The sequence below is a fragment of the Flavobacterium sp. genome, from assembly GCF_046293665.1.
In the GTDB taxonomy this organism is placed as follows: Bacteria; Bacteroidota; Bacteroidia; order Flavobacteriales; family Flavobacteriaceae; genus Flavobacterium.
The window spans coordinates 912,001-961,730 of record NZ_JBKBOL010000001.1 but is presented as its reverse complement, the minus strand read 5'-3'; the positions used below and the strand labels follow the sequence as shown (position 1 = coordinate 961,730).

48 protein-coding genes and 1 riboswitch (1 of these 49 running past the window's edge) are annotated in these 49,730 nt (G+C 36.5%); of the genes, 7 read left to right on the top strand and 41 right to left on the bottom strand.

From position 1 onward, the window contains the following. Positions 1-261: 261 nt before the first annotated feature. Positions 262-1,494, bottom strand: a complete 1,233-nt coding sequence (locus tag ACK4R1_RS04315) for an ABC transporter permease (protein ID WP_409684028.1) — start codon at positions 1,492-1,494, stop codon at positions 262-264. 77 nt (positions 1,495-1,571) lie between these two features. On the opposite strand from ACK4R1_RS04315, the gene ACK4R1_RS04310 reads away from it, so the two are divergent. Beyond that, positions 1,572-2,783 (top strand): exo-beta-N-acetylmuramidase NamZ domain-containing protein, encoded by a 1,212-nt coding sequence (locus ACK4R1_RS04310; protein WP_409684026.1) that lies wholly within the window; start codon positions 1,572-1,574, stop codon positions 2,781-2,783. Here the strand turns inward: ACK4R1_RS04310 and ACK4R1_RS04305 are convergent. Genes ACK4R1_RS04305 through ACK4R1_RS04295 form a run of 3 tightly spaced genes read right to left on the bottom strand, consistent with a single transcriptional unit; the run spans position 2,780 to position 3,933 of the window. Continuing rightward, on the bottom strand, positions 2,780-3,004 hold the full coding sequence (locus ACK4R1_RS04305; RefSeq protein ID WP_409684024.1) for a hypothetical protein: 225 nt from the start codon (positions 3,002-3,004) through the stop codon (positions 2,780-2,782). The two genes, ACK4R1_RS04310 and ACK4R1_RS04305, sit on opposite strands and share 4 nt — an antisense overlap. A gap of 31 nt (positions 3,005-3,035) precedes the next feature. After that, positions 3,036-3,431 carry a PH domain-containing protein gene (locus ACK4R1_RS04300; protein ID WP_409684023.1) on the bottom strand — a complete coding sequence of 132 codons (396 nt, stop codon included), beginning with the start codon at positions 3,429-3,431 and terminating at the stop codon, positions 3,036-3,038. 7 nt (positions 3,432-3,438) lie between these two features. Next, complete coding sequence (locus ACK4R1_RS04295; RefSeq protein WP_409684021.1) at positions 3,439-3,933, bottom strand: YkgJ family cysteine cluster protein; 495 nt, start codon at positions 3,931-3,933, stop codon at positions 3,439-3,441. A gap of 76 nt (positions 3,934-4,009) precedes the next feature. Between ACK4R1_RS04295 and ACK4R1_RS04290 the strand changes: the two genes are divergently transcribed. Further along, complete coding sequence (locus ACK4R1_RS04290; protein ID WP_409684019.1) at positions 4,010-4,708, top strand: class I SAM-dependent methyltransferase; 699 nt, start codon at positions 4,010-4,012, stop codon at positions 4,706-4,708. A 96-nt stretch (positions 4,709-4,804) separates the two neighbouring features. Here ACK4R1_RS04290 and ACK4R1_RS04285 read toward each other — a convergent pair whose 3' ends face one another. From ACK4R1_RS04285 to ACK4R1_RS04235, 11 genes are all read right to left on the bottom strand, one after another. After that, positions 4,805-6,010, bottom strand: coding sequence for an aminotransferase class V-fold PLP-dependent enzyme (locus ACK4R1_RS04285; RefSeq protein WP_409684017.1), 1,206 nt, complete (start codon positions 6,008-6,010; stop codon positions 4,805-4,807). 74 nt (positions 6,011-6,084) lie between these two features. Next, the gene (locus ACK4R1_RS04280; protein ID WP_409684015.1) at positions 6,085-6,489 is read right to left on the bottom strand and encodes a DUF2059 domain-containing protein; all 405 of its coding nucleotides are present in this window, start codon (positions 6,487-6,489) and stop codon (positions 6,085-6,087) included. A 32-nt stretch (positions 6,490-6,521) separates the two neighbouring features. Continuing rightward, a complete protein-coding gene (locus tag ACK4R1_RS04275) occupies positions 6,522-6,902 on the bottom strand; it encodes an energy transducer TonB (RefSeq protein WP_409684013.1) in 381 nt (126 codons plus the stop codon). Positions 6,903-6,911: 9 nt separating this feature from the next. Then, positions 6,912-7,544 (bottom strand): 7-carboxy-7-deazaguanine synthase QueE, encoded by a 633-nt coding sequence (locus ACK4R1_RS04270; protein WP_409684011.1) that lies wholly within the window; start codon positions 7,542-7,544, stop codon positions 6,912-6,914. Positions 7,545-7,692: 148 nt separating this feature from the next. Beyond that, complete coding sequence (locus tag ACK4R1_RS04265) at positions 7,693-9,354, bottom strand: tetratricopeptide repeat protein (RefSeq protein WP_409684009.1); 1,662 nt, start codon at positions 9,352-9,354, stop codon at positions 7,693-7,695. A gap of 11 nt (positions 9,355-9,365) precedes the next feature. Then, a complete protein-coding gene (locus ACK4R1_RS04260) occupies positions 9,366-10,289 on the bottom strand; it encodes a PstS family phosphate ABC transporter substrate-binding protein (protein WP_409684007.1) in 924 nt (307 codons plus the stop codon). Continuing rightward, positions 10,279-10,521, bottom strand: coding sequence for a hypothetical protein (locus ACK4R1_RS04255; RefSeq protein WP_409684005.1), 243 nt, complete (start codon positions 10,519-10,521; stop codon positions 10,279-10,281). Before ACK4R1_RS04255 ends, ACK4R1_RS04260 begins: the two co-directional genes overlap by 11 nt. Further along, positions 10,522-11,310 (bottom strand): energy transducer TonB, encoded by a 789-nt coding sequence (locus ACK4R1_RS04250; RefSeq protein ID WP_409684003.1) that lies wholly within the window; start codon positions 11,308-11,310, stop codon positions 10,522-10,524. 31 nt (positions 11,311-11,341) lie between these two features. Next, positions 11,342-11,905, bottom strand: coding sequence for an ExbD/TolR family protein (locus tag ACK4R1_RS04245; RefSeq protein ID WP_409684001.1), 564 nt, complete (start codon positions 11,903-11,905; stop codon positions 11,342-11,344). Between the two features lie 18 nt (positions 11,906-11,923). Then, positions 11,924-12,550, bottom strand: a complete 627-nt coding sequence (locus ACK4R1_RS04240; RefSeq protein WP_409683999.1) for an ExbD/TolR family protein — start codon at positions 12,548-12,550, stop codon at positions 11,924-11,926. A gap of 45 nt (positions 12,551-12,595) precedes the next feature. Beyond that, the gene (locus ACK4R1_RS04235) at positions 12,596-13,417 is read right to left on the bottom strand and encodes a MotA/TolQ/ExbB proton channel family protein (protein ID WP_409683998.1); all 822 of its coding nucleotides are present in this window, start codon (positions 13,415-13,417) and stop codon (positions 12,596-12,598) included. Between the two features lie 385 nt (positions 13,418-13,802). Between ACK4R1_RS04235 and ACK4R1_RS04230 the strand changes: the two genes are divergently transcribed. The 3 genes from ACK4R1_RS04230 to ACK4R1_RS04220 are packed head-to-tail and all read left to right on the top strand — an operon-like array spanning position 13,803 to position 16,101. Continuing rightward, complete coding sequence (locus ACK4R1_RS04230) at positions 13,803-15,323, top strand: helicase HerA-like domain-containing protein (protein ID WP_409683996.1); 1,521 nt, start codon at positions 13,803-13,805, stop codon at positions 15,321-15,323. Further along, positions 15,323-15,691: a DMT family protein gene (locus ACK4R1_RS04225; RefSeq protein ID WP_409683994.1), complete on the top strand. Its 369-nt coding sequence runs from the start codon at positions 15,323-15,325 to the stop codon at positions 15,689-15,691. The genes ACK4R1_RS04230 and ACK4R1_RS04225 overlap by 1 nt, the downstream gene beginning before the upstream one ends. Before the next feature lie 44 nt (positions 15,692-15,735). Beyond that, positions 15,736-16,101, top strand: a complete 366-nt coding sequence (locus tag ACK4R1_RS04220) for a cupin domain-containing protein (RefSeq protein WP_409683992.1) — start codon at positions 15,736-15,738, stop codon at positions 16,099-16,101. Positions 16,102-16,227: 126 nt separating this feature from the next. On the opposite strand, the gene ACK4R1_RS04215 is transcribed toward ACK4R1_RS04220, so the two are convergent. From ACK4R1_RS04215 to ACK4R1_RS04120, 20 genes are all read right to left on the bottom strand, one after another. After that, a complete protein-coding gene (locus tag ACK4R1_RS04215; protein WP_409683990.1) occupies positions 16,228-17,568 on the bottom strand; it encodes an FAD-dependent oxidoreductase in 1,341 nt (446 codons plus the stop codon). A gap of 135 nt (positions 17,569-17,703) precedes the next feature. Then, on the bottom strand, positions 17,704-20,091 hold the full coding sequence (locus tag ACK4R1_RS04210) for a penicillin acylase family protein (protein WP_409683989.1): 2,388 nt from the start codon (positions 20,089-20,091) through the stop codon (positions 17,704-17,706). 130 nt (positions 20,092-20,221) lie between these two features. After that, positions 20,222-21,310 carry an agmatinase family protein gene (locus ACK4R1_RS04205; protein ID WP_409683987.1) on the bottom strand — a complete coding sequence of 363 codons (1,089 nt, stop codon included), beginning with the start codon at positions 21,308-21,310 and terminating at the stop codon, positions 20,222-20,224. Positions 21,311-21,474: 164 nt separating this feature from the next. Next, positions 21,475-23,529: a T9SS type A sorting domain-containing protein gene (locus ACK4R1_RS04200; RefSeq protein ID WP_409683985.1), complete on the bottom strand. Its 2,055-nt coding sequence runs from the start codon at positions 23,527-23,529 to the stop codon at positions 21,475-21,477. A gap of 75 nt (positions 23,530-23,604) precedes the next feature. Beyond that, positions 23,605-24,882: a kynureninase gene (gene kynU / locus ACK4R1_RS04195; RefSeq protein WP_409683983.1), complete on the bottom strand. Its 1,278-nt coding sequence runs from the start codon at positions 24,880-24,882 to the stop codon at positions 23,605-23,607. A gap of 247 nt (positions 24,883-25,129) precedes the next feature. Continuing rightward, positions 25,130-26,179 (bottom strand): tRNA preQ1(34) S-adenosylmethionine ribosyltransferase-isomerase QueA, encoded by a 1,050-nt coding sequence (queA, locus tag ACK4R1_RS04190; protein ID WP_409683981.1) that lies wholly within the window; start codon positions 26,177-26,179, stop codon positions 25,130-25,132. 153 nt (positions 26,180-26,332) lie between these two features. Further along, complete coding sequence (gene aroA / locus ACK4R1_RS04185) at positions 26,333-27,583, bottom strand: 3-phosphoshikimate 1-carboxyvinyltransferase (protein WP_409683979.1); 1,251 nt, start codon at positions 27,581-27,583, stop codon at positions 26,333-26,335. Further along, positions 27,583-27,909 carry a DMT family transporter gene (locus ACK4R1_RS04180; protein WP_409683977.1) on the bottom strand — a complete coding sequence of 109 codons (327 nt, stop codon included), beginning with the start codon at positions 27,907-27,909 and terminating at the stop codon, positions 27,583-27,585. Before ACK4R1_RS04180 ends, aroA begins: the two co-directional genes overlap by 1 nt. Before the next feature lies 1 nt (position 27,910). Beyond that, positions 27,911-28,237: a nucleotide pyrophosphohydrolase gene (locus ACK4R1_RS04175; protein ID WP_409683975.1), complete on the bottom strand. Its 327-nt coding sequence runs from the start codon at positions 28,235-28,237 to the stop codon at positions 27,911-27,913. 2 nt (positions 28,238-28,239) lie between these two features. Further along, positions 28,240-30,246, bottom strand: coding sequence for a DUF3857 domain-containing protein (locus ACK4R1_RS04170; protein WP_409683973.1), 2,007 nt, complete (start codon positions 30,244-30,246; stop codon positions 28,240-28,242). Between the two features lie 4 nt (positions 30,247-30,250). After that, positions 30,251-32,158, bottom strand: coding sequence for a DUF3857 domain-containing protein (locus ACK4R1_RS04165; RefSeq protein WP_409683971.1), 1,908 nt, complete (start codon positions 32,156-32,158; stop codon positions 30,251-30,253). Between the two features lie 49 nt (positions 32,159-32,207). Next, positions 32,208-32,408, bottom strand: a complete 201-nt coding sequence (locus tag ACK4R1_RS04160; RefSeq protein ID WP_409683970.1) for a hypothetical protein — start codon at positions 32,406-32,408, stop codon at positions 32,208-32,210. Between the two features lie 2 nt (positions 32,409-32,410). Next, positions 32,411-32,863: a D-aminoacyl-tRNA deacylase gene (gene dtd, locus ACK4R1_RS04155; RefSeq protein ID WP_409683968.1), complete on the bottom strand. Its 453-nt coding sequence runs from the start codon at positions 32,861-32,863 to the stop codon at positions 32,411-32,413. A gap of 42 nt (positions 32,864-32,905) precedes the next feature. After that, a complete protein-coding gene (rsgA, locus tag ACK4R1_RS04150) occupies positions 32,906-33,883 on the bottom strand; it encodes a ribosome small subunit-dependent GTPase A (RefSeq protein WP_409683966.1) in 978 nt (325 codons plus the stop codon). Positions 33,884-33,986: 103 nt separating this feature from the next. After that, positions 33,987-35,642, bottom strand: a complete 1,656-nt coding sequence (locus ACK4R1_RS04145; RefSeq protein WP_409683965.1) for a hypothetical protein — start codon at positions 35,640-35,642, stop codon at positions 33,987-33,989. 194 nt (positions 35,643-35,836) lie between these two features. Beyond that, the gene (locus tag ACK4R1_RS04140) at positions 35,837-36,319 is read right to left on the bottom strand and encodes a hypothetical protein (RefSeq protein ID WP_409683963.1); all 483 of its coding nucleotides are present in this window, start codon (positions 36,317-36,319) and stop codon (positions 35,837-35,839) included. A 103-nt stretch (positions 36,320-36,422) separates the two neighbouring features. After that, entirely contained in the window at positions 36,423-37,505 is a 1,083-nt protein-coding gene (locus ACK4R1_RS04135; protein ID WP_409683962.1) for a chorismate mutase, read from the bottom strand. Positions 37,506-37,564: 59 nt separating this feature from the next. Then, a complete protein-coding gene (locus tag ACK4R1_RS04130; RefSeq protein ID WP_409683960.1) occupies positions 37,565-38,713 on the bottom strand; it encodes a pyridoxal phosphate-dependent aminotransferase in 1,149 nt (382 codons plus the stop codon). Then, a complete protein-coding gene (locus tag ACK4R1_RS04125) occupies positions 38,710-39,537 on the bottom strand; it encodes a prephenate dehydratase (RefSeq protein ID WP_409683958.1) in 828 nt (275 codons plus the stop codon). The genes ACK4R1_RS04130 and ACK4R1_RS04125 overlap by 4 nt, the downstream gene beginning before the upstream one ends. A 262-nt stretch (positions 39,538-39,799) precedes the next feature. Further along, on the bottom strand, positions 39,800-40,288 hold the full coding sequence (locus ACK4R1_RS04120; protein WP_409683957.1) for a PAS domain-containing protein: 489 nt from the start codon (positions 40,286-40,288) through the stop codon (positions 39,800-39,802). Positions 40,289-40,623: 335 nt separating this feature from the next. Here ACK4R1_RS04120 and gldA point away from each other — a divergent pair, with 335 nt between their 5' ends. Together gldA and ACK4R1_RS04110 are read left to right on the top strand one after the other, a co-directional pair. Beyond that, positions 40,624-41,532 carry a gliding motility-associated ABC transporter ATP-binding subunit GldA gene (gene gldA, locus ACK4R1_RS04115; protein ID WP_409683955.1) on the top strand — a complete coding sequence of 303 codons (909 nt, stop codon included), beginning with the start codon at positions 40,624-40,626 and terminating at the stop codon, positions 41,530-41,532. A gap of 103 nt (positions 41,533-41,635) precedes the next feature. After that, positions 41,636-42,115, top strand: a complete 480-nt coding sequence (locus ACK4R1_RS04110; protein ID WP_409683954.1) for a hypothetical protein — start codon at positions 41,636-41,638, stop codon at positions 42,113-42,115. Between the two features lie 163 nt (positions 42,116-42,278). On the opposite strand, the gene ACK4R1_RS04105 is transcribed toward ACK4R1_RS04110, so the two are convergent. From ACK4R1_RS04105 to ACK4R1_RS04080, 6 genes are all read right to left on the bottom strand, one after another. Then, positions 42,279-43,028 (bottom strand): head GIN domain-containing protein, encoded by a 750-nt coding sequence (locus tag ACK4R1_RS04105; RefSeq protein ID WP_409683952.1) that lies wholly within the window; start codon positions 43,026-43,028, stop codon positions 42,279-42,281. Positions 43,029-43,039: 11 nt separating this feature from the next. Next, on the bottom strand, positions 43,040-44,128 hold the full coding sequence (locus tag ACK4R1_RS04100; RefSeq protein WP_409683950.1) for an acyloxyacyl hydrolase: 1,089 nt from the start codon (positions 44,126-44,128) through the stop codon (positions 43,040-43,042). A gap of 250 nt (positions 44,129-44,378) precedes the next feature. Further along, on the bottom strand, positions 44,379-45,335 hold the full coding sequence (gene metF / locus ACK4R1_RS04095; RefSeq protein ID WP_409683948.1) for a methylenetetrahydrofolate reductase [NAD(P)H]: 957 nt from the start codon (positions 45,333-45,335) through the stop codon (positions 44,379-44,381). Between the two features lie 79 nt (positions 45,336-45,414). Further along, entirely contained in the window at positions 45,415-48,090 is a 2,676-nt protein-coding gene (gene metH / locus ACK4R1_RS04090; RefSeq protein ID WP_409683946.1) for a methionine synthase, read from the bottom strand. 78 nt (positions 48,091-48,168) lie between these two features. Further along, complete coding sequence (locus ACK4R1_RS04085) at positions 48,169-49,155, bottom strand: homocysteine S-methyltransferase family protein (protein ID WP_409683944.1); 987 nt, start codon at positions 49,153-49,155, stop codon at positions 48,169-48,171. Between the two features lie 181 nt (positions 49,156-49,336). Further along, positions 49,337-49,442: riboswitch (SAM riboswitch) on the bottom strand. A gap of 137 nt (positions 49,443-49,579) precedes the next feature. Continuing rightward, positions 49,580-49,730, bottom strand: the 3' end of a protein-coding gene (locus ACK4R1_RS04080; protein ID WP_409683942.1) for an aspartate kinase. The gene runs 950 nt beyond the window's last position; only the last 151 of its 1,101 coding nucleotides appear in the window; its start codon lies beyond the right edge, outside the window — the gene reads right to left on this strand; it ends in the stop codon at positions 49,580-49,582.

Sequence of the window (49,730 nt, the reverse complement as noted above, 5' to 3'; positions counted from 1 at the left end):
CCTCGTTTTGCAGTTTTCCAATGAACAATCCCTCTCTTGCGGGGTGCAAATATAAAAACTATTTTTCTCCTAATCCAAATAAAAATTACCCTTTTTTTGTCTTTTTTTTAATCTCCTGATAACATGAATTTTACAAGGGCGTTTTTGAATTTTCTTAACAAACACAAAACAAAGTTTCCTTTCTAGCCCCGATTGCAGAGGCTACCCCGTAGCCCGGAAAGCGGGAAAATGGATAACCAATATAGACCAAGCCTTTCGCTCCTATTCGAAACGGATAGATTTGGACGGTGTGATTTTGGTGATAATATAGGAAGGAATTAATAAAACCAGTAGGCAGATGGCTACGGTTCCTATGTTTAAGAGTAATATGTAGAATAAATTGATGTCGACCGGCGCTTCGTTGACGTAGTAACTTTCGGGATTCAATTTAATGATGCCGAAGTATTTTTGCAACAACAACAGTCCGATGCCGATGATATTACCCCAAAGCAATCCTCTTCCTATTAGGTAAGCGGCGTTGTAAAGGAATATTTTTCGGATGGTCCAATTGTTGGCACCGATTGATTTTAGGATGCCTATCATTTGGGTTCGCTCTAAAATCAAAACCAACAATGCGACTACCATATTAATGGTAGAAACAGCTATCATCACTATTAGAATCACAACAATATTGAAATCGAATAGTTTAAGCCATTCGAAGATGTAATAGAATTTCTCGACTATGGTTTGGGTATCTAATGTGGAAGATGTTTCTCCGTAAACCTCTTGTCCTTTTTGTTCAATTTGGGTAAAATCATCAACGAATACTTCAAAAGAACCGATTTCAGTGGGTTTCCATTTGTTGATTCTTTGCACGTGACGGATATCGCCGATTACATAACTGGCATCGAATTCCTGAAACCCTGAATTGTAAATCCCAACGATTTTGAAATTGCGCAGGTTATAGCCTTCGTTGTTTTCTTTCATGAAATAGGTCACGAACTTGTCATTGAGCTTCAACCCTAATCTATTCGTAAGATATTGTGAGATTAAAACTTCTTCGTTGAGATTAGACTTGAAATTAGGCAATCTGCCTTCCATTAGATACTCTTCTAAATTAGTAGTTTCGTAATCTTTGCCGACACCTTTAAAAATAACCCCTTCGAAAGCGGTTTCTGTTCTTATGATTCCGGCCTTACTGGCAACGGCTTGCACATGATTGATGCCGTCAACGGTTTTGAACTTAGGATAAAAGCTTTGGTTAATTGAAATGGGCTTGGTGCTAACATCAGAATTGTTGTCGTTATAGCCTGAGATAATAATATGTCCGTTAAAAGCGGAAACTTTTTGGCGTATTTTTTGTTGAAGTCCAATACCGGTAGCAATAGAAACGATCATCATAATCATACCCAAAGCGATGGCAGTGATGGCAATTTTTATTATTGGCGCAGAAATACTACTTTTATGGTCTTTAGCAGTAATCAGTCTTTTGGCTATAAAGTATTCCGGTTTCAATATTTTAATCGATTTGTGACAAAGATACACAAAGTTATCGGCGCTGAATTACCACAACTTTTAGAAAATTATTTGTTATGAAATATTTTATCAACGGTACCTTATTGCTTTTAGCCTATTTGTTTATCTCGTCATCTTGTGGTATCGGAGAAAAAATCAGGACTAGAAATCTTGAGCCCGAAACAAAAATGACGTCACAACCAAGCGCTATAAAAACAGGCGCAGATGATTCAGCTACTTATCTTCCTTTATTAAAGAATAAAAAAATTGGCGTTGTTACCAATCAGACCGGAATCCTTTCTAACAAAACCCATTTGGTTGATTATCTTTTAGACCAAAAAATCAATGTTCAGAAAATCTACGCGCCGGAACACGGTTTTCGTGGCACATCTGATGCAGGCGAATTGATTAAAGACGGCAAAGACACCAAAACCGGTTTGCCTATTATTTCCCTATACGGCAATAACAAAAAACCTAAACCGGAGCAATTGACCGGAATTGACATGATGGTTTTTGACTTGCAAGATGTCGGTGCAAGATTCTACACTTATATTTCATCATTACATTATATTATGGAAGCTTGTGCGGAAAACAATATTCCTTTGATTGTTTTAGACCGACCTAATCCAAATGGAAGTATTGTTGACGGACCGATTTTAGAAAAAGAACACACTAGTTTTGTAGGCATGCACCCAATTCCATTATTGCACGGCATGACGATTGGCGAATATGGCCAAATGATTAACGGCGAAAAATGGTTGAAAAATGGAATCCAATGTAATTTGACCGTGATTCCGTGTTTGAACTACCAAAGAGAAATGGCTTATAGTTTGCCTGTAAAACCTTCGCCCAACTTACCCAATGACCAATCCATCAATTTATACGCGAGTTTGTGTTTGTTTGAAGGAACCAATGTGAGTTCGGGACGAGGAACTGAAAAACAATTCCAAATTTACGGTTCGCCTTTTCTGCCAAAAAGCGATTTTAGTTTTACGCCAATTCCGAATTTTGGTGCCAAAGAACCCATGCACAAAAACCAATTGTGCTACGGAGAAGATTTAACCCAAATTCAAAAAGTGACTCGTTTGGAATTGAAATGGCTGATCAAAGCGTATCAAACGACTTCGGATAAAAGCAAATTCTTTAATGATTTTTTTACCAAATTGGCCGGAACTAAGAAACTACAACAACAAATTGAAGCCGGAACTTCGGAAGCTGACATCAGGAAATCTTGGGAGAATGGCTTGACTGAATTTAAAACGATGCGTAAAAAGTACCTGATTTATTAATGTTTGCTTTTTATAATTCTTTTAAAAAATTGAAACAAAAAATAAGGAATAAAAAAGAAAAGTAAAAGCAATACATATATAATCAGCGACAGCATAAACACTTCAAACATTTGGTAAGCAAATGAATTTACAGGCTCATCGGCATCTATCCAATACCCAAACAAGGCAGTTGCCAAGGAGAACATATAAATTAGTAGTAAATAAAAAGGGATTTTTTTCATGACTGTTTTTTTAAAAAAACGATAAAAACAATCATTTATTATTCACCACCTCAATATTCGGATTGATTTTTAAAAGCTCTTGAATAAAAGCTTCTCTTTCTTTAGGAGAAATTAATATTTCATTATACTTATTGTAAACCACCGCAATTCTGTCGAGCGACAAAGCCGGTGAACTTAATGGATTGTTGGTTCTGTAGATTTTTCGAATGGTTTTAATGTCTATTTTGGTCCACCAAATATGAAGATTCTCTCCCTCAATTTTATACTTTATGGATTTGAACATCAAAAAAAAGAAACTCAAAATACCAAATGACACAAAGAACATCAAATAGTCTTTGCTCAAAATGCCCTCTATCATAGGGTAACAAAACACAATAAAAACAACGATAATCAACCACCAGTCGATTTTAGACCTATAAACTTTCATTTCAATTTTATAAAGGTAAGCGTTTCTTCATTTCTTCCACAATATTGTAAGCCGCCGGACAAATCGCCACATTCTTCAACGTCAAATCGGATATTTGCTGGAATTTCTTTCGATCTGTATGTGGAAATTCGCGACAAGCTTTCGGACGAACCTCATAAATCATACAATAATTTTCATCGTCCAAAAACGTACACGGCACATTTTGCAACACATAATCTTGGTCTTCATCAATGCGCAAATATTGGTCTATAAACTGTTGTGGCTTTTGTTTCAAATGTTTCGCAATGCGTTCAATATCGGCCGAAGTAAATAATGGTCCGGTTGTTTTACAACAATTGGCACAAGTCAAACAATCCGTTCGTTTAAACTCGGCGTCGTGCAAATCCTGCATCACATAATCCAAATTCTTGGGCGTTTTCTTTTTCAGCTTATCGAAATACTTTTTGTTTTCGATATGCTTATCTTTGGCTAACTTTTGGATATTGTTTAAAATTTGTTTCAAGTTTTCAGGCTTCACGTTGGTTACTGCAAAGTTAACAACTTTGAAACTTGAAACTTGAAACCTGAAACTAAAATTAATGAAAGATTTATTCGGCCAAGCCATACTCGATTTTCAAACCAACAATGCTCCCGAAGATTTGGTCACTGAAACCAATATTTCCGATGCCGATGACATGAGCGTCGAGTATCTTTTTCGAGCTTATAATGAAATGCCCAAGTTGGAAAAGAAAGCTTTGCAACTCGCTAAGGGCAAAATCCTCGACGTAGGTTGCGGCGCCGGAAGTCACAGTTTGTATTTGCAAGAAAAAGGTTTTGACGTTACGGCTATAGATATTTCTCCGAATGCCATTAAAGCTTGCCAACTTCGCGGGGTTAAAAATACCATAGTTCAGAATTTATTAGAAGTAACTAACGAAAAGTTCGACACCATCCTATTGTTAATGAACGGCACGGGAATCTTTGGAACACTTGCCGATACCTCAAAATATTTACAAAAGTTAAAATCCCTTTTAAATCCAAACGGACAGATTTTGATTGACAGTTCCGACATCATTTATATGTTTGACGAAGACGAAGACGGCAGTTTTTTGGTTCCGGCCAATGGCTATTATGGCGAATTGACTTTTACCGTTTCCTACAAAGGCCAAACCGAAGAGACTTTTCCTTGGCTATATCTCGATTACAACACTTTACAAAATGCCGCTCATGCCAATGGTTTAGAATGCGAATTGGTTATTGAAGGCAAACATTATGATTATTTGGCCAAGCTTTTTTAGGAGCTGTTTCCGGCTATCCACTGTATCTTTTACACCTGTCAGGTTTTAAAAACCTAACAGGTGTAAAAGGATGCCGTTCCTATCCGGGCTAGGAGTTTATGCTTCTATCAAATCGGTGGTTTTAATAATGTCTTCCAATGCTTTGTACAACACCTCCAAATCTTCCTGAGAATTATAGGCATTGATTGAATACCTCAAATAAATATTCCCATTCAACGGCATGACCGGAATTTGGATTTTATATTTGTCATATAGCAAATCTTTTAACTCCGCGGGCTTTGTGGTCTTCACCGGAATACTTGCCATTTGTCCTAAAAACGCTTCAGCAATCGGTGCCAAAGGTTGGGTTTTGAGCAAATCACAAAAGCGTTGGTAATTGTCAAAAACGATTTGCTTACAAGCTTTCGATTTTTCTTTCCAGTTGTTTTGTTCTAAAAATTCAATCACTTTTGGCGTGCACAAAAAAGTCGAATGGTCATTGGTTCCTTGGTATTCGTGGTAATCCAGAAACTGGCTTTCGCTTGGTGACAAACTTTCATAACCCCAACTAACCACTAAAGGATCAATATCCGCTTGAAACTCTTTTTTCACATAGAGAAACGAACTGCCTTTCGGAGCCAACATCCATTTGTGCAAAGTGCCGGTGTAGAAATCGGGATTCAAATCAGCGATATTTAAATCGATATGACCAGGAACGTGCGCGCCGTCAATAATAGTAATCAAACCCAATTCTTGTGCTTTATCACAAATCTCCTTAACCGGAAAAATCAAAGCCGTTGAACTCGAAATGTGGTTTAAGAAAATAACTTTGGTGTTGTGGTTGTAACCTTTCCAAAACTCTTCGATGATTTGTTCTTTGGAAACTATCGGCAAACTAATGTCTTGACGAATGTATTTAGCTCCGGATTTTTTACAATAAAAATGCCATGTTCTGTCCATGGCACCATATTCATGATTGGTAGCCAAAATTTCATCACCGGGTTGCAATGTTAGACTACGCATGATGGTGTTAATCGCTACCGTCGGATTAGGCACAAAGAAGAAATCTTCTTGATTACAACCTATAAACTTTGCTAATGGCGATTTAGCTATCTTGAGATATTCGGGTAATTTTTTCTGTATAAATTGAACCGGATCCGATTCTAACTCGCGTTGTAAACGTTGAAACTCTTCAAAGATTGGTTTCGGACAAGCCCCAAAAGAACCGTGATTTAAAAAAGTGATGGAAGCGTCAAGCAAAAATTGTGATTTACTCACAGATAATAATTCGTTTTTTGGGTGTTCGTGAACCGTTGGTTTCATGATGGATTATTTTTTGTAAAAATAAAAAATCCCAAACAGTGTTTGGGATTTTAACTTTATTTTATGCTGACAAATTACTGCATGTATTTCATTACTAGTGCTTGAATTTCTCCTTGTAAACCCATCATAGACTCTTGTGATTTTTGAGCAATAATCTCTGATCTTTCGGCCATTTTTTTCCCTACTGGGCTATTGTAAAAAGCCAACATAGCTTTGATGTCTTCTTTTGAGTATTCTTGCATGTAAATCTCAACTGTAGCATCATTTACTTTTTTCATTACAATATCAAACTCAACCACAAAAGCTGCTTGTTTGTCTTGAGGAATCATAGCAAGCACTTGCTTTTTAGCAGCATTCAATTGACCTGATGCACCGCTCTTTTCAATCACAGCAGCCACATCTTCTTTTGATGGTTTCTCTTGAGCAAAACCAAACTGTGACACTAATACAAATGCAACAGCGAATAATAATTTTTTCATGTTTTTGGATTTATTAATAATTTATAAAAATACTATTTTTTTCTAAATACCATTGGATATTTTATCTCAATACTTATTGGTTTTCCACCGCGTTTGGCCGGTTCCCATTTTGGACAGATTTTGAGCACTCTTATGAATTCTGTAGCTGATTCGACATCAAAAAATTCGATAATTTTAATATTTTTAACCGTTCCATCTTTATCAATAGTAAAAGCGCCAACCATCTTTCCGGCTTTGGTTACTTTTGAATAATCAAATTCTTTTCTAATGAATTTGGTAAACTCATCAATTCCGCCGCCATTGAACTTGGCTTCGATTAAATCTCCATTTAAATATACTTCATCTTCTCCGTCAATTTGAGAAAAACCTAACATTGGAAACAAAACAAACAGTAAAATTTTAACAACCTTCATAAATGAATTTTAAGGGATATTTAAATATTTATGAGTTTGCAATGACACTCTCCATTTTGGATTGTTCATTACATAATCTACAATTAACGGCGTCATTTCTTCTTTTTTACTCCATTCAGGTTGCAGAAAAAGAATCGCATTCGGATTTACTTTTGCGGCTTGTTCTTCTGCAAAAGTGAAATCATGTTTATTGTACACAATCACTTTCAATTCATTGGCAATGGCATAAGCATCGGCAACCGGTAATTTATTTTTCTTTGGTGACAGACAAAACCAATCCCAATTTCCTGAAACCGGATAAGCACCGGAAGTTTCAATATGTACTTTAAGATTTTTGTCTTTTAACTTTTGCGTTAATAAAGTCATGTCCCATGTTAAGGGTTCACCGCCGGTTACTACAACTGTATCAGCATATTTAGCAGCATTGTCAACTATTATATCGGTATTGGTTGGCGGATGTAATTCGGCATTCCAACTTTCTTTGACATCACACCAATGGCAACCTACATCGCAACCACCAATTCTTATAAAATATGCCGCAGTTCCGGTGTGATAGCCTTCGCCTTGAATGGTGTAAAACTCTTCCATCAGCGGAAGCATTTCCCCTTTTTCAACAGCCGATTGTGTTTCTTTTGATAACATTATTTAAAATATAGTTGGCAAAGATAATCAATTTGCTTCGCCAGTTCGCTTTGCTCGAGTGAAAATGAGTCCATTTGAAAATTTAAATGAAACCATAAAAAAACCGTCTCAATCAGATTGAGACGGTTTTAAAATTATGCTGTCCTTATTACTTCAATAACTTCAATGCTTCTAAGGCATATGAATTAGCCGGATCTAGCGCTAAAGTTTTGTTTAACAATTCTTTTGCTTTTGCTTTATCAGAATTTGCAAAATGTGAAGCCATACCATTGTATGATTCAATAAATTTTGCTTTGTTTTTAAGCACTTCTTCTTCTCCTTTGGCAGTAACTATATCCACATACTGTTGGTAGTATGTTGCCATCATTTCGTCATTCTCTAACAATCTGTTTGTTCTTGCTCTGAAAATATAAGCATCTGCTGTTGTCGGTGATGCGGTAATTACATTTCCAAAGGCAACATCTGCTTTTTGTAAAGCGATTGCATCCGGTTTGACAACTTCTTTGCGTGTATTGTCATAATATAATGAGTTCCCTAAGTAAAAGTTATCAATCAGATAATTTTTAGAAGTTGGATTAGTTACCGCAATTTCAAAAACAGCTGCTGCTGCAGTAAATGCTTTTTGATCGTATAATTTTTTTCCTAATTCATTCAACTCATTGGTTGCTAAAGGCTCCATAGCTACTGCTTTTTTGATGTCCTCAATAGCTGAAGCTAATAAAGTTGGGTCAACGGTTTTACCGTCTTCACTAGTACCTTTTTTAATTTTGGTCTGACCTAAATACAAATAATCGCGAGGAATAATCTTGTTCGACGGATTGGAGGTAAATTTTTGCAAAGCATCTAAAGCGGCATCAGCATTACCATTTTCATAAGCAGAATAACCTAAATATCTTAGAATTCTAGGATTAACTCCATCTAACTCCTTCATCTTGTTAGCTTCTACTTCCAAAGCTTTATAATCTTTGGCCAAGATTAAAAAGTCAGCATGACGCATACGAGAAGTCAATGAATAATCGGTTAAACTCATGTACTTTTCATAAAACCCTAATGCTTTCTGAATATTTTCTGTGTAAGTAGACGGAACGTTGTTTCCCCATAAATAATGAGTTTCAGCCAACTCTCTATACACCGGTCCATAATTTGAGTTGATGGCAATTACTTCATTGTAAGCTTTTACAGCTTCAGTGTATGCTTTAGCACCTTTAAGCAAAACACCCAATTGCATTTTAGCTCTGATTAAAGAACTATCAGCTTGGTAGGCATTTCGATAAGCAACATAAGCTTCGTTTTGTTTTTTATCACCATAGTAAGCATCACCTAAAGCTAATTGTACTTGAGCATCTGTTGGGTTGGCGGCAGCAGCTTTAGTCAAAACAGCGATAGCACTTGTATAATCAGGCTTGTCTGCATTCATGTAAGCGCGAGCGATATAAACATACTCTTCAGTATCTTTCTTCTTCAAATCTTTGGTTACCAAATTAAACTTGGCTTGTGCTGCAGCTTTATCATTAGCATCTAAGTCCATTTGGCCTAATCCGATATTGTTGAATTTAGCCCCATCACTAGCGTTTAATCCTTTTTGAAAGTAGATTGTTGCAGAGTCAGCAATATTTTGCTTCAGGTAAATATTACCCAAAAGAAAAGCGGCTTTGCCATTAGAAGGTTTGGTTTGTATAACGGATTTCAACAACGATTTTGCTTTCTCAAATTGTTCAGCATCAATAGCTTTCTTCGCTGGCTCTAAATCCTGTGCTTTCGCAACGGTTGTTGCTACTAACGCTAAGCTGAATATTTTAAACTTGTTCATCTTGCAATTTTTTAATTTTTATCTGTATTACTATTATTTTTAATCATGATTTTTCTGGTTGGAACACGTTCCGGAACTAATCCTGATTTTAAAATGATTCGTTGACCTCTTTCTCCACCAAGGAAAGAAGCAAACCCCATTCCCAATCCAGAATATCCTTGGCAGTTGATGACATACAAATGACGTGCCAAAGGATATTTACCTTGCGCTAGGTTGTCTTGCGTTGGAAACACATATTCTTTTGAATCTTTAGCTTTAACTCCTAGAACATTGACTTTATCAACTGCATCTTGAAGTTCTAAAGGAGGTTGAAAAATCCAATTCATCCCTATAACGCCTATCATTCCATTATTTTCGGCAACATACTTGATGACCTCTTCATTAGTTTTGAATGAAAACACATTTTTTTGATTGGTTACCGTAACTCCGGAAAGTTCAGAAATATATCTTACTGTACTCGAATTGGCATTGTCAAAAACTAATCCTTTTATATTTGCTACTGACTTACCATTTATAAAATCAATTACATCTTGTAACGGTATAATAGTATCATTAGCCGCTTTATTTTTAATAAAGGCAACTGCATCGGTTGCAAAAGGCGTAATTCTTGGCGTAATCTTTTTGCCTTCTAAAACCTTTAGTTCTTGGCTTGAAAGCTTTCTTGTGAGAATGGCAATTTTGGCTGTATCATTCAGTAATGAATTCAAAACTTCATTTTCGGATTGAGCAACCAAATGTAATTTGGCATTATACTGCGTTTCAAAAACAGCTTCTTCATCTTCAATTATCGGCAAAATAGATTCATCTACATAAATAGTGGCTTTGCCTTCTAATATGGTATCTATCTTTGTATCCGATTTCTTTTGACAAGAAAAAACAAACAGTAAAGTGAGCAAAAGAAAACCTGTAATTGTTTTAGTTATTTTATTCATCATCTAAATTATTCAAGCGCTTTACTTGAGTTATAAAACGGATAAAACCAAATAATATTATAAGGCAGCCTGCAATTATTTGAAGATTATTGGGCAAATTCAATTTTAATTTATCCCAAAAGAGTAAAAGCAATCCTAAGAAACAAAAAGCCATAAAATTCAATAAGCTAATAACGAGAAGAAATCGCTCTTTTAGCGATTTCTTCTTAAAATTTTCTATGATTTTTGAAATCATTTATTCGGCTGATTGAATAGAAATCGGTAAGGAATACAAAACCCTAACCTTTTTACCATTTTGTTCACCCGGATTCCATTTCGGACATGATTTCAACACTCTGATAGCTTCTTTACCGGTTCCGTATCCAATATCTCTGATTACTTTAATATCAGTTAATGAACCGTCTTTCTCAACAACGAAAGTTACGAATATCTTTCCTTTTAAACCATCTTCTTCAGGTACTTGGAAATTTTTTCCAATGAATTTGTAAAACTTCTCTAATCCACCAGGGAAATCAGGTTTAACCTCAATACCTGCTGTGTTGTAGATGTTGTTGTCTTCTTCTACCACACTTGGTCCTGTTCCAACAGGTTCCACTCTTAACTCTGCATCAGGGTCACCTTTAATGGTTTCTTTACCAAGATTTTTATCTTTAATCTCTTCCATCTTAGGTGGCTCTTCGACTATCTCTTCTGTCTTTGCCACAACCGGCTTCACAAACTTCACTTGATCCACTTTTGGAGGTGGAGGTGGAGGTGGTGGAAGATCTTTTGGTTGTTCTTCCTTAGGTGGTAATTTTATCGTTACAATTTTTTTATCTAATACCGCTTCATCATCCGAACTATCCGGGATTAAATCTGCTATCAATGGCGATGCTACTGCAAGACCAAAAATCAATGTTCCAATAAGCAGTGAACGTACAGTTGTTTTTGGATTCTCTTTACGCAATTCATAAGCACCATAGGCTTTGTTACGTCCCTCAAAAACGATGTCTATCCACTGTCTTTTAAATAAGTCTAATTTCATAATGTTACTTTTTAAAGATTAGCACAAGACATTACTTGTTCATTTCATCTACTAATTTTTGTTCTTCAGGAGTGATCTCATTTACAATAGCATAAGTAGGCACATTACAAATGGCCATCTCGTCTAAAATATCCACCAAGTTTCTGTAAGTTGATTTTTTTGAAGGTTTGATGATTACAATCATTCCTTTATCTTTATCCCCTGTAATTTGTGGTATCGAAGTTACTCTTTTCAAAATTTCTTTACGAATTCCATTTTTTCCATAAACAGCATCTGCTGGAGCTCCGCCTTGTTCAGGTGAGTCAAGCAAACCATGAAACCATTTGATTTTGTTGTCTTTACCCATGATAATAGTCATGGTTCTTCTCTGATCAACTTTAATATCTGTTTTATCTTCATTTGGCTTTTCTTTATCAGGCAAACCCAAATCCATAGATTGAGGTTTAGATAAAGAGGTGGTCAACATAAAGAAAGTGATCAACAAGAATGCCAAATCCACCATGGCGGTAAGATCCACTTTTGCGTTGGATTTTTTACTTCTTACCTTTTTACTGCCTTTTTTGCCACCGCCATCGCCGGTATTTAATTCAGCCATTTTATATTATTATTAAAATTAATAATCTTTTCCTCTTAAACCAGTAACTAAGTTAAAGCTATTGATTTTTTGGTCCTGTAAAATATCCATGATTTTTTTAATCTGTGGATATTCTTCTTTCGCATCGCCTTTGATAGCAAATTGCAACTCTTTATCAGCTACATCAATATTTGCTTGTCTTGCCGTATAAATCCAATCTTTCAATTGGTTATTGATAGAGTCATGTGGAATACCAGGTTGAATTCCTGGCTTTGCTCTATCTGCTGCTTTCATGGCCAATAATTGTTTCATCGCTTCAATCGGAACACCAAACTCATCTACTAGTGAGAATTGTTTAATTTCGTCCTCTGTGAAGGATAAATTATATTTTTGAGCCATTAACTCTAATGTTTTTATACGAACATCTCTTCCTTTAACCCCAAAGAACACTTGTTCTTGACCGTTACTTTTTCCAACTGTTAATGTGGCCAAATCCGTTTCCGGCAATTTGGTTTGTACAGTTGAAGAAGGCGTATCTACCGGTAATGGCTCTGGCGCCTTAGCCGTTGCCGTAAGGATAAAGAATGTAAGTAAAAGGAAAGCCACGTCACACATCGCCGTCATGTCGATGGATGTTGCTTTTTTGGACATTTTTACTTTAGCCATTATTTATTTGTTTTATTACAACAATTAGATTCTCTAATTACTGAATTATGATTTTAAACTTCCTCTGAATTTTCTGTATGTGTTTACGATAGTAGAACCAGCCTCATCAATAGAGTAAGTTAAAGTATCGATCTTAGAAGTAAAGAAGTTGTAAGTTACAATTGCTAAGGCAGAAGTAGAAATACCTGTTGCAGTATTAATTAAAGCCTCAGAGATACCGTTTGCTAATGCCGCTTGATCAGGCGAACCCGCTGTTGCTAATGCACCAAACGCTTTAATCATTCCAGTTACAGTTCCTAATAACCCTGCTAAAGTCCCTAATGCTACTAATGTTGACAAAATGGTCATGTTTTTCTCTAACATTGGCATTTCTAATGAAGTAGCCTCTTCAATTTCTTTGTGAATAGTTTCAGCAGCTTCTTCACTAGTGAATCCTTCTTTCTTAACTTCTTGGTATTTTACCAATGCTGCTTTGATTGAATTTGCAACAGAACCTTGTTGTTTGTCACAAGCACTGATAGCATCATCAATATTTCCAGCTTTAATACTATTTTGTACATTTCTCATAAAAGCATCTAAATTTCCTTTTCCGCCTGCTTTTGTGATAACAAAGAAACGCTCAATTGAAAACACAATTACCATCAAAAATAACCCCATCAAAACCGGCACTACCGCTCCTCCTTTATAAACCATTGCTAAATAGTTTCCTGGTATTGGATGACCTGTATTCACTCCGCCTTCAAAGTTAGCCCCATTACCCATTATAAACTGCCAGATTAACCATCCCACAAAAACACATGCTACAATGATGATTCCTGACATCATCCCTAAACCATTTGAACCCGATTCTTTTTTAACGTTTGCCATTTTTTTAAATTTTAAAAGTTTTAATAAATTATAAGTTTTAGTTGTTAATAAACTTGAATAGGAGCAAATTTAATTTTTTACTTCAAATAAAAAAACTTTTTTTAATTTTAATAACATATCGTTTTAATTACAGTTTTTGAGTTGTTTCCAACATTTAAAACCAATCGTTACCGTTTAAATAAAAATAAGTCTAATTTTCAAGCGCTTAATACGTATTTAAATGTATAACGTAAAAAGTATTGAAAATGTATTTTCAAAGAAAACTTTTTCAGTAATTTAAAATTAGAATATTTTTCCTCCAACATCAAAACAATTAACATTTCGTAAGTTTTAAAAAAATATATTATTTTGCCCTACCTTTATATTTAGATTTAAAAAACAGTAAATGGCAACAGCATCCGATTTTTCAAAACATATTAATGACGGTTACACATCAAAAGGCGAAAGCATCATTCTTGGTGGCGCCATTTTAAAAGGTGAAGCTTTAGCAGATACTTTTATTAAAGTACCTCTAAAAACCTTAAACAGACATGGCTTAATTGCAGGCGCTACCGGTACCGGAAAAACCAAAACCATACAAGTACTATCGGAACAATTGTCTTCTTTTGGGATTCCGGTTTTGATGATGGACATCAAAGGCGACTTTTCCGGTATTGCTAAAGAAGGTGAAGAAAAACCATTTATTACCGAACGACACGCCAAGATTAATCTACCCTATAAAACTGCAGGATTTCCGGTAGAATTGATGTCATTATCTCATCAAAATGGTGTTCGATTGCGCGCTACCGTTTCTGAATTCGGACCGGTGCTGTTTTCACGAATACTTAACTTAAATGACACCCAAACTGGAGTAGTTGCAGTTATTTTTAAATATTGTGATGACCACAAAATGCCTTTGTTGGATTTGAAAGACATGAAAAAAGTCATCAACTATATTACTGAAGAAGGCAAAGACGAAATCGAAGAACACTATGGTAAAATTTCGACCTCAACTACCGGGATTATTTTGCGTAAAATAATCGAATTGGAGCAACAAGGTGGTGATATTTTCTTTGGTGAATTGTCTTTCGAAATTGATGACTTAATGCGCATTGACGAAAACGGCAAAGGTTATATCAATATCATCCGCTTGACCGATATTCAAGATAAACCAAAATTATTCTCAACATTCATGTTGAGTTTATTGGCGGAAATCTACCAACAAATGCCTGAAAAAGGCGATGCTGACCAACCTGAATTGGTTATTTTTATTGATGAAGCACACTTAATTTTTGACCAAGCCAGTAATGCGTTGTTGAACCAAATTGAAACCATTATCAAACTCATTCGTTCCAAAGGAATAGGCGTTTATTTTGTAACTCAAAATCCAATGGATGTTCCGGCAAGTGTTTTGGCACAATTGGGATTAAAGATACAACATGCGCTTCGTGCTTTCACGGCCAAAGACAGACAAGCGATTAAACAAACCGCCGAGAACTATCCGCTTTCTGACTATTACAAAACAGACGAAGTATTGACTTCTCTGGGAATCGGAGAAGCACTAGTAACCGCATTAAATGAGAAAGGCATTCCGACACCTTTAGCAGCAACCATGATGCGAGCACCAATGAGCAGAATGGATGTTTTAACCGATAGCGAAATCGAACAAATCAACGCCAAATCGAAATTGGTTAGAAAATATTCAGAAGAAATAGATCGGGAAAGCGCTTATGAAATGCTAAGCAAAAAAATCGAAGTCGCCAACCAACAAGCCGAACAAGCGCAAGAAACCAAGCAAGAACAAAAAAGAAAAAGCAGCGAACCTAGTACAGCCGAAGTTATCGGTAAATCGGTAACAAAAGTGGTGACAAGTGCTACTTTTATTAGAGGTGTTTTTGGCATTCTAACTAAGCTGTTCAGAAAATAATGAAATCAGTTTTAACTATAAGTCTACTTGTACTGTCAAATGTCTTCATGACTTTGGCTTGGTATGGTCATCTAAAATTCAAAGAACTGAAATGGTTTGAAAATGCGGGATTAATCACTATCGTTTTAATCAGTTGGGGATTGGCTTTTTTTGAATATTGTTTTCAAGTTCCCGCGAATAAAATAGGGTTTGAAGGTAATGGCGGACCATTTTCGCTACTGCAATTAAAAGTCATACAAGAAGTCATCACGTTAGTAATCTTTGTGATTTTCTCCTTGCTGTTTTTCAAAAATGAAACCTTTCGTTGGAATCATGCCGTTGGTTTTTGCTTTTTGATTTTGGCCGTTTATTTTATATTTAAGAAATGAGAAATAGATAATAGAGAATAGATAATAGAAGAAAGATAGACTTTATGAAAAAATATTTTATACAAAAAGCTCCTTTTGTAGTGCCAACCACCGATGGTAAACTCATTGAAGAACACCACGGCAATGCTACGACCAATAATGTCGAAATTTCAATTGCTCACATGATTGCACCGCCAAAATGGTCAGAACCGTTTCAAACACCGGAGTTTGATGAATACACTTATATCATTTCAGGTAAAAAGCAATTTATCATTGAGGATGAAACCTTAATTCTTGAAGCCGGCCAATCGATTAAAATTGAGAAGAATACTCGAGTGCAATATTCCAATCCGTTTGACGAACCTTGTGAATATATTGCGATTTGTCAACCGGCGTTTGATTTTACCAAAGTACATCGGGAAGAAGATTAGCCCTAGCCCAGATAGCAGTGAAAATCCTTTTTATCTCGTTCTCAAAACGAGATAAAAAGATTGCAACGAATAGCTGGACACGAGCTCCAAAAGAGCGAACTGGCGAAGCAAATAGCTTCTAAAAAACTACTTCAATAAGGCTATAATTTTGTTTTCTACTTCCTGGCTATTCCAATTTTCCTCAATATTCGGCATTTGCATTACTTCTTCCATGATTTTGTTTTGGAAATCGCCTAAAGCCAACGCTTCTGAATAAGGATGTAGGCTAAAAGTCACTCGGCTGTACAAAGGCAGCCATTTATCGGGATGTTTGTCGGAGAACCACTTTTCGATTTTCTTTTGCAACAAGAAGTTTTCATCAGCGGTTTTAGTACTCATTTCGATAAAGTTTCGAAGAGATAATTCTGCAATAGCATCGGCATTCGGTTTTCGGGACTTTTCATATTCGGAGAAAATGGTTTTCCAATCGTCGCCATATTTTGACATCATTTCACTTAAAACCGTAATGTCTTCAAAACCCGCATTCATCCCTTGTCCGTAAAAAGGAACAATAGCATGTGACGCATCGCCAATCAAAGCGACTTTGTCTTCAAACGTCCAAGGATAACACTTCATCATCACCAAATAACTCGTTGGGTTTTTGAAAAAATCTTCCACCAAATCAGGAATTACTTCTTTCGTATCTGGGAAATATTCTGCGAAGAAATTCACCAAAGATTCTTTGTCTTTTAATTGTTCAAAAGAATTTTCGCCTTCGAATGGCATGAATAACGTACAAGTAAAACTGCCGTCTAAATTGGCCAAAGCCATCAACATGAAGTTCCCGCGAGGCCAAATATGTAAAGAGTTCTTATCGACTTTATGGGTTCCGTCGGCATTGGCTGGAATATGCAATTCTTTGTAACCAATTTTCATGAACTCTTGCGAGTAATCAAACATGCTTTGGCGTTGCATGCGGTGTCTAATTCTGGAGAAAGCACCATCGGCACCGAAAACTTTATCATATTTCAATTCTGTCCATTCGCCTCTTTCAGTTTCACCGATATGTAAAGTTGCATCTGCTAAAGTAACATCCCAAATTTTATGTTCAAAGAAAAACTCAACCCCTTCGGCTTCCGCCAAATCAATCATTCTGCGGTTTAAAACACCTCTGGACAACGAAAAAATAGCTTCACCGTCTTTGCCGTAAAATTGGTAATTAAGTTTGCCGTCTTTTAAATGAATGGCTCTTTTATCGACCGGAATTCCGATTTTGCGAATTTCATCGTCTAAACCAACATCTTCCATGGCTTTCCAACCACGGGTTGACATCACCAAATTAATGGAACGACCTGAGAATTCTACCGTTCTGATATCGGGACTACGATCGTAAACATGAACAGTATGTCCTTGTCTTTTGAGGTAAATTGCCAACAAGGTTCCGACTAGGCCTGAACCAACGACAGCAATTTTTTGAGGATTTTGCATTGAATTTTTATAAACGGTTTTGCAAATTTACTTTTTTTTAGAGAACTTTTTTAAACATTAAGAAGTTAAGTCAAATTAAGGCTTTCATTAAGCGAGTTCTTAATTTTATTAATGCAGTATCTTAACTCCTTAATGTTAATTTTTAGGTTTGAAAACCAATTTAGAGGAATTCGATTCAATTTCTTTCTTATTGAGTTTCATCTTTCTGAACTTTCCGTTTATAAAAAGTTCCGATTGGTCACTGTAATGTTTACTCATTGGATTTCCGGATTGTCCTGTTGGCAAAACACTTATGCTGTTTTCGATATCGGAAAAGTCAATAACACGTCGGGTTGATGGTCCGCCTTTGACCGGAATAATTGCCTCATCGGTGTAAATAAACAATTGGTTATCGATGACTTCATTGGAACCGGCTATTGGGAACGGTCCAACATTGAAAAATTGGCTGAACATTTTCACTTTACCGATTGGATGTTGGAATTCTACTTGGTGCACTTTGTTCCAGTTCCATTGTGAAATATCGCTTCCCAATTGATTTTCCAGAGATACAATAGCTTCTTTGAAAGATTTCGTAAGGATTTCTGATTGGGTTTCTTTTTTGTCTTTCGTATTGATATTGTCCCACCAAGGCGAATTGGCATTCTGAGTTTGGGATTCAATCATTTGTTTGACGATGTGTGTGCTCAATAATAATTTGAAATTGGCTGAACCGAATTCATCTTCTAAAGTCGATTTCAGATAGAAATAAAGCCATTTGTTATAAATGGTTGGCGCTATGTCTTCTAAATTATGTGTCGCTTTCCAAGTCTGCAAAACAGTTAGTGCCTCCTTTTCCTTTTTAGAAAGGTCTTCTGAATTTATGTTTTTGGTCATATTACCAACAATAGTTTGGGCTGTTGCCGAAGTGTTATCGACTATCATTTTAGAAACCTCTTCTTTGGTCCAATCGTTTTTCGGGTTTAACAAACCGTCAATTCTGGTGGCTCTGTCTTTGGGCAAATAATAACCCGGATACAAATAGCCATCGATTGGTGATGGCTGATTATTTGAACTGTAGACATAATGCCATGGTGGATTGATTGCCTGAGGATTTTTGGCGAAAGCCAGAAACGTTTTTTGATCATCGATACCATTCGCGCCGTTGAGAATGAAATTGGTATTGATACTTTTATCGACTTTGTATAATTTTCCAGAAGTTATCCATGCGATATTGCCTTTTGAATCTCCGTACATAATGTTCAAACCCGGTGCGTGAATCAACTCGATACTTTTATGGAAACTTTCTAAGTTTTTAGCGTGAGATAATTGGTAAACAGCCTCTAAAATTTGATTCTTTTGTTGCGTATAAATCCAATGCATTGCGACTGAATTATCAGTATTTAAGCCGTCTAACAAGCCTGTGATAATTGGTCCGTGACTACTGGTTTTGACATTTAGCTTGACATCGGAACTATCTTTGACTTTGATGTTTTTTTGTTTGTAAGTGTAGTTTTTATAGCCTTTCGGTGTTTTGTACTGCTTAGGATTGTTAGGATTTTCTTCTTCTTGAAAGAAATCGACATCATCGTTTTCAAACATAGTCAAGCCATAAGCGTAATCTCGATTGTGTCCCAATAATGGAAATGGCGTTCCTGCGATGTAATACCCATAAATCTCATAATCCGGACAAACGATGTGTGCTTCGTACCAAGTTCCGGGTTGCGAATACATGATGTGCGGGTCATTGGCCAAAATCACTTTGCCGCTTTTGGTTTTTTCGCCGCCAATTACCCAACTATTACTACCAATAAAAGCGGGAACCGGAGAAGCTTCAAGTAAACTCGCCACTGATTTAGAGATTTCGCTGTATTCTTTGTATTTGCCTTTGAAAGATTGTAATTGCTGGGTTCCTAATTCGCCATTGATTCCGAAATCTTTTAAATATTCCATTCCAAATCGGTCGCGAATGTCGGTTAACAATGGATCTGTTTTTTGTGCCATGGCAAAGCTAAACGACATGAACCCGAAGATATTATATATGTCTTTCAAGGTAAATTGCTCTTGGTCAATTCCGAGTAATTTAATTTCAATTGGCGTTGACCCATTTTCGATATATTGATTAATCCCATCGAGATAGGCTTTTGCCAAAATATAGGTTTGCGAGTTCTTGTCCAATTGAGCGACTGCTTTAGCTGAATTTTCATCGATACCGATTCCGGCAAAGAACTTATCGGTTTTTAAAGCTGCGCCTCCAAAAATTTCGGAAAGTCTTCCGGGAGCGATACGCCGCATCAATTCCATTTGCCACAAACGATCTTGTGCATGTACATAACCTAAAGTCGTCATTGCGTCTTTTTGATTTTTGGCATAAATATGTGGCACGCCAAAATCATCAAAGTAAACAGTGGTTTCTTTGTTGATATTGCTTAGTGTTAATTCGCCATCATATTTTGGTTTGGAATATTGTAAATAGCTTGCGCCAACGATAACAACAATAACCAGAAGTAATAAAAGGATGAGTAGGAATTTCTTAATGCGTTTCATGAAAGTAGTGATTGGATAACAAATATAAGTAATTACGAATTGTGAATTACGAATTACAAATCGGACGTTTTGTAATAAAAAAAACCCTCTCAAGAAATTGAAAGGGTTTTGTCTAAGCTATTTTAAATATTTACTGTCTCTTAAAATTGATTTTTTGTCCGACATTCAATTTGTTGTTTTTCGCTAGAACACCACACATGTGGAATAACATTCTGGCGCCGACATTGCCATCCCAATCGTCTGTTTCTCCCGGTGCGACTTCAACCAAATCGAAACCTATAATTTCTTTACCGCTTTCGGCTAATTTATTGAACAAGTAAGTGGCTTGTTCAAAGGAAAATCCACCCGGAACCGGAGTTCCTGTATTGGGACAATACCAAGGATACATACCATCAATATCAAAACTAATGCATACTTTTTGGGGTAAGGTTGCTATGATGGCTTCGCATTGTTGTGCCCAAGTTTTACCTTCAAAGGTTTCGGCTTTTAAATCGGCATCAGTATTGATTAAAACTCTGCCTTTTTCCGCTTTTACAACCTCAACTTCTTGCTCACAGAAATCTCGTATTCCGACTTGAACTATTTTTGAAATCTGAGGAAGTTGCAACGCGTTATACATGATAGAAGCATGCGAATAAGTAAAGCCTTCGTAAGCAATTCTTAAATCCATGTGCGCATCTAAATGCAAGATTCCGAAATCATCATGAATACTCGCCAACGCTTCGTAATAGCCTAAAGGTGTAGAATGATCACCGCCTAAAAGCGCTACTTTTTTACCTTGCTTCATCCAAAACAATACTTTTTCTTTTACCTCGGTATGCAAGTCGCGACACACTTTATTGATTGTATCCAAATCAGCCTGCAACGCCGGATAATTTTCGACTGCTTCACCGCTTTCGAGCAACTCGATTATCGGTTGGGCCAACTCTTTGTACTTATCTGAATTTTTCTTCCAATGACTTGGTGTTTCCTCTAAATAAATTCCGAGTTTCCACAACTCCGGAAAATCTTGGTGATTTAAATCCACTTGAAACGAAGCTTCTAATACCGCTTCCGGACCTTCAGAAGCGCCGGATCCGTAACTTACGGTTACTTCCCAAGGAACAGGAATAATAATAATTTCGCTTTGTTCGGCTGAAAAGGGTAATCCAAAAACTGTGGCATCGGCTAAACCCGGTTGGCTTGGATCAAAATTGGCTATAATCTGTTCTTTTGTCATTTTATCTTGAGGTTCTAAGAGACAAAGGTACTAAGGTTCTAAGGTTTTTGCAAGATTATGTTTAAAGCTGCTAAGTTACTAAATCACTAAGGCGCTAAGTCTTTTTTAAATAAAAAAACCACAACGATTACTCATTGTGGTTTGTAGTATTTTGAGTTAAAGATTTACTCTTTGATGAACTTGCGAGAAACTTTAGCTGTATTAAAAGTTACGGTATAAACTCCTGAGGCCAAATTGGAGACATCGATACTTTCTTCGTTTGAAGTAATCGCTTTTGTCATTACCACTTGACCTAAAACATTGCTAACCGTTACACTTTCGTTAGCCTCAAATTCTCCTTTTACCGTAATTTGGTTTGAAGCAGGATTTGGGTACATGATAAAATTATTTTTCACGTTTTCATTTATGTCAAGGAATGGCAAAATGGTAAGATTGAAAGTTCTTGTAATTGTTGAACCACTTGTTGCTACCATTGTTATGGTGTAAGTTCCCGGAGCTAAAACTGAACCAACAACCGGAGACTGAGTTAAAGCGGCATCACAGTTATTGGTGATTGGATTGGCTAATTCAGCATAACTTGGCAAAGTGTAAGTATTTGAAATGCCAGCCTGAACTGTTTGATTCGGAATAGGATTCATTCTCAAAGAAATGGATGGCATATTATAACCCGCTTCAAAGAATTTTTCGGTCATAAACGCTACATCGGCACAAGGATAATTCATATCCATAGCTGCTGTTCTAACGGCGATTGCAGCATTTTGTTGATTGGTGTTACTTGTGGTTAAATCTAAACCATTCAAGAAAGCTTTGTCTGTTTTCTCTCTTCCGATACCGTCCCAAATTTTCATTAAAACTGTGCCCCAAATTTGACCATCTGTATGAATTTGTCCTACTAATCCGCCGCTGTATGAAGCACCATAATCAGTGGTTCTTCCGTTCCAAAAAGGATTGTGACCATCCCAACCGAAAACCCAATTATAATGTGGTTGATTAGATGTCCATTGATTCAAACTTCTGCTGTAAGAAACTGCCCAGTAATCACCTGAACCTTCACTCAAACCATTTACTTGTGACAATCCGCCACCAGTAATCCAATCGTGTAGTCCGTGTCCTAATTCGTGTAAAACCACATCCGCATCTTCCGCATCATCAACACCACCTTCACCAAACTGTAATTGGCCATTTGAATAAAAAGAGTTATCAGCACTATTAGCACCATGAGGATCAAAGAAAACAACACCGGCATTTGCTGCTTGGTAAGGAACGCAAGGAATTCCTAAAGTTTCATTGATGTATCTCATACTTTTGTCAATATGATAAAAAGCATTCACCGCCTCAAATCCGTCTTCAAATCTTGTGAAATTAAACGTTGAAGATGATTGGGTAAAAAGACCTTTGTTGGGCGCACCCAACTCTTTAATCTCAGCATAATTACTTTTGAGTTTATAAACTCCACCGGTTAAATCAATTTGTGGTAATATTACTGAAACTCTGGCGTTGTTCAACTGCGTTGTTGCTGCATCATTCCCGTCAACATAACCTGTTGCTCCGTAAGCAACTCCGGCTTGAGAAAGCGGATCAGGATTAAATACCAATCCACTACCGGAAACAAAAGCTAAAGGCGCCATTGATACCGGAGGATCACTCTCTTCCTTGTTGTGTTTGTGTTTGTTGTAATAGTAGGCAATATCGTTTGTGCTTAAAACCTCTCCGGTTTGAGCGTCCACAATAGTTTCCCAACTTCCTGCTTTAGAGAATGCATCGGTTACTACTCTGTAAACCAATTTGGTTCCTCCTAATTTATCATAAACTACTAATTTACTTTCTTGGAAAGTGATATCTCCCGAAACTTCTAATGCTTGATTAGAAATCGCAATAGCATTTTCTTTTGTAATGGAAGGCGTTGTATTGATGTTAGCAATGGTAGGCTTGTAAGTTGAAGCCGTACTTGTTACTTCACCGTAAGGAGAAAAATGCACCAATATTTCTGAATCAAATACCGGAACACCATTTTTCAATTGTTGGAAACGAAGTGTTTCTCCGGCTTGTGTTTTTCTAACAAATCGGAGTGAAAAAGTATCGTCAGGATTGATTTGCAACTCTTTTTCATTGGCTTTTATCCACAATCTTGCTTCGGCTTCTTTCTCAGAAACTTGTGCAATACTTGAGGTTAAAAAAGCAAAAAAAGCAAAAATGGCAAAGTATAATTTTGTTTTCATTTTTAGTTCCCGGGTTGGTGGTTTTTAATTAATAATATATTACAAATCAACGAATTGTTTTTCAGAAAACCAATATTATTTGGTTAAAATTCCGCGTTTTAAGATTTGTCCGAATTCATACATGTCTTCATAAGAACAGTAAAAAGGAGCTGGTGCTAACCTGATTACATTCGGTTCACGCCAATCGGTAATTACGCCATTTTTCATTAAATAGTCAAATAAACTTCTGCCTTGACCGTGAAGAAAAACTGAAAGCTGACAAGCCCTTTCTTCTTGGTTATTGGGTGTGATAATTTCAAATTCGGTTCCGTCGATGTCTTTGTCTATTTCGTGAAGGATGAATTCTAAGTAAGCTGTTAGTTGGTTTCGTTTTTTAATTAGCTTTTCCATACCAACTTCGGCAAACATTTCGGCTGAAGCCAAATAAGGCGCTAAAGACAAAATCGGTAAGTTGCTCACTTGCCAGCCATCGGCACCGTGAACCGGATCAAACTGTGGTTCCATTTTGAAACGACGTTCTTTATTATGTCCCCACCAACCGGCAAAACGAGGCAAATCGGCATGATGGTGTTTTTCGTGTACAAAACAACCCGAGGCATTCCCCGGTCCGGAATTCATGTATTTGTAACTGCACCAAGCGGCGAAATCTACGTTCCAGTCGTGTAATTTTAATTCGATGTTACCGGCGGCGTGTGCTAGATCGAAACCAACTATGGCTCCGACTTTGTGACCGGCTTCGGTGATGGCTTTCATGTCGAAAACTTGTCCGGTATAATAATTTACGCCACCGATTAGAACCAATGCCAGCTCATCGCCTACTTCATTAATTTTGGCTAAAACATCTTCTAAACGGATGTTGTGTTCGCCTTCTCTGCGTTTGATTTCTACAATCGCTTCTTCGCTTTTGTAGCCTCTAAAGTTGACTTGACTTTGGAACATGTATTGGTCAGACGGAAAGGCTTTCTCTTCGCAAATGATTTTATAGCGAGTGGTCGTTGGATTGTAAAATGACACCATTAACAAGTGTAAATTCACCGTCAACGTATTCATTACTGTGATTTCGGAAGGCTTTGCGCCTACGATTTCGCTTAACGGATTGGCGAATCTTTCGTGGTAATCCCACCAAGGTTTTTCGGCATAGAAATGGCCTTCTACAGCGAGATTTCCCCAATCGTTCATTACGTCATCAACGTATTTTTTGGTTCTTTTTGGTTGTAAGCCTAAAGAGTTTCCGGTGAAATAAATCACGTTTTTGCCATTGTGTTGCGGGAAAATGAACTCGTTTCGGAAGTGTTGCAATTCATCTTGCGAATCTAGTTGTTGTGCAAATTCGCGGGTATTTTGAAAAGTCATGGTTGTAGTTTAGTTTGGCGTAAAAGTATTGAAAAAAAATTATTTCACCGAGATACACAGAGAAAGAAAGAGATGCACAGCGTTTAAAAACCAAATATTATTTTGTGCTGACGATTGTAGCTAGCCCTGATCGTAATGGAAATAAAAAAAGCTTTCTCCCGAAGTTTCGGGATGAAAGCTTTTTTTATTGTATTGGAGAGCAGGAAAACGGATGGCAAGAATGCCCGTATCTTTGCGCTCCTGAAAATTAGATGATTAACATTGCATCGCCATAAGAGTAGAAACGGTATTTTTCTTTAATGGCTTCTTCATAGGCTTTTTTCATTAAATCGTGACCGCAGAATGCTGAAACCATCATCAATAACGTTGATTTTGGTGTATGGAAATTAGTGACCATACAATCGGCTATGCTGAAATCGTAAGGTGGAAAAATGAACTTATTAGTCCAGCCAACATACGGATTTAAGGTTCTTGCGGAGGAAACTGAACTTTCGATGGCTCTCATAGAAGTAGTTCCGATGCAACAAATTTTTCTTTTTTTCTCTTTAGCGTTGTTGACAATATCGCATGCTTCTTGAGAAATGATTAGTTCTTCAGAATCCATTTTGTGTTTAGACAAATCTTCTACTTCTACCGGATTGAACGTTCCTAAACCAACGTGTAACGTTACTTCTGCAAAGTCGATTCCTTTGATTTCTAATCTTTTCAAAAGGTGTTTCGAGAAGTGCAAACCGGCTGTTGGTGCGGCAACTGCTCCTTCTTCTTTGGCATAAATGGTTTGGTAACGCTCGGCATCGTCTTCGTTTACTTCGCGGTTGATGTATTTTGGGATTGGCGTTTCACCAAGTTCCGTTAATTTTTTTCTGAATTCGGTGTATGAACCGTCGTAAAGGAAACGCAAAGTTCTTCCACGAGAAGTTGTATTGTCAATAACTTCTGCTACTAATGAATCGTCATCTCCGAAATATAATTTATTTCCAATTCTTATTTTACGTGCCGGATCTACTAAAACATCCCAAAGGCGTTGTTCTGCATTGAGTTCTCTTAATAAGAAAACTTCGATACGTGCGCCGGTTTTTTCTTTGTTACCGTACATACGTGCCGGAAAAACTTTGGTATTGTTTAAAATCATCACATCGCCATCGTCGAAATAATCGATGATGTCTTTGAATAATTTATGCTCAATAGTTTTGGTTTTTCGGTTTACGACCATCAATCTTGATTCGTCGCGGTTTTCTACAGGAAATTCAGCTAGTAATTCGTTGGGTAAATTGAATTGAAAGTGAGATAATTTCATTTGAAATAGTTATGGGTTATAAGCTATAAATTATGAATTGTCATAATTTTAACTGACTGCAAATATACTATCGTGAGATAGGCGTTGTCAAGTAAAAAGCGGTTTATTTTTATAAAAGGTTCTGAGGTGCTAAGTTACTTAGGTTCTAAGGTTTTATTTCGATTCTGAAATGGCGAATCCGATGCTTTTTAAATCTTCCCAAAAAGTTGGATAGGATTTGGAAACGACTTCGGCTTCTTCTATCACTATCAGAACTTTTAGTGCCAATGGTGCAAAAGCCATCGCCATTCGGTGATCTTGGTAAGTTTTGATGGCTACGTTTTCATTTATGTTTGCAGAAGGTTCTAAAGTTAGGCTATCATTAGTGACCGAAACCATTGCGCCGAGTTTGGTCAGTTCAGCTTTTAAAGCTTCGAGTCTGTCGGTTTCTTTTATTTTAAGTGTATGCAAACCGGTTAAATGACAACCAATTCCTAAGCCGACGCAAGTTACTGCAATAGTTTGGGCGATGTCGGGCGAGGAATTTAATTGACAATTGATAATTGATAATTGACAATTATAAGCCTTTCTCAAAACTATTGTATTGTTTTCAAAAACTGTTTCTACTCCAAAGTTTTGATAAATTTCGACCAAAGCGCTGTCGCCTTGCAGACTGTTTTGTTTGTAGCTTGATAAAGTGATTTCGGTTCCGATTTGGGATAAGGCTATTATTGAGTAAAAATAGGAAGCAGATGACCAATCAGATTCGACGGTTAGGAGTTGGGAGTTGGGAGTTGGGAGTTTGGGGTTGACTTTTATAGTATTTCCAACAAATGAGGTTTCTACTCCGATTTCGTTGAGCAACGCCAAGGTCATTTTTATGTAAGGAACTGAAGTGATTTCGCCTTCTAAGGTTAGTTCGATTCCGTTTTCTAATTTGGGCGCGATTAGTAATAGTGCCGAAATATATTGGCTACTAACATTAGCAGAAAGTGAAACTTTAGATTGGGTTAGTTTTTTTCCTTTGATTTTTATTGGCGGAAACCCTTCTTTTTCTTCGTAAGTGATTTCGGCACCGAGTTGTTTTAAAGCTTCAACTAAAATTTGAATCGGGCGTTCTTTCATTCGGCTTGAACCGGTTAAAACAATTTCACTATTTTCTTTTATGGCGAAATAAGCAGTTAGAAATCGCATGGCGGTTCCGGCGTGGTGAACGTCTATTAGTTGGGAGTTGGGAGTTGGAAGTTGGGAGTTTTGAAGTGCTTTTGCCATAACCTCTGAATCGTCTGAATTGGAAGTGTTTTCCAAGGTAAGATTTGGATATAAAGCTTGAAGTAACAACAAACGGTTTGTTTCCGATTTAGAACCGGTAATTTTGAGGACAGATTGTTGATTAACGTTTGAAGGCTTTAAAAGTAAATTCATTATTTAGAAACAATTTTCAATCCGACTATGGAGAGAATTAAGGTTGAAATAAAGAATACGCGCCAAAAAGTAGCCGGTTCTTTGAATACGAAAATGCCAACCAAAACGCTACCGACAGCTCCAATTCCGGTCCAAACGGCATAAGCAGTTCCGATGGGTAATTCTTTGGTGGCTTTTACTAATAAAAACATGCTGATGGTAAGGCAAACTAAAAATCCGCCATACCAATACAGTGATGTGGTTCCCGAAGTTTCTTTGGCTTTGCCTAAACATGTGGCGAAACCTACTTCAAACAATCCGGCGATAATTAGTAAAATCCAGCTCAATTTATTTTAGTTTTTCGTTGTTTTGATGTCTGTCGTGATCGCGATTGGTTTTTAAATCCAATTTTTTATCAAAAGCGGCTTGCAAATCGATTCCGGTTTGATTGGCCAAGCACAAGACTACAAAAACCACATCGGCCAATTCTTCACCGAGGTCTTTATTTTTATCGCTTTCTTTTTCGGATTGTTCTCCGTAACGACGAGCAATGATTCGAGCTACTTCACCAACTTCTTCGGTGAGTTGTGCCATGTTGGTTAATTCGTTGAAGTAACGAACGCCGTGGTTTTTAATCCAATTATCTACTTCTTGTTGGGCGTTTTTGATGTCCATTTTTACACTTTCTTTAAAACGATTTTCTCCGTTTGCTTGTTGATCATTTCTTTGTAGAAATTTTTCAAGGCTTCGTAATATTCTGAACCTATGATGGCTTGGTTGATATCTAAGGTATACATTATTTGGATTTGATTGCCATTATTACTGATGTTATACTTAAAATTCGCAAGATCTTCGGGCATGCCAACAGCTTTAGTTTGGGGAAGATTGTCTATGGTATATCCATCCGGAATGGATAAGCTGATAATGTATTTATCTTGATTTGGGTATACAAAATCTATCGGATATTCTCTTTTTTCTTGTTTAAATGGATTCTCTGTCATGGCAAAAAATAAGAATGGCGATATGTACATTTTATCTCCAATTATCTCAACTGAATTGGTGGATGTGAAGGAATAATTTTCTACAATTGGTTTTGATAAATCGTTACTATTTTGGACCTCATAGTCATCGATTTCTAATCCTTGGTATCTTTTTTCCAGTTTTTCGATATAACTGTCTTTTGAAATTCCGTTGTTTTTTACTCTAAAAACAAATGCATTATAATCAAAATATTGGTCTCTTATTTTTCCTGTTACGTTACCATCTGTACCAATTGTTGCCATGACATTTATGATATCTTTAGAATTGGATTTTGGCATTAAATTAATTTGAGCTGAACTTCCGTTCTTTCTGATGATTCTTCCGAACCAATTCAAATCACGAATGGGTAAAATATTGGGTAAAGAATATTTATTAGTAGCGTCTAACAAAACTACTTGATTATTCAATTCAACCCCGGATATCACATAATCAAAAGCGGTTCTTGAAGGGAAAAGCGAAACCCCGTTTGAACGAGTACTAATTAAAATTGGATTGGCGTCTATACCGGCATATCGCAACATTGAGGTCAACATTAAATTGATTTCAGCGGCATTCCCTTTTTTCTCCTGATAGGCTTTTTTAACACCGTCATTACAACTATAACCGTGCATCTCATTCCAATTCATTCTTGATTTTACAAAACTAAACACTACTGCTAATCGTTCATCAGGATTGGTAATTCCGTTTAAAGCAGTATCAATATCTTTCTCAAAATAACCTGTTTTATTTAATTCAGGTCCGAAATAGTCATTATCATAAATACTTTTAACTACAGTTTCCCAATCGGTCGTAAGGTTTTTAATCGGTTCATTCGGATACTTAATTGAAGCCAATTCATATTTTACACCGGCAGTATAATTCTTAATGTTATTCACGTAAGATTCATCATTAAGGGCGGGTATGTTTTGCAACACAAATATTGTTTTATTTTCCGCATAGGAAAATTCATTTGAAGAATACGATGTTGATACCGCACGACCGTTAGTTACTCTTTCTTTTGAGGTTATGTTGTGGGTTTTGGTTGTCCTGTCTTTACTAACAACTGGGGTTAAAAAACCGCTATTCATAACATTATAATTATAGAATTCCGGTATAATGGTTTTTAATTCTGAATAAACCACCGGAATAGAACTTTGAAAAAACCATTCGTCAATTGAATTTAATCGTTCCGATTCTAACTCGGCTTGGTATTCAATAATTGACCCTTCTTTTACATTGGGTAATGTTATTTTCTTTCTTGACCAGAACTCATTTACTTTTTCTTCGAACTCACCATCACTTTTTAATTTAGATTTTTCAATTTTACCATTAACTAAATTATAGGTTACGGCATTTGAAAAATTCAGTTTATCTCGACCATTACTACCTGTATAATAACCAATACTGTGATTCGCCCATTCGTAACCTTCTTTTTTATAAATTTTAATCTTGATTTTAAAAGTTTTTATTAATGTGAAACCGTTTGTTTCGGAATAATTAAACTTGACATCGCAATTTTTTATTAAAAAAGAAGCTACTGCTGACGTATCTAAAGCTGATTTTTTTTCTGTTAATTCTTCGATGGTGACTTTTCCTAATTCTTTCTTTTGAGAGAAGGAAAATCCACTCACTAATATCAAAAGGGCAATAAATAATTTTTTCATAATGTTAAGCTTTGGTAATGACTATTTTTGAATTATCGTTTTTGGCTATGGTTTCCCTGAACTTTCGGTAAGTTTCGTATTTAGATTTATCATAAAATCCTTTTTTGAGAACCATTTTTCTTTTGCAAATGATTTTGTTGGCTGTTTCGGCTATAAATTCAATTTTATAGTATCCGAATTCAGTATCTAAAGTAATTCCTTCCGGTTTGGCTTCAACTGTATATCCTTCAGGAATGGTGACTTCAATTTCAGCCTCATTAGTATAACCGCGTTCTACTTGAAAAGGAAATTCTCTTGTTTTGTATTTTTTTGGCACATATGAGTTTTGGTCAAAAGCATTCAAGGCAAATAATAATTTTCCTGCGGAATTTTGAGCATAACTGTTTGCTTCTAATTCTAAATCTTCAATGAATTCGATAGTTTCAGGATTATTGCTAAAACTTATTTTCTTGACAGCTATGTTGTTAATGTTACTAAATTCTTCTTTGTATGTTTTGACTTGGTTATCACGACTGGCTCTTTCTTTCATATAATTTGCATCATACTGTAAGCCTTTTGAAATCATTCTGACTTTGCCTGACAGATTTCCTTCTTGAGTGATTGTATAAGAAGCTTTTATTGTTTTTAAATTATCAGTTTCTGTAAAACTTTTGGTTCTGACTATTTCGCCACCATCCGGTTTTATCACAAAAGCATTTCTGTCATCAGTGAAATCACCTTGAAAGCCGAAGGGAAGCATTTGACTAGTGCATTCTAGCCAAATATAATCTGTATGGTTTGGAATGGCCAAAATAACGTGATTACTTTGAAAAGAAACTATATCCGTATTGATCTCTCTTTTATTTGAATCCCCATATAACCTGGAATAATATGAAGTTACCCCAACTTGTTCAAGTAATGTTTTTGTATAATTGGTGAGCGCTTTACAATCGCCGTAACCTAATTTATCAACGTCTTTAGCCAACATCGGTTTCCAACCACCAATACCTTCTTGAATACTGACATAACGTGTTTTTTCTTGAACATATTTATAAATTATTGCCGCTTTTTTTAAAGGATCTTTTTCATTTCCGACTAAATTTTTTACTTTAACTTTGGTTTCTTCTGACAATTCATTCGTTCCAGTTAGTATTTCATCATAAAACCATTTGCCCATTTCTTTCCAAGAATCTGCCTTTCCATTTACGCCTTCTAAGCTGAAGGCACTCAAACCAAACATGACTTTAGGAAAAATTTGTTCAAACTTAGGCGCTAATTCTTCCGGTCTTTTGGCTATTAAGTTTTTAGCTGAATAACTTATAGAACCAGAAGTTTCCAGTTTATCAATTGGGAAATTATTTGAGAAATTGAGCTCTTTTACTTTAAGTTTCAATTCGGGTTTGTAAGATATGGAAATCATTGTATTTTGAGTACTTACCAAATAGCCTTCTATCGGAAACCAAGACGGAATAAAAACAGTGTTGGCTGATTCTGTCTCTGATTCATAAACCATAGTAAAAGGATAAGTTATTGGCGTGTAATCAAGATACAAAACTCTATTGTCTGAGAAAATGGAGCCATCATCAGTAGCGCTTTGGTCTTTAAAATCTTTTTTCTTGTACGTCTTTAACTCTTTCCCAGAGGCATCGTAGGCAGTTGCTTCAATTTTGCTGACCCTGTTGTTTTTATCGTAATTTTCGCTTAAATCCAAGCTTCGCAAACCCAATTCATTCAACACTGTAACTACTTTTGACGTTTTAACAGTCATTGATTTTTGAGAACTAATATTAATATTTAGCTGACTCGAACGCACCACTGCATTCGCATTTTGCTTTAAACTATCAGGAATCGTTTGGACAGCATAGTCTAATTTTTGCGCTGAAACCAAAAATGTAGAGAGCAATAAAAAGTAGGAAATAAATTTGAGCTTCATTGACAATAATTTTGCCAAATATAAAAAAATTATGATTTTATTTATAATCTTATTCTTTATTTTTAGTAAAATAATTTTTGATTCTCGGACTAATAAAAACTTCAAAAAGCGCCATGAAAATGCCGAAAAAAATGCCGGCACTTAGCGCTTTTTTTATATTTCCATTTGTTTCTGTATAAAACATCATTACGCCAAAAAGAGTCCCGTAAATAAAAAACCCAACCAAGAAAGTGATGAATTTCTGCTTCATATTTATTCCTTATTTTTTGAATCGATAATTATGGTTACCGGTCCATCATTGAGCAAGGCCACTTTCATATCGGCACCAAATTGTCCGGTTTGTACCTTTTTGCCTAATTCAGTTTCCATTTGCGCGATAAAATTTTCGTATAACGGAATGGCTATTTCAGGTTTGGAAGCTTTGATGTAAGAAGGACGATTGCCTTTTTTAGTTAGCGCATGAAGTGTAAATTGGCTCACAATTATCATTTCACCATCAACATCTTTTATAGAAAGATTCATTACGTCATTTGCATCTCCAAAAATTCTAAGGTTGGCAATTTTCGTGGTTAACCAACTGATATCTTCGGAATTGTCTTCATCTTCAAAACCGACTAAAACTAACAATCCTTGTTGGATGTCGGCTACGATTTGACCTTCAATAGTAACCGAAGCATGACTTACTCTTTGAATTACGGCTTTCATCTTAAATAGAAATTACTGATTACTGCGACTGTAAACTGAAGACTACTTTCTGGTTTCATCACTGGCAATTCTATCATCGTTGTAAATATCAGAACGGTAATGTTCCTCATCGCCTTCCAATATTTTCAGGTAACTGTTGTATCTTGACCAAGCTATTTTGTTGTCTTCTAAAGCTTGTTTTACAGCGCAATGCGGTTCTTCTTTATGCAAACAATTGTTGAATTTGCATTGGTCTTTCAGCTTAAAAAATTCAGGGAAATAATCACTGATTTCCGAGGGTTCCATATCTACAATTCCGAAACCTTTGATCCCCGGCGTATCGATGATTTTGGCATCAAAAGACAAATCATACATTTCGGCAAAAGTCGTGGTGTGTTGGCCTTGTTTACTTTGTTCCGAAATGTTTTTGGTTTTTAAATTTAAAGTCGGTTCCAAAGCATTGACCAAAGTCGATTTCCCAACACCCGAATGTCCTGAGAACATACTGACTTTTCCGGTCATCATTGCTTTCAACTCGTCTATCCCTTTTTTCTCAATGGCAGAAGCACGCAAACATTTATACCCAATTTCAGAATAGATGTATTGTAAATACAATTGCTCATCTTTCATAGCTTCATCAAAAGTGTCAATTTTATTAAAAACCAAAACCGCTTCAATGCCATAAGCTTCGGCTGTAACCAAAAATCTATCGATAAAACTGGTCGTCGTTGGTGGATTATTGATGGTAATCAGCAAAAAAACTACATCAATATTAGAGGCGATGATATGCGTTTGCTTTGATAAATTCACTGATTTTCGAACGATATAATTCTTTCGATCGTGAATATTGTGAATGGTTCCCGTGATATCATCTGAAGTGTCATCTAATTCAAAATCGACTACATCGCCTACCGCAATTGGATTGGTGCTTTTGATGCCTTTCATGCGGAATTTTCCTTTGATACGACATTCATAAAATGTATTATCTTCGGTTTTAACGGTGTACCAACTTCCGGTAGATTTATAAACAAGTCCGGTCATTTTTTGAATTTAGGATTTAGCAAAGGTAAAAAAGGAAAACGTTATTGTATCCAAAAAAAATTAAATAAAAAAAGGCTGCGAAAATTTCACAGCCTTTAGATTTTTAGTCTTGTAGAATCATACGACCCAGTTTATCTTGTTTCTTTCTGGAAGAATAGATAATAAACTCATTTTGATTTTTTCGGTAATAAATGCCCGGACGAAGCACCAATTCGTTTTTGATTACTTCTTCAGGATCTTTTCTGGTAATTTGTCCTTTAGCATCAAAGATAAAAAGTGACGGAACAGCATTATTATAATTCCCTAATGATTTGATGGCTTCGATATCGGTAACGCCTTTGTTCTTAACATTATCATTGAAAAGCAAATTCAAAACACCATCTTTGTAAATTGGAATAGCGCCTAAATATTCAGGTCCTTTACCCATTTGGGCCAAAGGAATAGCAATAGCACCTCCAACGGCAAAATTACCGTTTCCGCCACCAAAACCAAAGACAAAAGACATGGTAGTTACTGTTGCCGATTGTTCTTTTGGCAAAACATTACTCCAATCTAATGAACCATCCGGTTTTAGACACGTAATAATGATTTCATTTTTAGTATAAGTTACAGGTGTAAACGCCAATGGTCCGATTCCGGAACTTTGTCCAACATAAACGAATTGCAACTCAGACAAAACAATAATTCCGCCATCATTTTTCTCAATAAGTGTAGTGATATTGTACAATGGTTTTACATCTCTTCCTTTTTTGGCTTTTCTTTCGCCTAACAATTTAACTTTAGTGGCATAATCAAACTCGTTGAATTTTAAGTTGTCATTGGCATTGGTTGCTAAGTTAATAGTGGCATTATAAACTCCTTTTAATTCTTTATTGGCTTTACCATTTTCGCGAACGCTTGAGTAAAAACCAACCAATTGTAAGGTGTTTTTGTTGGTAGACAACATCTTACAATTGATGATTTCTTTCCCTTTGATGTTGATATCTATAACTTCTTTAGTATAGTTATTGGCTCTTTTGAACGCGTGGATTTGGAATTTTTCAATTTGCTCTTTCTTCTTGGAATCACGGTAACTTTCGTTGATTACCAAAAAGACATCATCTTGAAAATTCAATTCAAAATCAGAAATGGTGAATTCATAATCTTTTTTGCTGTCGTCAAATTTTACTTTTTCTTCACTAGTGAAAAGCGTAGCCAATTTGTCGTCGAACAATTTTACTTCATATTTAATAGCATCTTCTTTTGGAAAGCGCGACGTGTGCATAATTAACAAAGCGCCTTCATCCGGTGATTGTTTGAAATAAAATCCGCCTCGCTCTGATTTTTTAGCCACTTCCGAATTAAATAAAGTGATGGTGTTTTTGCTCAGCACGCCTTTTTCAGAAATCTCAGCTCCAATTAAATTGAATATTTTGTCTTTTTTATTAAAAACACTTCCAATAGCGTATAGTTTCCCGTTTAGTAAAAAAACATCTTCAAAATCAACTTCCTTATCACTGATTTGAGGAATAACAATTGGGTTTGACGAAATTAACTTCATGGTTTTTGATTCAAAAATTTTAAGGAAATAATCATCCTTTTCTTTGAATCCGAGTGCGTAAATTTTAGTATCAGTTTCGCCAATAATTTTTACGATTTTTTGTTTGTCCTCCGGTAATTCTTCACCGTAAGTCATGTTGATTTTATCGATTTTGTTTTGTGCATTCAAGCTTATGCAACTGCAAACAAAAAGGATAAAACCTAAAAAGGTTTGTTTCATTTTGGTTGTTTTAAAATTAGAGATTGTTTTTATTGTTGCGCAATGATACAAAAAAAACCTACCAAAAAGTCAGTAGGTTTTAAATTAAAAGAAAGCAAGTCCTATTTAACTGATTTTCTTGTATTAACATTACTATTTCAGGCATAAAAAAAGTCGCCATAAATGACGACTTTAAAACTATTTTCTTTGAAAATTTAATATTTATAACCGTAAGCTACTCTATTAGAAGAAGCATCAGTCGTCACAAGAATAAACTGATAGCCTAATTTTGCTGCTTGCATTTTTAATCTTTTAATCACCGGAGAATTACCATTCCCGGATTGATAATTGGCTAAATCAGCACTGGTTCCCAATTGAACTCCAACTTCTAAACCGGCAGTTTGATTTAAATTTTCTACAATAACCACTTTTTGCCAATCAGCTTCACCGGCAACGACAATTTTGTTGGAAGTTTGTACCACTTGTCCTGTTTTACCATAAGTAATTTTTTCAACGGCATTTTTAGCAATCGTATACTCTACATTTTGACCTTCGTACGTAAATACGATAACATTGTCGTCAACACTTATGACTTTTCCTTTTAAGGTTTCACCAACTTGCTTTTTAATCACATCAACTTGTGCGTTGGCTAGGTTAAACCCAAAAACCAATGTAAATAGTAAAATAATTTTTTTCATATTCTTTATTTTTAGCATTAATAGATTTATAAATGGTATGAACAAATATAAAAAAAACAACTATTGCGACACCAATTTACCGATATTCTCACAAATTATCCGTTTATCCGTTAATTATCTTCTCTTGATGTGTAATACTTTCTTGGTGAATGGCTTTGAAAATTTTTAAAATAAACTCTTCGCTTAATCCTTTTTCCTCGCCGTCTAAAATCATTTTGCCTAAGATTTCATTCCATCTTTTGTTTTGTAAAACGGCTACGTTTTTCTCTTTTTTGAGTGCTCCGATTTTGTCGGCTACTTTCATTCTTTTCCCCAAAACCTCAAGTAGTTTTGCATCATATTCGTCAATATCCACCCGAAATCTTGCCAAACGATTATTGTATTCATCAGCATCATCAGTTTCTTTACGGATTCTCAAATCCTGGAATATTTGTTTCAAAACAGTAGGTGTTACCTGTTGCGCTGCATCACTCCAAGCATTATCCGGATCGATATGAGTCTCGATAATTAATCCGTCATAATTCAAATCTAAAGCCTGTTGAGACACTTCCTGAATCATATCGCGTCTACCGGTTATGTGCGAAGGATCACAAATTAAAGGCAAATCCGGGAAACGATTTTGTAATTCAATCGCCAATTGCCACTCCGGGATATTTCTGTATTTTGTTTTTTCGTAAGTCGAAAAACCTCTGTGGATTACGCCTAACTTTTTGATTCCGGCATTGTATAAGCGTTCTACGCCGCCAATCCACAGAGCTAAATCTGGATTCACCGGATTTTTGACCAAAACAATTTTATCTGTTCCTGCTAAAGCATCGGCAATTTCTTGAACCGCAAACGGATTTACGGTAGTTCTGGCGCCAATCCACAACACATCGATATCGTGTTCCAAAGCCAATTTTACATGTGCTGCGTTCGCTACCTCTGTTGCCATCAACAAACCGGTTTCAGCTTTGGCTTTTTGCAACCATTTTAAACCGATGGCGCCAACCCCTTCAAATCCACCGGGACGTGTTCTTGGTTTCCAAATTCCGGCTCGATAAATTGACACATCTGAGTTTTTTAATTCGCGAGCAATTTTTAAGACTTGCTCTTCGGTTTCGGCGCTGCATGGTCCGGCAATTACCAACGGATGACTCAATTTAAAATCGTCTAACCATTTTCTGTTTTCTGTTGTAATATTCATAGCTTTTTATCTGTTGTAAATTTAGCAAAATCCAATTCGTAATTCGTAATTCGTAATTTTTAATTCGTAATTCTTTTAATCGCTTCTTGTATCTTTTCTTCGGTAACGCAGAGCGAAAATCGTATGTAACCTTCACCATTGCTGCCAAAAATAATTCCCGGCGTGATGAAAATATGTTTTTCAATTAAAACTTTATCGATAAAAGCTTCGGCTGAAATGCCTTGAGGCAATTTGGCCCAAACAAATAAACCAACACTGTTTTTGTCGAAAGTACAATGCAGTTTTTCGGCCAATTGAAAAATCAAATCTCTTCTCTTTGTGTAAATTTCATTTTGTTTTTCGAACCAATCCTTACCTAATTTCAAAGCTTCAATCGCCCCTTTTTGAATGCCGTAAAACATACCACTATCCATATTGCTTTTGACTTTCAAAACCGCATCGATTAAAGTGGCATTTCCTAAAACCATCCCGACACGCCAACCGGCCATGTTGTAGGTTTTGGATAAAGAGTTCAATTCCAAAGCCACCTCTTTAGCACCATCAACTTGTAAAATCGAGATTGGATTTTCGTTTAAAACAAAACTATACGGATTGTCATTGACAATTAGAATATCGTGTTTTTTGCCAAAGGTGATTAGCTTTTCGAACAACTCTCTTGTACCATTCGCTCCGGTTGGCATATGCGGATAGGAAACCCACATCAGCTTCACTTTAGTCAAATCTTGTTGTTCCAATTGCTCAAAATTAGGCTGCCAATTGTTGGCTGCTGTTAAATCATAACTGACTGCTTTGGCTTGCACCAATTCAGTAACCGAAGCATATGTAGGATAACCCGGATTGGGAATCAAAACTTCATCACCTTCGTTTAAAAAAGCCAGTGAAATGTGCATAATTCCTTCTTTGGAACCCATTAACGGTAAAATCTCGGTATTAAAATCTAAAGTCACCCCAAACTGATTGGCATAAAAATCGGCCATGCCTTTTCGCAATTTGGGCAAACCTTGATAGCTTTGGTATTCGTGTGCTTTTTCATCAAACATCGATTGGCTCATGGCGTCAATCACGGTTTTATCAGGTGCCATATCAGGACTTCCGATACCCATATTGATGACCGGTTTGCCTTCGGTTATAAGTTGTCTTACTTCTCGCAATTTTCTGGAAAAGTAGTATTCTTGAACGCTGTTTAATCTGTTGGCGGTTGTTATCATTGTATTCCTTTTTTGTATTCACCCAAAACCTTGAAATGCGTGGTCATTAAGGCTAAAATATTTTTGGCTTTTTCATAATGTTTGTACTTCTCAAAAATCACATCCACAAAAAACGAATATTGAAAAGGTGTTTCAATGATCGGCATCGATTGGATTTTGGTGAGGTTCAATTTGCAATTGTTCATTACGTTTAAAATAGTCGCTAAACTTCCCGGTGTATCATCTAATTCAAACTTTATCGAGGCTTTATTTATCTCTTCTTTTGGCCATTCTTTATTGGTGGTTTTGACAATTACAAAACGGGTTTTGTTACTTTGAATGGTGTGAATTCCGGCAGCCAAAATCTCTAGATCGTATAATTTAGCAGCAATCGGAGCAGCAACGGCACCAATTCCGGTAAGTTTTTGCTCCTGTATTCGGCGAGCGGTTTCTGCTGTATCGCCACTTTCAACCAATTTAATGTGCGGATATTGGCTAAAAAAAACAGCACATTGCAATAACGCAATCGGATGGGAATGGACTTCTGTGATGTCTTCTATTTTTTGGCCTTTCAAAACCATTAAATTCATGTGAATGTCTAAATAATGTTCGCCAATGATGTGCAAATTATTGCTGTCGATTAAGGCATAATTCGGAATAATCGAACCCGCGATTGAATTCTCCAACGCCATCACGCCTTTGTGTGCTTGGTTGCTGACCAAACTTTTCACCAAAGCATCAAATGACATGCATTCATCTAAATCGTTTTCCTGCTGAAAGTATTCCTGCGCAACTTGGTGGTGAAACGAACCTTTGATTCCTTGTATAGCGATTTTTGTTTCCATATAATCAAAAAAAAATCCCAACTCTCGTTGGGATTTATATTATTGTTGTTTTAAAATTTACTTTTTCACGTAACACAATACCAATCCCTTTTTCTGTCCGAAGAAGAAATAAAAGAAATAGTTATAAAATGTGTTAAATTGTCTCATAGCGTTGTTCTATTTGGCTAATGTAAAAAATTAAAGTTTAGCTTCGGCAAAAATGTAGTGAAAAATTTACGATAACGTTTTAGCTAATCAAAATACTTGAATTTTGATCCTCATTTTAAGACGCTATTCTTTCAAAAGCGATATAATTGATCAATTCTCCTTTTTGGTTAAACTTTGGATAGGCTTCAATTTCACATAAATAAGTTGATCCGTCTTTTTTATAATTGATCACAATTTCTTTAAAAGGTAATTGACTTTTAATTGCCGATCTTATGGTATTCCTACTTTCTTGTGTTGTTAATTTTCCTTGAAAAATCTTGGGCGACTTCCCTATAACTTCAAACGGATGATAGCCATTCATCTCATAAATCCCTTGTGTAGCAAAAACAATTTCCTGATGGGCATTGGTGATAATAATTTCGCGTTTGGCTTGGTAAACAATTTTACTAAAGTCTTCTTTATCTTTCCAATGATTTTGAAATGCATTATAACTATTGATTTCCAAATCATGGCTTGCAAATATATCCCAAGAAACAAGAGGCAAAGGAACTATTCTTAATTTGTTGTAGTATTTAGCCAAGGCTATTTCATATTGTTCTGTCATAATTATTCATTTTTAAGTTAGAGAAACAAATAATAGACAGTCCTTCATTGGCTAAACGAAGAATTATCAAGCTCAAGCACTTCTCGTGATGCCCAAACAAAAACCAATAATGTGTATCTGACTCATTCCTGATTAAAGGAAAATACAGTTGCACGACAGTCCAAGATTCTGACTTGGTTCCACATTAGAATAAATAAATTATCCTTTAACTGATTTTTTTATCGAAACAAATATACAAAATTGCTCAAAAGCTAAAAAAACCATTTTCATGTTATATAAATGGGAGTTTCTATTTCCTTTAATTAATTATTACATTTGCGTCAAATAGTCTGTTTATGTCAATAGAAGTCCAAAATATTTCCAAAAGTTACGGTGCGCAAAAAGCACTTGATAACGTTTCATTTTCCATTAAAAAAGGAGAAATTGTCGGTTTTCTTGGTCCGAATGGCGCCGGAAAATCGACTTTGATGAAAATTTTGACGACTTATATCAATGCCGATGAAGGTTCGGCTGCCGTAAATGGCAATGATGTCAACGAGGCTCAAATCTTGGTGCAAAAATCTGTTGGTTATTTACCCGAGCACAATCCACTGTACTTAGATTTGTATGTTCGCGAATATTTGGCTTTTAATGCTGATGTGTATAAAGTGGCCAAATCGCGCATCGAAGAAGTAATCGAATTAACCGGTTTAAAGCCGGAAAGTCATAAAAAAATCGGGCAACTGTCTAAAGGATTTCGCCAGCGTGTTGGTTTAGCGACGGCACTTTTACACAATCCGGATGTATTGATTTTAGACGAACCAACGACAGGATTAGACCCAAATCAATTAGTAGAAATCAGAAACGTAATCAAAAACGTTGGCAAAGACAAAACGGTTTTTCTTTCAACCCACATTATGCAAGAAGTTGAAGCCATTTGCGACCGCGTAATCATCATTGATCATGGCAAAATCGTCACCGATAAAAAACTGGACAAATTGGTTTCTGAAGAAAAAGAACAAATCATTGAAGTCGAATTTGACAAAGCGATTGACGCAACTTTATTAGCGAATTTAGCCAATATCAAAACTTATAAAAACACCAACGATAACCTTTGGTTACTGACTTTCAACACCGAAGAAGACATGCGTCCGAAAGTATTCGACTTTGCACAGGCCAACGGATTGAAAACGTTGCAAATTAGTTTGAAAAGCAAGAATTTGGAGCAAATCTTCCGTGAAAAGACGAAGAAAAAGAGTGAATAGTAACTAGTAATTAGTGATTAGTTTTAAGGCTAATTTGTAGTTAATATAAATGAGTTGTGAATAATCTTAGAAACTAGGAAATAGATTTAAAGTACAATCCAAAATGAAATTTATATATACATTTTTAATTATAACTTTTTCTATTAGTTCAACTTATGCATGTTCTTGTTCAAAAGTAGGAACATTAAGAGGACAAAATAAATCCGACTTTGTTTTTACTGGAAAAGTAGTCGAAATAAAGGAAATAATAACTAAAGAAAAACTTACTGATTCTGAAAAGATTGTCGATTACAAACGATACGAATTTATTTTTGAAATCAAACACATTCATAAAAGAAAGAAAGGATTTGACTATTCAGAAAAAATTACAATAATTACAACTGGTGGCGGAACAGATTGTGGAAATAAATTCGATTTAAATAAACAATATTTAGTTTATGCTTATAATCAACAAAACAAAATTGGTTGGGGAATTGAAGACCAAAAAGCAGATAAAGATTTTATGTCAACTAATCTTTGCACAAGAACTAAGCGTGTTAGTTTTTTCACATTTTGGGAACAGTTAATTCTTGAATTGACATAAAAACTACACATAACAGCCGTTACTTGCAATTGCGAATTTAATTCTAAAATTCATGCTTCACCATAATTTCATCATTAACAGAAATAATCAATTCCGAAGCTCACAAGCCCTATAAACATCAATACGTTACTAATTACTATTCACTAATTACTATTCACTTTCCTCAAGGATAAATCACATTACCTTGATACAACTCTTGAACATCAACAACCGGCGGTACATTTTTTAAGATGATGTTTCCGGTGCTATTCATGATTCCGATGATACTTTGAATAGGTTTTACAATCATATCATTGGAACCTCGATGAAACACTTTTATGTTTTGTGCGGTTAAATTTTCGGCTTCTATTCTTCCGTCTCCGAAATAAAAATTAAACTCTGCGGTATTGGTTTGTCCCGAAAGATAAAATCGAGATACATTATTATTAGCAATATTCAAATAATCATTATTCACATTGAGGATGAAATCTCCTGTTCCAGCACCACTTTCACCATCGCCATCTTTATCTATGGAAATAAAAGCAATGTATGGAAAAGTCAAAACACCATTTGAACTGATATTCCTCTCGCTTTTTGAATACACTTCTTCCAGCGTTGGCGTAGTCACCAAAATTTTCGTCGTGCCATAAGAGCGAACCCAATTGCAACTGGTTTCATCCCTAAAAATAAGTTGGTCGCCGTTTTGTTTGACCTCAACATTATCAATAAAGTTTTCGCCGGCCACAATTTCAACTTTGTATTCTGTTCCTTGCGTAATAACCACTTCAATACCGCGATACACTTTTATCTTTTTGAAAGGCGCAACCGTCACTTCTTTCGTAATTATTGCACCGGTACTTTCAATACAATCACTCGGTTTTTCACAAGCATTGAACAGCCAAAACATCACAATCAATAAGGAAAACTTTTTCATCTTTCTGCTTTTTATAGTCTGTATCCAAGGCCAATTTCTAAAGCTTCTGCCAAAAACAAATGCGTTTTAAGCGAAAGAACACCAAAAAACTTATCCGAAAAACGGTATTTCATCCCAACCCTATCATAAATAGCAATATCCTTTTTAAAAGGTTGGTAAGCGTAATAACCCAATTGGGCTTCAATAGAAATTTTATTGATGATTAATTCATGCCCAATAAAAATCCCAACTCTTCTGTAATCGGTATCCGCGTCAATTCCGTCTTCCGGATAAGCGACAGAAAAATAATTAATATACTCTTCAATCGATTTGGTCAAGAACAATTCGGCACCCAATTGCAAAGCCGACTTTCTATTAATGCGTTTATCGGCATAAAAAGCAATATGATAAAAAGGATACTGACCGCTGTTGATAATCGGACTTTCATTGATTCCGGTTCGAAATACAAAATTATACCGAATCGGTTCTTTATAGTTTTTTTGAACAGTAGTCGTATCAACTTGACGCTTAAAATCCTCCGAAAAATGATAATTTACCCCAAGATTTAACATATAAGTATTGATACCGCTATTTGGCGACACAACTCTACCGTTAGAATAATGCGTAAATAAAAGTCCGGCCTGTAAACTAATCGCTTTCAAAAAAACCGGCGTGTTGTAAGTCAGTCCGAAATTCGTATTGGCCATCCATCGATTGCCAAATGCTTTATTCTTACTGTTGTCCTCTTTGTCATAAGGATTGGTCGTATAGCCAATTCCTTGGGACAATCTAAACTGCAAACGCCTTTTCCAGAAGTAAAAATTATAAAAAGCGCCGGCAGCATAATTCTGCCCTAACGGCTGACTTTTAAAATCTTGGTATAAAAAATAACCCCCATAATCCGGGTAATTATATGCTTGATGCCATTCTTTAGAACCGTCGGTTTTTTTGATAATGCTCAACATAAAACCTTTCGGATGACCATTAACCAAATGATACATGTCTTCCGTATGAGGCAAAATGTTTCCCCTAATAACAGACGCTTCAACCGCAAAAGGATTGTTGTTCTGACCAAAAACAGCTATGGTTAACAGTAAAAAAAGCAGGTAAGTTTTCTTCATGCCAAAATTTAAAACGCACAAATATAACGGAATAAAATTAATAGAATACCTAATTGTCATTTGCTGTGCCAGTTCACTACGTACGTGTCGCCTTTAGGAGAAATCAGGAGCGAATCGCTTGGGCATTTTTGTTGTCCGTTTTCCCGCTTTCCACTATATTTTTACACCTGTTAGGTTTTAAAAACCTAACAGTTGTAAAAGATACCGTTGCAATCGGGGCTAATTAGGAATGGTCTTTTGTGAAATCAGTTTAAAAAACTTCTTTAGCAATCGCTTTAATATTCTCTGCTTTGCCCATAGAATAGTAATGCAATACCGGAATTCCGGCGGCAACCAGTTCCTTACTTTGTGCCACACACCAGTCAATTCCAATTTGCTTTACCTCATCGTTGTCTTTCGCTTTTACCACAGCCATAATCAAATCGTCAGGCAATTCTGAACTAAATCGGTGTGGAATCAAGTTCAATTGCTTCTTAGTCGCAATCGGTTTCAATCCCGGAATAATTGGAACAGTAATCCCGGCAGCGCGACATTTATCTACAAAATCGAAGAATTTTTTATTGTCGAAAAACATTTGCGTGATAATGTAATCCGCTCCGTTTTTGATTTTTTGTTTTAAAAAATGGATGTCGCTGTCCAAACTCGGCGCTTCCATATGCTTTTCAGGATAACCCGCTACTCCAATACAAAAGTTGGTCTTGGCTGAATTTTTTAAATCTTCATCCAAATAAATACCATTGTTCAAATTGCTGATTTGCGTTACCAATTCGGTGGCATATTCATTGCCTTCTTTCTCCGGATGGAAATAGGTTTCTGTTTTCAAAGCATCGCCGCGAAGGGCAACAACATTATCAATACCTAAAAAATCTAAGTCAATCAACAAGTTCTCGGTATCTTCTTTGGTAAAACCGCCACACAAGATGTGCGGAATTGCATCGACATTGTATTTGTTTTGAATACCGGCACAAATACCCACCGTTCCCGGACGTTTCTTGACAATCTTCTTTTGCAACAAACCGCTGGGCAATTCTTTGTATTCATATTCTTCACGGTGATAAGTCACATCAATAAACGGCGGATTGAATTCCATCAACGGATCAATACTGTCAAAAATCGACTGGATATTTTGCCCTTTCAAAGGCGGTAAAATCTCAAAAGAGAATAACGGTTTGCCGTTGGCGTTTTCAATATGTTGGGTTACTTTCATTTCTGTTGTCTGTTATCTGTTATCTGTTGTGTCTGTTATCCATTTTCTTTAACGGACAACCGACAACTGATAACGGTTCTTAATCTGCTATATTCGGCGATAGCCATTTCGTAGCTACTTCTGTTGCAATTCCTCTTCTTTTGGCGTAATCTATAACTTGGTCTTCTTTGATTTTTCCGAGGCCGAAATACTTGCTTTCGGGATTTGCAAAATAGTATCCGGAAACCGAAGCTGCCGGCCACATCGCCATGCTTTCTGTTAGCTTCACACCTATTTCTTGTTCCACATTTAAAAGCTTCCAAATCGTTGGTTTTTCCAAATGATCCGGACACGCAGGATAACCCGGTGCGGGACGAATGCCTTTGTATTCTTCATCAATCAAATCTTGGTTTGATAAAGATTCCTCTGAAGCGTAGCCCCAAATTTCTTTACGCACTTTTAAGTGTAAATATTCCGCAAAAGCTTCGGCTAATCGGTCACCTAGTGCTTTTACCAAAATCGAGTTATAATCGTCCAATTGTTTTTCGAATTCCGCGGCTTTTTCATCGACACCAAATCCGGTAGTCACGCAAAAACAACCGATATAATCTTGTTTGCCGCTGTCTTTTGGTGCAATAAAATCAGCTAATGCAATATTAGGTGCGCCGGCGGTTTTTTGGGATTGTTGGCGTAACGTTAAAAAGGTTGTTGGTTGTTGGTTGTTGGTTGTTGGTGTTACTTGTATATCATCATCGTTGATGGTATTGGCCGGAAAAATACCCAGAATTCCTTTGGCGGTTAGCCACTTTTCGGAAACAATTTGGTTCAGCATTTTTTGAGCATCTTCAAACAAAGCGGTGGCTTGTTCGCCTACAACCTCATCGGTCAAAATCGCCGGGTATTTCCCAAACAATTCCCACGATTGGAAAAACGGTGTCCAATCAATAAAACCAACCAGTTCTGACAGTTCCACTTCAATAGTTTTGGTGCCGATAAAATTCGGTTTTACCGGAGTGAAATTGTTCCAGTCGAGTTGCAATTTGTTCTTACGAGCGTCTTCAATCGAATGGTAATTTTTATCCCGACTTCTATTCAAATACCCTTCGCGAAGTTTGTCGTATTCTTCACGAACAGTTTTGGCATACGTTTCTTTCGTTTCCGCCTGAAGCAAATTACTCGCCACAGTTACCGCACGCGAAGCATCGTTCACGTGAACAACGGTTTCTTTATATTCCGGAGCAATTTTTACGGCAGTATGCGCTCTTGAAGTTGTGGCACCGCCAATCATCACCGGAATTTTGATGTTGAGTTTGTCCATTTCTTTGGCCAAATAAACCATTTCATCTAACGACGGTGTGATTAATCCGCTCAAACCAATGATGTCGACATTCTCGCGAACAGCAGCTTCAATGATTTTTTCCGGTGGTACCATTACGCCTAAGTCGATAATTTCAAAGTTATTACAAGCCAAAACCACCGATACAATATTTTTACCGATATCGTGTACATCACCTTTTACGGTAGCCATCAAAACCTTGCCGGCTGAAGAGGATTTTCCGTCTTTGGAAGCTTCAATAAACGGTAACAAATAAGCCACCGCTTTCTTCATCACACGAGCTGATTTTACCACTTGCGGTAAGAACATTTTGCCGCTACCGAACAAATCGCCTACGACGTTCATTCCGGCCATCAAATTGACTTCGATAACTTCAATAGGTTTGTCTACGGAAAGACGCGCTTCTTCGACATCTATTTCAATAAATTCGTCTATTCCTTTTACTAACGAATGGGTTAATCTTTCTTGCACCGAACCATTTCTCCATTCCTGAACTGCTTTTTCATTGGTTTTGAAATCACCTTTGAAACTTTCGGCCAAATCAAGTAATCTTTCGGTGGCATCTTCTCTCCTATTTAATAAAACATCTTCTACGTGTTCCAACAAAATCGGATCGATTTCGTCGTAAATCTCGAGCATTTCCGGATTTACAATGCCCATAGTCATCCCGTGTTTAATCGCGTGGTATAAAAATGCCGAATGCATCGCTTCACGTACTTTGTCATTTCCTCTAAACGAAAACGAAACGTTACTCACACCACCGGAAACGCCGGCATAAGGCAAGTTTTCACGTATCCATTTGGTCGCTCTGAAAAAGTCTAAAGCATTTAATTTGTGCTCTTCCATTCCTGTTGCCACAGGGAAAATATTCGGGTCGAAAATGATGTCTTCGGGTGGAAAATGCACTTCGTTGACTAAAATATCATAGGAACGTTTACAAATTTCGATTCTTCTTTCGTAGTTGTCGGCTTGACCGTCTTCGTCGAAAGCCATTACGATTACCGCGGCACCATATCTTTTAATCAATTTGGCATGGTGAATGAACGCTTCTTTGCCTTCTTTAAGCGAAATGGAATTTACGACGCCTTTTCCTTGTACGACTTTCAAACCCGCTTCGATAATTTCCCACTTGGAGCTGTCAATCATCACCGGAACTCGTGCAATATCGGGTTCGGCCGCAATTAGGTTTAGGAATTTGGTCATCGCGTAAACGCCATCGAGCATGCCTTCATCCATGTTAACATCGATGATTTGGGCACCGCCTTCCACTTGGGCACGGGCTATATCGAGTGCTTCTTCGTATTTTTCTTCTTTGATTAATCGAAGAAATTTACGCGAACCGGTGACATTGGTGCGTTCTCCTACGTTGATAAAATTAGATTCCGGTGTAACGATTAACGGTTCTAGGCCGGATAGTTTTAAATATTTTGTTTCTGCCATTTTTGTTTTTACCACGAATTACACAAATTATCACAAATTTAATTAGTGGAAATTTGTGAAATTCGTGGTTGCTTTTTATTATGCGTTTTCTAAAATAGTTCTCGGTTTATACTCTGTCGCTACCTCTGCGATAGCTTTAATATGTTCCGGAGTAGTCCCGCAACAACCGCCTATGATGTTGACTAAATTGTCTTGTAAATACTCACGAATCAAGGCTTGCATTTCAGCCGGTGTTTGGTCGTATTGTCCGAAAGCATTCGGCAAACCGGCGTTTGGATGTGCTGAAATATTTAGCGATGTATTGTGGGCCAAACGTTTCAAATAAGGTTTCAATTGATCCGCTCCCAATGCACAATTGAATCCGATACTCAATAACGGAATGTGTGCAATCGAAATCAAAAACGCTTCAACGGTTTGACCGGATAAAGTTCTTCCTGAAGCATCGGTAATTGTTCCTGAGACCATCACGGGAATATCTAGATTTCGCTCTTCTTTTACTTCTTCGATGGCGAATAATGCGGCTTTGGCGTTTAACGTATCGAAAATGGTTTCTACCAAAAGCACATCACAACCACCATCAATCAAAGCCTCTACTTGTTGTTTGTAGGCGATGCGTAAATCATCGAACGTTACGGCACGATATCCCGGATCATTAACATCTGGTGACATGGAAGCGGTTCTGTTGGTTGGTCCGATGGAACCGGCTACGAAACGTGGTCTGTCGGTAAACTCATCGGCTACTTCTCGGGCGATTTTGGCGGATTGGTAATTTAACTCATACACCAAATCTTCCATGTGGTAATCGGCCATACCGATGGTGGTTCCGGAAAATGTATTGGTTTCCACGATATCCGCACCGGCTTGAAAATACAAGCGGTGAACTTGTTTTACGGCTTCGGGTTGGGTAATGGAAAGCAAATCGTTGTTGCCTTTTAGCGGATGTGGGAAATCTTTGAAACGCTCGCCTCGGAAGTCTACTTCGGAGAAGTTATTGCGTTGCAGCATGGTTCCCATAGCGCCGTCGAGGACGAGGATTCTTTCTTTTATGGCTTGTTGTATTGACATATTTTTAAATTTCACAGAGATTCACAGAGAATCCAAGAGATACACAAAGATTACTAATTAGCCCCGATTGACGCGACTGCCATGCAGTGCAAAAAGCGGGAATATGGACTGCAACAATGCGCAAACCATTCGCTCCTAAAAAATTATAATATGTTATCGTGAAAGTTGAGAAGAATTCTCTGGGTTATCTGCTCTCGTTTTGAACGAGATAGAATGTAGCACCTTCTTTTGGCAAAGGGTTGCTAAGCTTTCATCGGGTCTATTCCCTCCGGCTTTCGTGATAACAAACAATAAGTTTATGAACGGTGCAAAGTAAGGACACAGAATTCACATTTGCAAGGGTTTTGAAAAAATAAAAACCTACAACGTTTTCGCGCTGCAGGTTTTTGGGGTTTGAAGGGTTGATTAGTTATTTTTAAGTCGGTTACAACCAAATCGCTTCTTTGATTTTTATTTTCTCGGCCACTTTTAGAATATCGGTTAAGACACCGCGAGCCGTAACCTGTTTTCCGGCTCCGGCGCCTTGAATGACGATTGGGATTTCGCCATACGATTTAGTATAAATTTCGATTAGA

Bases quoted from the DNA above. Each gene is read 5' to 3' on its own strand.
- ACK4R1_RS04125 (WP_409683958.1), bottom strand. From the start codon at position 39,537: ATGGAAACAAAAATCGCTATACAAGGAATCAAAGGTTCGTTTCACCAC.
- ACK4R1_RS04300 (WP_409684023.1), bottom strand. From the start codon at position 3,431: ATGAAAGTTTATAGGTCTAAAATCGACTGGTGGTTGATTATCGTTGTT.
- ACK4R1_RS04290 (WP_409684019.1), top strand. From the start codon at position 4,010: ATGAAAGATTTATTCGGCCAAGCCATACTCGATTTTCAAACCAACAAT.
- ACK4R1_RS04200 (WP_409683985.1), bottom strand. From the start codon at position 23,529: ATGAAAACAAAATTATACTTTGCCATTTTTGCTTTTTTTGCTTTTTTA.
- ACK4R1_RS04280 (WP_409684015.1), bottom strand. From the start codon at position 6,489: ATGAAAAAATTATTATTCGCTGTTGCATTTGTATTAGTGTCACAGTTT.
- ACK4R1_RS04105 (WP_409683952.1), bottom strand. From the start codon at position 43,028: ATGAAAAAGTTTTCCTTATTGATTGTGATGTTTTGGCTGTTCAATGCT.
- dtd (WP_409683968.1), bottom strand. From the start codon at position 32,863: ATGAAAGCCGTAATTCAAAGAGTAAGTCATGCTTCGGTTACTATTGAA.
- ACK4R1_RS04310 (WP_409684026.1), top strand. From the start codon at position 1,572: ATGAAATATTTTATCAACGGTACCTTATTGCTTTTAGCCTATTTGTTT.
- ACK4R1_RS04240 (WP_409683999.1), bottom strand. From the start codon at position 12,550: ATGGCTAAAGTAAAAATGTCCAAAAAAGCAACATCCATCGACATGACG.
- ACK4R1_RS04145 (WP_409683965.1), bottom strand. From the start codon at position 35,642: ATGAAACAAACCTTTTTAGGTTTTATCCTTTTTGTTTGCAGTTGCATA.
- ACK4R1_RS04270 (WP_409684011.1), bottom strand. From the start codon at position 7,544: ATGTTATCAAAAGAAACACAATCGGCTGTTGAAAAAGGGGAAATGCTT.
- ACK4R1_RS04235 (WP_409683998.1), bottom strand. From the start codon at position 13,417: ATGGCAAACGTTAAAAAAGAATCGGGTTCAAATGGTTTAGGGATGATG.
- rsgA (WP_409683966.1), bottom strand. From the start codon at position 33,883: ATGACCGGACTTGTTTATAAATCTACCGGAAGTTGGTACACCGTTAAA.
- ACK4R1_RS04275 (WP_409684013.1), bottom strand. From the start codon at position 6,902: ATGAAGGTTGTTAAAATTTTACTGTTTGTTTTGTTTCCAATGTTAGGT.
- ACK4R1_RS04130 (WP_409683960.1), bottom strand. From the start codon at position 38,713: ATGATAACAACCGCCAACAGATTAAACAGCGTTCAAGAATACTACTTT.
- kynU (WP_409683983.1), bottom strand. From the start codon at position 24,882: ATGACTTTTCAAAATACCCGCGAATTTGCACAACAACTAGATTCGCAA.
- ACK4R1_RS04160 (WP_409683970.1), bottom strand. From the start codon at position 32,408: ATGAAGCAGAAATTCATCACTTTCTTGGTTGGGTTTTTTATTTACGGG.
- ACK4R1_RS04215 (WP_409683990.1), bottom strand. From the start codon at position 17,568: ATGCAAAATCCTCAAAAAATTGCTGTCGTTGGTTCAGGCCTAGTCGGA.
- ACK4R1_RS04260 (WP_409684007.1), bottom strand. From the start codon at position 10,289: ATGATGAATAAAATAACTAAAACAATTACAGGTTTTCTTTTGCTCACT.
- ACK4R1_RS04210 (WP_409683989.1), bottom strand. From the start codon at position 20,091: ATGAAACGCATTAAGAAATTCCTACTCATCCTTTTATTACTTCTGGTT.
- queA (WP_409683981.1), bottom strand. From the start codon at position 26,179: ATGAAATTATCTCACTTTCAATTCAATTTACCCAACGAATTACTAGCT.
- ACK4R1_RS04245 (WP_409684001.1), bottom strand. From the start codon at position 11,905: ATGGCTGAATTAAATACCGGCGATGGCGGTGGCAAAAAAGGCAGTAAA.
- ACK4R1_RS04225 (WP_409683994.1), top strand. From the start codon at position 15,323: ATGAAATCAGTTTTAACTATAAGTCTACTTGTACTGTCAAATGTCTTC.
- ACK4R1_RS04140 (WP_409683963.1), bottom strand. From the start codon at position 36,319: ATGAAAAAAATTATTTTACTATTTACATTGGTTTTTGGGTTTAACCTA.
- ACK4R1_RS04285 (WP_409684017.1), bottom strand. From the start codon at position 6,010: ATGAAACCAACGGTTCACGAACACCCAAAAAACGAATTATTATCTGTG.
- ACK4R1_RS04305 (WP_409684024.1), bottom strand. From the start codon at position 3,004: ATGAAAAAAATCCCTTTTTATTTACTACTAATTTATATGTTCTCCTTG.
- ACK4R1_RS04110 (WP_409683954.1), top strand. From the start codon at position 41,636: ATGAAATTTATATATACATTTTTAATTATAACTTTTTCTATTAGTTCA.
- aroA (WP_409683979.1), bottom strand. From the start codon at position 27,583: ATGAATTTACTTTTAAAGCCTTCAAACGTTAATCAACAATCTGTCCTC.
- ACK4R1_RS04220 (WP_409683992.1), top strand. From the start codon at position 15,736: ATGAAAAAATATTTTATACAAAAAGCTCCTTTTGTAGTGCCAACCACC.
- ACK4R1_RS04120 (WP_409683957.1), bottom strand. From the start codon at position 40,288: ATGACAGAACAATATGAAATAGCCTTGGCTAAATACTACAACAAATTA.
- metF (WP_409683948.1), bottom strand. From the start codon at position 45,335: ATGAAAGTAACCCAACATATTGAAAACGCCAACGGCAAACCGTTATTC.
- ACK4R1_RS04255 (WP_409684005.1), bottom strand. From the start codon at position 10,521: ATGATTTCAAAAATCATAGAAAATTTTAAGAAGAAATCGCTAAAAGAG.
- ACK4R1_RS04165 (WP_409683971.1), bottom strand. From the start codon at position 32,158: ATGAAGCTCAAATTTATTTCCTACTTTTTATTGCTCTCTACATTTTTG.
- ACK4R1_RS04175 (WP_409683975.1), bottom strand. From the start codon at position 28,237: ATGGACATCAAAAACGCCCAACAAGAAGTAGATAATTGGATTAAAAAC.
- gldA (WP_409683955.1), top strand. From the start codon at position 40,624: ATGTCAATAGAAGTCCAAAATATTTCCAAAAGTTACGGTGCGCAAAAA.
- ACK4R1_RS04170 (WP_409683973.1), bottom strand. From the start codon at position 30,246: ATGAAAAAATTATTTATTGCCCTTTTGATATTAGTGAGTGGATTTTCC.
- ACK4R1_RS04205 (WP_409683987.1), bottom strand. From the start codon at position 21,310: ATGACAAAAGAACAGATTATAGCCAATTTTGATCCAAGCCAACCGGGT.
- ACK4R1_RS04085 (WP_409683944.1), bottom strand. From the start codon at position 49,155: ATGTCAATACAACAAGCCATAAAAGAAAGAATCCTCGTCCTCGACGGC.
- metH (WP_409683946.1), bottom strand. From the start codon at position 48,090: ATGGCAGAAACAAAATATTTAAAACTATCCGGCCTAGAACCGTTAATC.
- ACK4R1_RS04135 (WP_409683962.1), bottom strand. From the start codon at position 37,505: ATGAATATTACAACAGAAAACAGAAAATGGTTAGACGATTTTAAATTG.
- ACK4R1_RS04250 (WP_409684003.1), bottom strand. From the start codon at position 11,310: ATGAAATTAGACTTATTTAAAAGACAGTGGATAGACATCGTTTTTGAG.
- ACK4R1_RS04230 (WP_409683996.1), top strand. From the start codon at position 13,803: ATGGCAACAGCATCCGATTTTTCAAAACATATTAATGACGGTTACACA.
- ACK4R1_RS04100 (WP_409683950.1), bottom strand. From the start codon at position 44,128: ATGAAGAAAACTTACCTGCTTTTTTTACTGTTAACCATAGCTGTTTTT.
- ACK4R1_RS04265 (WP_409684009.1), bottom strand. From the start codon at position 9,354: ATGAACAAGTTTAAAATATTCAGCTTAGCGTTAGTAGCAACAACCGTT.